The organism is Alteromonas sp. KUL49, assembly GCF_006538345.1.
GTDB lineage: Bacteria > Pseudomonadota > Gammaproteobacteria > Enterobacterales > Alteromonadaceae > Alteromonas.
On record NZ_BJKL01000001.1, the window covers coordinates 690,372 to 736,997 of the forward strand.

At 44.8% G+C, this 46,626-nt stretch carries 53 protein-coding genes, 1 tRNA gene and 1 pseudogene (1 of these 55 cut by a window edge); 20 read left to right on the plus strand and 35 right to left on the minus strand.

What is annotated here, in order from left to right; genetic code table 11:
* Positions 1–481 carry the 3' end of a porphobilinogen synthase gene (hemB, locus tag EYS00_RS02880; protein ID WP_130635054.1) on the plus strand. 518 nt of this gene lie to the left of the window's left edge, so the window shows 481 of its 999 coding nt (coding positions 519–999); the start codon falls outside the window, past its left edge; its stop codon occupies positions 479–481.
* 70 nt (positions 482–551) lie between these two features.
* On the opposite strand, the gene EYS00_RS02885 is transcribed toward hemB, so the two are convergent.
* Both EYS00_RS02885 and rhlB read right to left on the minus strand, forming a co-directional pair.
* Entirely contained in the window at positions 552–2,063 is a 1,512-nt protein-coding gene (locus EYS00_RS02885) for a guanosine-5'-triphosphate,3'-diphosphate pyrophosphatase (RefSeq protein ID WP_130635055.1), read from the minus strand.
* A gap of 11 nt (positions 2,064–2,074) precedes the next feature.
* Positions 2,075–3,358 (minus strand): ATP-dependent RNA helicase RhlB, encoded by a 1,284-nt coding sequence (rhlB, locus tag EYS00_RS02890; RefSeq protein WP_130635056.1) that lies wholly within the window; start codon positions 3,356–3,358, stop codon positions 2,075–2,077.
* A 100-nt stretch (positions 3,359–3,458) separates the two neighbouring features.
* On the opposite strand from rhlB, the gene trxA (EYS00_RS02895) reads away from it, so the two are divergent.
* From trxA (EYS00_RS02895) to EYS00_RS02910, 4 genes are all read left to right on the plus strand, one after another.
* Entirely contained in the window at positions 3,459–3,785 is a 327-nt protein-coding gene (trxA, locus tag EYS00_RS02895) for a thioredoxin TrxA (protein WP_130635057.1), read from the plus strand.
* A 253-nt stretch (positions 3,786–4,038) separates the two neighbouring features.
* Positions 4,039–5,304, plus strand: coding sequence for a transcription termination factor Rho (rho, locus tag EYS00_RS02900; protein ID WP_130635058.1), 1,266 nt, complete (start codon positions 4,039–4,041; stop codon positions 5,302–5,304).
* Between the two features lie 226 nt (positions 5,305–5,530).
* The gene (locus tag EYS00_RS02905; protein WP_130635128.1) at positions 5,531–6,784 is read left to right on the plus strand and encodes an amidohydrolase; all 1,254 of its coding nucleotides are present in this window, start codon (positions 5,531–5,533) and stop codon (positions 6,782–6,784) included.
* Positions 6,785–6,814: 30 nt separating this feature from the next.
* Positions 6,815–9,643, plus strand: coding sequence for an ATP-binding protein (locus tag EYS00_RS02910; protein WP_242618626.1), 2,829 nt, complete (start codon positions 6,815–6,817; stop codon positions 9,641–9,643).
* 16 nt (positions 9,644–9,659) lie between these two features.
* Here the strand turns inward: EYS00_RS02910 and nhaA are convergent, their stop codons facing one another.
* Positions 9,660–10,892, minus strand: coding sequence for a Na+/H+ antiporter NhaA (nhaA, locus tag EYS00_RS02915; protein ID WP_130635059.1), 1,233 nt, complete (start codon positions 10,890–10,892; stop codon positions 9,660–9,662).
* A 174-nt stretch (positions 10,893–11,066) separates the two neighbouring features.
* On the opposite strand from nhaA, the gene purE reads away from it, so the two are divergent.
* The 7 genes from purE to trxA (EYS00_RS02950) all read left to right on the plus strand — a co-directional run bounded on the left by purE (position 11,067) and on the right by trxA (EYS00_RS02950) (position 16,407).
* Complete coding sequence (gene purE, locus EYS00_RS02920; RefSeq protein ID WP_130635060.1) at positions 11,067–11,558, plus strand: 5-(carboxyamino)imidazole ribonucleotide mutase; 492 nt, start codon at positions 11,067–11,069, stop codon at positions 11,556–11,558.
* Positions 11,555–12,691, plus strand: coding sequence for a 5-(carboxyamino)imidazole ribonucleotide synthase (locus EYS00_RS02925; protein WP_130635061.1), 1,137 nt, complete (start codon positions 11,555–11,557; stop codon positions 12,689–12,691). The genes purE and EYS00_RS02925 overlap by 4 nt, the downstream gene beginning before the upstream one ends.
* Positions 12,692–12,754: 63 nt before the next feature.
* Positions 12,755–12,830 (plus strand) — tRNA-Thr (locus tag EYS00_RS02930).
* 191 nt (positions 12,831–13,021) lie between these two features.
* Positions 13,022–13,498, plus strand: a complete 477-nt coding sequence (locus EYS00_RS02935) for a copper chaperone PCu(A)C (protein ID WP_130635062.1) — start codon at positions 13,022–13,024, stop codon at positions 13,496–13,498.
* A gap of 113 nt (positions 13,499–13,611) precedes the next feature.
* Positions 13,612–14,085, plus strand: a complete 474-nt coding sequence (locus EYS00_RS02940) for a Dps family protein (protein WP_130635063.1) — start codon at positions 13,612–13,614, stop codon at positions 14,083–14,085.
* Positions 14,086–14,099: 14 nt separating this feature from the next.
* A complete protein-coding gene (locus tag EYS00_RS02945; RefSeq protein WP_130635064.1) occupies positions 14,100–15,200 on the plus strand; it encodes a PQQ-dependent sugar dehydrogenase in 1,101 nt (366 codons plus the stop codon).
* Between the two features lie 337 nt (positions 15,201–15,537).
* Entirely contained in the window at positions 15,538–16,407 is an 870-nt protein-coding gene (trxA, locus tag EYS00_RS02950) for a thioredoxin (protein ID WP_130635065.1), read from the plus strand.
* On the opposite strand, the gene EYS00_RS02955 is transcribed toward trxA (EYS00_RS02950), so the two are convergent.
* On the minus strand, positions 16,404–16,820 hold the full coding sequence (locus EYS00_RS02955) for a hypothetical protein (protein WP_130635066.1): 417 nt from the start codon (positions 16,818–16,820) through the stop codon (positions 16,404–16,406). The two genes, trxA (EYS00_RS02950) and EYS00_RS02955, sit on opposite strands and share 4 nt — an antisense overlap.
* Positions 16,821–17,005: 185 nt before the next feature.
* Between EYS00_RS02955 and EYS00_RS02960 the strand changes: the two genes are divergently transcribed.
* From EYS00_RS02960 to EYS00_RS02975, 4 genes are all read left to right on the plus strand, one after another.
* On the plus strand, positions 17,006–18,175 hold the full coding sequence (locus tag EYS00_RS02960; RefSeq protein WP_130635067.1) for an aminotransferase class V-fold PLP-dependent enzyme: 1,170 nt from the start codon (positions 17,006–17,008) through the stop codon (positions 18,173–18,175).
* A gap of 152 nt (positions 18,176–18,327) precedes the next feature.
* Positions 18,328–19,626 carry an adenylosuccinate synthase gene (locus EYS00_RS02965; RefSeq protein WP_130635068.1) on the plus strand — a complete coding sequence of 433 codons (1,299 nt, stop codon included), beginning with the start codon at positions 18,328–18,330 and terminating at the stop codon, positions 19,624–19,626.
* 379 nt (positions 19,627–20,005) lie between these two features.
* Positions 20,006–21,412: an aldehyde dehydrogenase family protein gene (locus tag EYS00_RS02970; RefSeq protein ID WP_130635069.1), complete on the plus strand. Its 1,407-nt coding sequence runs from the start codon at positions 20,006–20,008 to the stop codon at positions 21,410–21,412.
* A gap of 9 nt (positions 21,413–21,421) precedes the next feature.
* Positions 21,422–21,841 (plus strand): VOC family protein, encoded by a 420-nt coding sequence (locus tag EYS00_RS02975; RefSeq protein WP_130635070.1) that lies wholly within the window; start codon positions 21,422–21,424, stop codon positions 21,839–21,841.
* On the opposite strand, the gene EYS00_RS02980 is transcribed toward EYS00_RS02975, so the two are convergent.
* The 3 genes from EYS00_RS02980 to EYS00_RS02990 all read right to left on the minus strand — a co-directional run bounded on the left by EYS00_RS02980 (position 21,838) and on the right by EYS00_RS02990 (position 25,844).
* Positions 21,838–22,548 (minus strand): PepSY domain-containing protein, encoded by a 711-nt coding sequence (locus EYS00_RS02980; RefSeq protein WP_130635071.1) that lies wholly within the window; start codon positions 22,546–22,548, stop codon positions 21,838–21,840. The genes EYS00_RS02975 and EYS00_RS02980 overlap by 4 nt on opposite strands.
* A 147-nt stretch (positions 22,549–22,695) precedes the next feature.
* Entirely contained in the window at positions 22,696–24,408 is a 1,713-nt protein-coding gene (ggt, locus tag EYS00_RS02985; protein WP_130635072.1) for a gamma-glutamyltransferase, read from the minus strand.
* A 59-nt stretch (positions 24,409–24,467) separates the two neighbouring features.
* Complete coding sequence (locus EYS00_RS02990; RefSeq protein ID WP_130635073.1) at positions 24,468–25,844, minus strand: Na+/H+ antiporter NhaC family protein; 1,377 nt, start codon at positions 25,842–25,844, stop codon at positions 24,468–24,470.
* A gap of 375 nt (positions 25,845–26,219) precedes the next feature.
* On the opposite strand from EYS00_RS02990, the gene EYS00_RS02995 reads away from it, so the two are divergent.
* Positions 26,220–28,001 carry a glycoside hydrolase family 3 protein gene (locus EYS00_RS02995; RefSeq protein ID WP_207301675.1) on the plus strand — a complete coding sequence of 594 codons (1,782 nt, stop codon included), beginning with the start codon at positions 26,220–26,222 and terminating at the stop codon, positions 27,999–28,001.
* Here EYS00_RS02995 and EYS00_RS03000 read toward each other — a convergent pair.
* Complete coding sequence (locus EYS00_RS03000) at positions 27,998–29,194, minus strand: exo-beta-N-acetylmuramidase NamZ domain-containing protein (RefSeq protein WP_130635075.1); 1,197 nt, start codon at positions 29,192–29,194, stop codon at positions 27,998–28,000. The two genes, EYS00_RS02995 and EYS00_RS03000, sit on opposite strands and share 4 nt — an antisense overlap.
* Positions 29,181–30,122, minus strand: a complete 942-nt coding sequence (gene murQ, locus EYS00_RS03005) for an N-acetylmuramic acid 6-phosphate etherase (RefSeq protein ID WP_130635130.1) — start codon at positions 30,120–30,122, stop codon at positions 29,181–29,183. Before murQ ends, EYS00_RS03000 begins: the two co-directional genes overlap by 14 nt.
* 144 nt (positions 30,123–30,266) lie before the next feature.
* Here murQ and alr point away from each other — a divergent pair, with 144 nt between their 5' ends.
* Complete coding sequence (gene alr / locus EYS00_RS03010) at positions 30,267–31,334, plus strand: alanine racemase (protein WP_130635076.1); 1,068 nt, start codon at positions 30,267–30,269, stop codon at positions 31,332–31,334.
* A 298-nt stretch (positions 31,335–31,632) separates the two neighbouring features.
* Here alr and EYS00_RS03015 read toward each other — a convergent pair.
* The 18 genes and pseudogenes from EYS00_RS03015 to EYS00_RS03100 all read right to left on the minus strand — a co-directional run bounded on the left by EYS00_RS03015 (position 31,633) and on the right by EYS00_RS03100 (position 41,293).
* Positions 31,633–32,300 (minus strand): annotated as a pseudogene (locus EYS00_RS03015) (YitT family protein).
* A gap of 189 nt (positions 32,301–32,489) precedes the next feature.
* On the minus strand, positions 32,490–32,801 hold the full coding sequence (locus tag EYS00_RS03020) for a hypothetical protein (RefSeq protein WP_130635077.1): 312 nt from the start codon (positions 32,799–32,801) through the stop codon (positions 32,490–32,492).
* Between the two features lie 23 nt (positions 32,802–32,824).
* On the minus strand, positions 32,825–33,214 hold the full coding sequence (locus EYS00_RS03025; RefSeq protein WP_130635078.1) for a VOC family protein: 390 nt from the start codon (positions 33,212–33,214) through the stop codon (positions 32,825–32,827).
* A gap of 115 nt (positions 33,215–33,329) precedes the next feature.
* Positions 33,330–33,596: a Rho-binding antiterminator gene (locus EYS00_RS03030; protein ID WP_130635079.1), complete on the minus strand. Its 267-nt coding sequence runs from the start codon at positions 33,594–33,596 to the stop codon at positions 33,330–33,332.
* Positions 33,597–33,621: 25 nt separating this feature from the next.
* Positions 33,622–33,984, minus strand: coding sequence for a hypothetical protein (locus EYS00_RS03035; RefSeq protein WP_130635080.1), 363 nt, complete (start codon positions 33,982–33,984; stop codon positions 33,622–33,624).
* A gap of 146 nt (positions 33,985–34,130) precedes the next feature.
* The gene (locus EYS00_RS03040; protein ID WP_130635081.1) at positions 34,131–34,736 is read right to left on the minus strand and encodes a LysE/ArgO family amino acid transporter; all 606 of its coding nucleotides are present in this window, start codon (positions 34,734–34,736) and stop codon (positions 34,131–34,133) included.
* 215 nt (positions 34,737–34,951) lie between these two features.
* Positions 34,952–35,953 (minus strand): hypothetical protein, encoded by a 1,002-nt coding sequence (locus EYS00_RS03045; protein ID WP_130635082.1) that lies wholly within the window; start codon positions 35,951–35,953, stop codon positions 34,952–34,954.
* A gap of 286 nt (positions 35,954–36,239) precedes the next feature.
* Entirely contained in the window at positions 36,240–36,572 is a 333-nt protein-coding gene (locus EYS00_RS03050; RefSeq protein ID WP_130635083.1) for a gamma-glutamylcyclotransferase, read from the minus strand.
* Between the two features lie 32 nt (positions 36,573–36,604).
* Positions 36,605–36,916, minus strand: coding sequence for a hypothetical protein (locus EYS00_RS03055; protein WP_130635084.1), 312 nt, complete (start codon positions 36,914–36,916; stop codon positions 36,605–36,607).
* Between the two features lie 17 nt (positions 36,917–36,933).
* Positions 36,934–37,434 (minus strand): DUF1993 domain-containing protein, encoded by a 501-nt coding sequence (locus EYS00_RS03060; RefSeq protein WP_130635085.1) that lies wholly within the window; start codon positions 37,432–37,434, stop codon positions 36,934–36,936.
* A complete protein-coding gene (locus tag EYS00_RS03065) occupies positions 37,431–37,745 on the minus strand; it encodes a hypothetical protein (RefSeq protein ID WP_130635086.1) in 315 nt (104 codons plus the stop codon). The genes EYS00_RS03060 and EYS00_RS03065 overlap by 4 nt, the downstream gene beginning before the upstream one ends.
* Complete coding sequence (locus EYS00_RS03070; protein ID WP_130635087.1) at positions 37,742–38,185, minus strand: hypothetical protein; 444 nt, start codon at positions 38,183–38,185, stop codon at positions 37,742–37,744. Before EYS00_RS03070 ends, EYS00_RS03065 begins: the two co-directional genes overlap by 4 nt.
* 27 nt (positions 38,186–38,212) lie before the next feature.
* Positions 38,213–38,596, minus strand: coding sequence for a hypothetical protein (locus tag EYS00_RS03075; RefSeq protein ID WP_130635088.1), 384 nt, complete (start codon positions 38,594–38,596; stop codon positions 38,213–38,215).
* Positions 38,597–38,726: 130 nt separating this feature from the next.
* Positions 38,727–39,128, minus strand: a complete 402-nt coding sequence (locus EYS00_RS03080) for a hypothetical protein (protein WP_130635089.1) — start codon at positions 39,126–39,128, stop codon at positions 38,727–38,729.
* A 58-nt stretch (positions 39,129–39,186) separates the two neighbouring features.
* Positions 39,187–39,618: an energy transducer TonB gene (locus tag EYS00_RS03085; protein WP_130635090.1), complete on the minus strand. Its 432-nt coding sequence runs from the start codon at positions 39,616–39,618 to the stop codon at positions 39,187–39,189.
* 205 nt (positions 39,619–39,823) lie between these two features.
* Positions 39,824–40,303 (minus strand): nuclear transport factor 2 family protein, encoded by a 480-nt coding sequence (locus EYS00_RS03090; RefSeq protein ID WP_165399288.1) that lies wholly within the window; start codon positions 40,301–40,303, stop codon positions 39,824–39,826.
* A gap of 4 nt (positions 40,304–40,307) precedes the next feature.
* A complete protein-coding gene (locus EYS00_RS03095; protein ID WP_130635092.1) occupies positions 40,308–40,517 on the minus strand; it encodes a hypothetical protein in 210 nt (69 codons plus the stop codon).
* Positions 40,518–40,642: 125 nt separating this feature from the next.
* The gene (locus EYS00_RS03100) at positions 40,643–41,293 is read right to left on the minus strand and encodes a hypothetical protein (RefSeq protein ID WP_130635093.1); all 651 of its coding nucleotides are present in this window, start codon (positions 41,291–41,293) and stop codon (positions 40,643–40,645) included.
* 200 nt (positions 41,294–41,493) lie between these two features.
* On the opposite strand from EYS00_RS03100, the gene EYS00_RS03105 reads away from it, so the two are divergent.
* A complete protein-coding gene (locus EYS00_RS03105) occupies positions 41,494–41,715 on the plus strand; it encodes a hypothetical protein (RefSeq protein ID WP_130635094.1) in 222 nt (73 codons plus the stop codon).
* Complete coding sequence (locus EYS00_RS03110; protein WP_130635095.1) at positions 41,708–41,998, plus strand: type II toxin-antitoxin system RelE/ParE family toxin; 291 nt, start codon at positions 41,708–41,710, stop codon at positions 41,996–41,998. Before EYS00_RS03105 ends, EYS00_RS03110 begins: the two co-directional genes overlap by 8 nt.
* A gap of 139 nt (positions 41,999–42,137) precedes the next feature.
* Here EYS00_RS03110 and EYS00_RS03115 read toward each other — a convergent pair whose 3' ends face one another.
* The 8 genes from EYS00_RS03115 to EYS00_RS20660 all read right to left on the minus strand — a co-directional run.
* Positions 42,138–42,401 carry a Txe/YoeB family addiction module toxin gene (locus tag EYS00_RS03115; RefSeq protein ID WP_130635096.1) on the minus strand — a complete coding sequence of 88 codons (264 nt, stop codon included), beginning with the start codon at positions 42,399–42,401 and terminating at the stop codon, positions 42,138–42,140.
* Positions 42,394–42,648, minus strand: coding sequence for a type II toxin-antitoxin system Phd/YefM family antitoxin (locus tag EYS00_RS03120; RefSeq protein WP_130635097.1), 255 nt, complete (start codon positions 42,646–42,648; stop codon positions 42,394–42,396). The genes EYS00_RS03115 and EYS00_RS03120 overlap by 8 nt, the downstream gene beginning before the upstream one ends.
* 188 nt (positions 42,649–42,836) lie before the next feature.
* Complete coding sequence (locus EYS00_RS03125; protein ID WP_130635098.1) at positions 42,837–43,301, minus strand: hypothetical protein; 465 nt, start codon at positions 43,299–43,301, stop codon at positions 42,837–42,839.
* Positions 43,302–43,330: 29 nt separating this feature from the next.
* Positions 43,331–43,732 (minus strand): hypothetical protein, encoded by a 402-nt coding sequence (locus tag EYS00_RS03130; RefSeq protein ID WP_130635099.1) that lies wholly within the window; start codon positions 43,730–43,732, stop codon positions 43,331–43,333.
* Positions 43,733–43,843: 111 nt separating this feature from the next.
* Positions 43,844–44,356, minus strand: coding sequence for a hypothetical protein (locus tag EYS00_RS03135; protein ID WP_130635100.1), 513 nt, complete (start codon positions 44,354–44,356; stop codon positions 43,844–43,846).
* Positions 44,357–44,910: 554 nt separating this feature from the next.
* Positions 44,911–45,309 (minus strand): hypothetical protein, encoded by a 399-nt coding sequence (locus tag EYS00_RS03140; RefSeq protein WP_130635101.1) that lies wholly within the window; start codon positions 45,307–45,309, stop codon positions 44,911–44,913.
* A 579-nt stretch (positions 45,310–45,888) separates the two neighbouring features.
* Positions 45,889–46,320, minus strand: coding sequence for a hypothetical protein (locus tag EYS00_RS03145; protein ID WP_130635102.1), 432 nt, complete (start codon positions 46,318–46,320; stop codon positions 45,889–45,891).
* 126 nt (positions 46,321–46,446) lie between these two features.
* On the minus strand, positions 46,447–46,626 hold a 180-nt coding region (locus tag EYS00_RS20660), incomplete at its 5' end, for a hypothetical protein (RefSeq protein ID WP_130635103.1).

The window sequence follows — 46,626 nt, forward strand, 5'->3', positions numbered from 1 at the left end:
GATGGATGGACGTATTGGTAGTATCCGCAACGCATTAGAGCAAGCAAAGTTTGTAAACACCTGCATTATGGCGTACTCAGCTAAATATGCGTCTGCGTATTATGGTCCTTTCAGAGACGCAGTGGGATCTGCTGCAAATATTAAAGGTGGCGATAAAAAGACATACCAAATGAATCCTGCCAATACCGACGAAGCCTTACATGAAATCGCGTTAGATATTGAAGAAGGGGCAGATATGGTAATGGTTAAACCGGGCATGCCTTATCTTGACGTGGTTAGACGTTGTAAAGACACCTTCAAAGTACCCACCTTCGCTTATCAGGTGAGTGGAGAATACGCGATGCATCAGGCAGCGTTTGCTAACGGATGGTTGAACGAGGAAGCGGTGATTCTCGAGTCTCTCCTTGCCTTTAAGCGCGCGGGTGCTGATGGCATTCTTACCTATTTCGCGCCAAAAGCCGCTGAACTTCTCCAGCGCTAACAATAAAAAAGCCGTGATGAGTTATCACGGCTTTGTACTCTTCTAATTCCGTTTGTTCAATCCATTGTCACTAAATGCAGTGTAACTCCCACCCGGCTTTGTGTTGAAGCCAGGTTTCGTTGGCAAGCTCTGCGTTTATCAGTGGATGTGCTTTCAACCAGCCGTCGGGGAACTCGAGTGTCCAGTCGTTTCCGTCACAACGCAAACTAACGGTTGGTATGTGTTTGTTCTGACGACGTAAACACAGGACTACCGACAGGCGTAATATACGTAACAAACTGATAAGCATGGGCTGTGAATCACTATGATACTTGCTGAACAGCTCGCTTGAAATATCCATTCGATGTTGCGATATGATGTCTTTAATCGCAGCGCGCTGTAGCTTGGTATAACCCGGCAAATCAATATGAGACAAGATATAAGCACCGTGTTCGTGGTGGCGCTTGTACTCAATATGAAGGCCAATTTCATGCAGTGTTGCCGCCGCACCGAGGATGGCCTCAGTGTCTAAATGACAAATATTTTGCTGAGAACACAGCTGGTGACAAAGGGTCAGCGCCGTATGTGCCACTGAGTTGGCGTGGGTTTTGTCGATATGATAACGGCTGATTGTCTGATTTAACGTCTGTTCGCGTCGATCATTTTCTTGCAGGTTATCCAACATACCATAGATTAACCCCTCGCGAAGTGCGCCACCTGAGATATTCATACTCTCTATTTGTAGGGTCTCGAATAGACTGATAAGAATGGCCAAACCCGAAGGGAATATAGCTTTGCGGTTATCCTCGAGTCCTTCGATATGCAAGTTATCAATGTGTGCACAATCGATGCATTGATCTCTCAAGTGGTACAAATAATCAATGCGAATAGCGTCGCTAATACCTTGGGCAACCAAAATCTCTGTAATAGCTTGTGGTGTGCCTGAGGCACCTAGACAATTTTCCCAATCAAAACACAGGTATGCATCTGCTACTGGCATGAGCAGTGTTTCTGCCGCGTTTTTAGCTGCTTCAAAGTTCTCTCTGGATATTACGCCGCCTGCAAAGTGGTGCTCCATAAAGGTCACGCAGCCCATGTCTAGACTCTTTAGATGGATTGGCTGCATGTCATTGCCAATTATAATTTCGGTGCTTGCGCCACCGATGTCTATGACCAAGCTATTACCTTGATTTGCCGAGGTGTAGGCTACGCCAAGATATATTTGACGCGCTTCCTCTTCGCCGCTAATTACTTCGATCTTGTGTTGAAGAATATCCTCAGCTTTCTTAATGAACTCGTGAGCATTGGTGGCTAATCGCAATGTAGCAGTAGCGACGACTTTAATATTGGAACAAGGAATGTCCTGCAGGCGTTCAGCAAAGGTCGCTAAACACTTCCAACCACGCTCCATACTCGATTCGTCGAGCACAAGTTGTTCGTCCAAGCCTGCGGCCAGACGGACTTTTTGCTTAACTTTGCCGATGATTTGTACGCTACCGTTCACTACATGAACTACCACCATGTGGAAGCTATTTGAGCCTAAATCAACGGCAGCGTAATATTCGCCGAAATTTTGTGGGTCGTTTTTGTGTTTTGCCTGCATAGATCTTTTAATTATTGTTGTTGATTACCACGTCCGCTTGGTTTGCCTCTGCCTTTTCCTCTGCGGTTCGAGTTCCGGTTGTTTGGCGTACGGCGTCGACGAGGTTTTGGTACTTTTACGTCGTCGAGCAACGCATTACGATCATAATCGGTAACGGGAATAGCGTGTTGAACGTACTGTTCAATTGCCGGTAAATTCAACGCGTACTTTTCACACGCAAAGCTAATAGCGGTTCCGCTTTGTCCAGCACGACCGGTTCTACCTATCCTGTGAACATAATCTTCAGCATCGTCGGGCAAGTCGTAGTTAAATACATGTGTTACTGCGTCGATATGCAGGCCACGAGCAGCAACGTCAGTCGCCACTAATATATCCAAGTGGCCATTGGTAAACTCCTCGAGAATGCTCAAGCGTTTTTTCTGTGGCACGTCGCCGCTAAGTAACCCTACGCGATGCCCATCAGCAGACAACCAATCGGTCACTCTTTCACAACTCGTCTTTGTATTGGCGAAAACAATCGCTTTTTCCGGCCACTCTTCTTCTAACAGTGTAAGAAGTAAAAGCATTTTGTCATCATCTGACGGATAGAAAAGCTCTTCCGACACTCGACTTGCCGTTTTTTGCTCGGGCGCCACTTGTACATGAGTGGGATTATTCATATGTTCATAGGCGAGCTCTTGAACGCGATAGCTCAAGGTAGCAGAGAACAACATACTCAAGCGTTCAGTGGCGGGAGGCATCTTTCTGAACATGTAGCGAATGTCTTTAATGAAGCCTAAGTCGAACATACGATCCGCTTCATCAAGTACAGCCACTTGAATATTTTTCAGCGTAAATACACCCTGTTTGTAATAATCTAAGATGCGCCCTGTGGTGCCGATAATAATATCTACACCTTCTTCTAAAGTTTCGCGTTGACTTTGGTAACCTTCGCCCCCATATATCAATCCAACCGACAAACCGGTGTGATCGCTGAGTGGTTTAGCGTCGTTAAATATCTGCACCGCGAGTTCACGGGTAGGTGCCATAATAATGGCTTTAGGGCCTGCTTGGTTATCAACGCTACCCTCTGACGCCTTCGTCAGCAGATAGTGGTAGGTTGCGACCAAGAATGCCATAGTTTTACCGGTACCGGTTTGTGCTTGACCTGCAATATCCAGCCCCTCAAGAAGGGGAGGAAGCGCCAATGCTTGAATTGGCGTACAGTGGGTAAAATTTGCTGCCTTTAGGGCATCGACTACCTTTGTATTAATAGGTAAGTCAGAAAAGTGAGTTTCAGTTAAGTGAGTAGGCATAGCTTATAGCTTATCAGTGCTTGCATTAAAAAACAGTTTCTATATAACACTTATGGTAGAGCTGAAACAAATCAGCGACAGACCAATAATGGAGAAAAGAATGAGCGACAAAATTATCCAGCTAACTGACGATAAATTCGAAGCAGATGTTATCAATGCTGACGGTCCTGTACTGGTTGACTTCTGGGCTGAATGGTGTGGCCCGTGTAAAATGATCGCCCCAATCTTGGAAGAAGTTGCGACCGAGTTTGAAGGCAAGTTAACAGTTGGAAAGTTGAATGTCGATGAAAATAACGAAACTCCACCGAAATATGGTATTCGTGGCATCCCAACACTGCTTCTTTTTAAAAATGGTAGCGTAGCGGCAACAAAAGTTGGTGCATTGTCAAAAACTCAACTTACTGAGTTTTTAGCTGAGCACATTTAAAAATGAATGAAGCGAGCGAAACGCTATCAACCTCGGTTTCGCTCGTTTTATCGCACACCTGCGTCAGTTTGGAAAATACTCATTTTTTTAACATTTGTATTTTGATTTGCTGGACGTTGGTTAAATATAGTGCTACCTTTCTCTTAGCTCATACCTGAGCCGATTTCTGCATAACCCGAATCTGGGCTACTAATCAATTCAAACATAACGTAGAGACGAACAGTCGCTTCATCAAGCACAAAGACCCACCAGTATGAATTTAACTGAATTAAAGAATAAACCAATAAGCGAGTTGGTTGCTCTAGCCGAAAAAATGGGCTTAGAGAACATGGCGAGAGCCAGAAAACAAGACATTATTTTTTCAATCTTAAAAACACATGCCAAAAGTGGTGAAGACATTTTTGGTGATGGTGTATTAGAGATTTTGCAGGATGGTTTTGGCTTTTTGCGTTCAGCAGACTCGTCATATTTAGCTGGTCCTGATGATATCTACGTATCTCCGAGTCAGATCCGTCGCTTTAATTTGCGCACTGGCGATACGATTTCCGGTAAAATTCGCCCGCCCAAAGACAGCGAACGTTATTTTGCCTTGCTGAAGATTCGCGAAGTAAACTTCGACAAGCCCGAAAACTCTCGCAACAAGATCCTTTTCGAAAACCTTACACCATTGCATGCTAATTCACGTCTTCGTATGGAGCGTGGTAATGGTTCAACTGAAGATATCACTGCACGTGTCCTTGATTTGGCCTCACCTACGGGTAAAGGTCAGCGTGGTCTGATTGTAGCGCCGCCAAAAGCGGGTAAGACTTTGCTACTACAGAATATCGCTCAATCAATTGCTGCTAACCATCCTGAGTGTGAGTTAATGGTACTTCTTATTGACGAACGTCCGGAAGAAGTGACTGAAATGCAGCGCCTCGTACAAGGTGAAGTGGTTGCCTCTACGTTTGATGAGCCAGCGAGCCGTCACGTTCAGGTGGCTGAAATGGTCATCGAAAAAGCCAAGCGTTTAGTCGAACACAAGAAAGACGTCGTTATCTTACTCGATTCCATTACCCGTCTTGCCCGTGCATACAACACCGTTATTCCATCATCAGGTAAAGTACTTACTGGTGGTGTAGATGCCAACGCCTTACACAAACCGAAGCGTTTCTTCGGTGCGGCTCGTAACGTTGAAGAGGGTGGTAGTTTAACGATTATAGCTACTGCGTTGATAGATACGGGCTCTAAAATGGATGAAGTTATCTACGAAGAGTTTAAGGGCACAGGTAATATGGAACTGCATCTTAACCGTAAGATTGCAGAAAAACGCGTATTCCCAGCGATTGATTTCAACCGCTCTGGCACTCGTCGTGAAGAGTTACTTACAGCACAAGATGAGTTACAGAAAATGTGGATCCTTCGTAAGATCGTCCATGAAATGTCTGAAATTGACGCCATGGAGTTCCTCATTAATAAACTGGCAATGACCAAAACTAATGATGAATTCTTCGACGCGATGAAGCGTCAAAAGAGCTAGACATAATCGTTGTGAAAAAAGCGCCAGAAGGCGCTTTTTTTATCTCTGAAAATCACAGCTAATCCATTAAAAACTATCAATAAAGTGGTTTTTTAGTGTTCATGTTGAGTTTTGTGATGTGAAAAGTCAGCAAGATGGTTTACTCTGAACAGAGACATAATAATATCGAGAACACCCTATGCTCACCAAATTCACGCGCTTTTTACTCCCCGCGGCATTATGCGGTATGTCATTTCTCAGCGTTGCTGCACCAGACATTGACGCCATGGCAGATGAAATCGAAAGCGATGTGATAGCGTGGCGACATCATTTTCATGAGTTTCCTGAATTGTCCAATCGAGAGGTAAACACCGCTCATTATATTGCCCAGTATTTGAATTCTTTGGGGCTAGAAGTTACTACAGGGATTGCACGTACCGGCGTAGTGGGCATACTCGACAGTGGCAAACCAGGTCCCGTGGTGGCACTTCGCGCTGATATGGACGGTCTCCCCGTGCTAGAGCAAAATGATTTACCTTATCGTTCGACACAAACGGGCGAATACAACGGTCAAACCGTTCCGGTGATGCATGCTTGCGGACATGATACACATATGGCGATGCTGATGGGAGCCGCAAAAATTCTCACTGAGCTCAAAGGTGAACTCAGAGGTAAAGTGAAATTCATTTTCCAGCCCGCTGAAGAGGGCGCCCCTGCTGGAGAAACCGGTGGCGCGGAAATTATGGTGAAAGAAGGGGTACTCAAGAACCCAGACGTTGACGTAATTTTTGGCTTACATATTAGCGCGAATACAGACGTTGGCACTATTCGCTACAATTCTGGTGGAACAATGGCGGCGGTAGATCCGTTTAAGATTGTTATCAAAGGTAAGCAGGCGCATGGCGCGTACCCATGGAAGAGCGTTGACCCTGTGGTAACGGCGGCCCAAATGATTATGTCGATTCAAACTATTGTGAGTCGAGAGTTACGTCTCATTGACGATGCTGCAGTGGTATCCATTGGGTCGATACACGGCGGCAATCGCTCTAACATTATTCCTAACGAAGTAGAACTCGTCGGTACGATACGTACACTGAATAGTGATGCACGAGACCATATTTACGAGGCATTACCTCGCAAAGTTCAGGGTATTGCCGACAGTATGGGAGCTCAAGCAGAACTTACTCTACCACTAGATTACTACTACCCAATTACTTACAACGACCCAGCGTTAACCGAGGCCATGTTACCTACCATGCAACGCACCGCTGGTGTAGAGAATACCCGGTTATCTAAGCCTGTCACAGGCGCTGAAGACTTCTCATTTTTCCAAGAGCAAATCCCAGGGCTTTATGTTTGGGTGGGAGGCAAGCCGCTTGATGTTTCCGAAGAGGATAGTCCTGCTCACCATACGCCAGAGTTCTTTGTTGACGACAGTGGTATGAAGTTGGGGGTTAGGCTGCTCACTAACTTCACGCTAGATTATATGGCTGCAAACTAGCAGGTAGTGAGTTAAAGGACACCTGTTATAGTGAAGCGCACAGAAACTGCAATTCCGACGGCATTACATGTAGCCATTATCTGTTTAGTGGGCGTTGTGCTGAACATATTGCCAGCTCCCTTCGATAGTACTGGAATATCTGTGTTCGGTATGGGAGCAGCGATTTACGCCGCCTTGCGTTTTCGACCAGTAATAGCCATCCCTGTTAGCTTAGTCATAAGCTTACCGCTGTGGTTTATGGATTCTGCCAATATTGGTGCAGAAAGTCTGACCTTCTTGCCTATTGTTGTTAGTGCGCTTTGCTTTCAAAAGTCTTTTCGCGTCGTTATTAGGGTAGGCGTAGTACTCTGGTCAATAATCTTTCTACCCATTCTGCTATTTGAACACGCTGTTAGCGATTTAACTACTTTGAGTAGTGATCACACCATGCACTTGGGAATGATGCTGTCTGGAGTCCTTGTTACCTGGGTTAGTGGGTTGTTTGGTTTGATTTCCGGCCAATTTGCTTATGTTGCTTTTAACGGATTAGACAAAGCCTCTTCATACAGCAAAGAACAAGTGAGCTTGAGATTTTTATTCAGCTACTTCTTTTCTGGGTGTTTCTTTTTTGCAGCGACGGCGGTGATTTATTTGTCTGTACACTTGTATCAGGCTCAGCAAGAGTCGCAAATCAACTACTACATGCAACAGCGCATTGATGTGCTTGAACAGCAACTTTCTGAATTTTTGAAGGTCCACCAAAAAGCCATATCACTGTCTGCTAACACCCTGTCAACAACGCCTTCAGAAAGATTTAGCACAGTAACTCCTGCACAATTAGAAAGTCTGAGTGTTCACTACCCAGAGTTTCTTACTTACTTGGTGACTGATGACGCTGGCGAGATTACCTATGCGTATCCGCCAGATGTGCTCGAAAAGGCGAGAGCTAGTGGTTTTGCCAATGTGGCCCATCGCCCCTACTTTTCTGAGCCAATGCGCACTGGAAGTTACTTTATTTCAAATGTGTTTCAAGGAACTGGTTTTGGAAACGACCCTATCGTCGCGCTTTCTGCCCCAATCCTCAATAATAACGATGAGCCTGTGGGTATTGTCGAGGGCTCATTGTCATTAAAGAGTTTTGAAGTTATTGATCAACTCAGTTTGTCTGGATTTTCGTTGCTTATAGAAGACCAAAAAGGCGACGTGATATACGCCTCGTCTCCTTTGCGTTTGCCACCATTAAGTAAGTCGCCTAGCTACGATTGCGACCCAAATTGTGATGCTAAAATCGAAAATGGGATGCAGGGCAAAACTTGGCTGCGTTTTGTCGGTGAGCTTCCCGATGTGGGTTGGAGAGTCAGTTATCACTTCGATTATCGAGGGTTAATGGTGGCAATGAGTAATTACCTACTTAAAGATCTCATACTGCTCATATTGCTCTCAGGCTTGGGATCTTTCGCCGGCTTCATGGTGGCCAGATTATTCAACCAGCCCATTCAAAACTTAATTCAGTACATAGGTGCGTTTAATCCCAAGATTGAGTTTAATCAAAAGCGCCCATCTCTTCCGTCGTTGAGTATTCGAGAACTCGCTCAACTCAATGATGAGTTTACCCGCCACGAACGTAGGCTAGTAGACGCTTTTGAAGACCTAGAATTTGCAAGAATAAAAGAGCAAGAACTCAATAGGGAGTTGGCAAGTTTGAATACCTCTCTTGAAGGGCGTATCAAAGAGAAAACTCAGCATTTAGCCGAAGCTCTGGATGAAGCAAAAGCCGCTGGTGTTGCCAAAAGTCAGTTCTTGGCCAACATGAGCCACGAAATAAGAACCCCGATGAATGGAATTATCGGCTCTTGTGAGTTGGCATTAGAAGATGATTTGCCCGCAGGTACGCGTAAGCGCATTGAGGTTATTAGCCGCTCTGCTGCCAATTTACTGCTGATACTCGACAGTGTTCTTGATTGGTCGAAAATAGAGGCTGGTAAAGTGCTTGTTGATAACCAGCCTACAAATCTTAGACATTTGCTCGAAGCCAGTTTGGCGCTTTATGAACACTTGGCTAAACAAAAATCGATTTTCTTGACGCTACAAGTAGACGACGCTTTACCATTATTTTTAAACACAGATAGCGGCAAGATAAGTCAGATCGTCAATAACCTCGTAAGTAATGCAATTAAGTTCACTCAGCAAGGTGGAGTAGCGGTAAAAGCTAGGTATCGCAAGCAGCACTTGACGATCACGGTCTCAGATACGGGAATAGGCATTCCAAAACATAAGCAAGAAACAATCTTTGAGCAATTTGAACAAGCTGATGCCTCTACTACGCGAAACTTTGGAGGGACTGGATTGGGGTTGGCGATTTCAAAAGGGCTCATTGAGCGACTCGAAGGAACTGTTACTCTCAGTAGCCGAGATGGTGAAGGAACCCGTTTTGTTGTCAGTATTCCATGTGAAGAGGTCGCTGATCACAGCACGTCTACATCACAAGGTAAGGCATCACTGCCGTCATCATTATTTGTATTACTCGCTGAAGACAATGACATTAATGCAGAGATAGTAGTGTCCATGTTAGACAAACAGGGTATACGTGCTGACCGCGCAGTCAATGGCGCGGAAGCCGTGGCCATGGCGGAGCAACAAGCCTACGACGTGATATTAATGGATTGCCAAATGCCCGTAATGGATGGTTTGTTGGCTGCCCGAGAAATTAGACTTGCGAGCAAAGAAAACCAACAAACGCCAATTATTGCACTTACCGCTAACGCCTTCGCCGAAGATAAACAAGCCTGCTACGACGCAGGCATGAATGCGCACCTGAGCAAACCTATTCGCAAGGATGTACTATTCGAGTGCATTGCAGAGCAAATGTCACAACATTGAGTCAATGCGAAGTGTCCTAAGACGCCGTTGCTTTTGCTTTTTCGCCCACCCAGTACAATACGATATATCCAAGTACTGCTGATACTAACGAGCCGGCCAAAATACCCACCCTTTCATCAAAGATGAGATTCACGCCAGTCTCCTCAAATGCCAAACTGCCGATAAACAGGCTCATGGTAAACCCAACACCACAAATGAGAGAGCAGCCATATATGTGCATTAGATTTAGGTCCTTGGGGAGTGACGCCAGTTTCAACTTAACGAGTAGGTAACAGAATCCAAATACCCCCACTTGCTTACCCACGACTAAGCCTAAAAATATGCCAAAGGTCACGGGATGAAATATTCCTTCCGGCGCGATATTGCCAAACCCAATACCTGCATTAGCAAAGGCAAATAGCGGTAGTATGGCAAAGCTTACCGAGCTATTTAAGCTGTGCTCTAAGTGTAGAACCGGAGAGTAAGAGGGCTGCTTTTTGTCTCGCATGGGGATCATGGCGGCAAGTACTACGCCAGCAAGTGTCGCGTGTACACCAGACTTGAGCATTGCTACCCACAATACTACGCCGACAAGAATATAAGCAGGAATATCCACCACGTTCTTTCTATTCATTCGCCACAGAATAGCGAGACACACCGCCGCAACAATGAGCGCGGTTTCTGTAATATTACTGGTGTAGAACAGGGCGATGATAACAATAGCGCCAATGTCATCGATAATGGCGAGGGTAACTAGAAATACTTTTAAGCTCGTCGGTACACGACTGCCAAGTAGGGCAAGAATACCCAGTGCAAAGGCGATATCGGTGGCAGCTGGAATTGCCCAACCTGTCATGGCAGTGCTGTCACCCCAATTAAAAAACACGTAAATCAGTGCCGGTACTGCCATACCGCCCACTGCACCCGTTGCAGGAAGTACGATATCCTTGGGATTCGACAGCTCTCCTTCGCAAACCTCTCTCTTGAGTTCCAACCCAACAAGAAAAAAGAAGATGGCCATCAGACCGTCATTTATCCAGAGTAGTAATGGTTTATCGATAGCCCAGTCTCCCGCAGACACTTGCACGGGGAGGCTAATGAGTTTGTCGTAATAAACATCCAGCGGAGAATTGGCAACAATCAGTGCTAACACTGTTGCAACGATGAGAAGGATCCCCGGTGCAGCCTCTCGCTTGAGGAAATCCGATACCACGTCTTGCACTTCATCAATAACTTCATCGAATTTATTTTGTTCTTTTTCCTCTGACACGGTGCGCTTCTCCTTGTGGGTAGTGAGCTAGTGTTTTGAAAAACTGCTATTTTTTTTACGTCTTAGATAATCTTAGCAGATCACATTGGTCTTAGAGTGGGATTTGTAAGCAATTTAAGCTACAATCGCGGCCTTTCCTGGCAACCTATTTCTACCTATTTCAAGGAATACGCAATGGCAAAAGTCGCTATCGTTATGGGGTCTACTTCAGACTGGCCTACGATGCAGCAAGCTGCATTAATGCTCAAACAGTTTGGCGTAGAGTTTGAAGCAAAAGTTGTATCAGCACACAGAACTCCTAATCTTCTAGTATCTTTTGCAGAGTCTGCAGAAGAGCAAGGTTTCAGCGCAGTTATTGCTGGTGCTGGCGGTGCAGCCCATTTACCAGGAATGATTGCAGCGCACACTCACTTGCCAGTGTTCGGGTGCCCTGTAAAATCAAAAGCACTAAATGGTTTGGACTCATTGCTGTCTATTGTGCAAATGCCCAAGGGCGTAGCTGTTGGCACGCTCGCTATTGGTGAAGCAGGCGCTGCGAATGCAGGTTTGCTTGCGGCGCAAGTGGTTGCTTTGCAGGATGCTGACGTTCGAGAAGCAGTTATTGCCTTCCGCAAACAACAAACACAAACCGTGCTTGAAAACGCGACTCTGGAGCTCGATGAATGAGAGTAGTTGTTTACGGTGCAGGACAACTTGCACAAATGATGTATCTGGCAGGTAGCCCGCTCGGTATTCAGGTCGAAGCCGTTGATGTAAGCAACGACACCGTGGTTCACCCGGTAAGTAAGCAGCCCCTAGATATCACGCTTGCACAAGCTATTGAAACCGCTGATGCCCTTACTGTTGAGTTTGAACATGTGCCTGAGCGTCTGCTGGAAGATGCTGCAAGTGCTGGCAAGCTTATGCCAAATATCGAGAGTATTTTAGTGGGGGCTGACCGTGTTCGAGAGAAAAAGCTTCTGGAGAAAATGTCAGTAGCCAACTGTAAGCATCGCATCGTGACCGACGTTGAGCAACTTGACGCCTGTGTAGAAGCGCTAGGTGAAAAGCTCATCATTAAATCAAGTCGCGATGGCTATGATGGTTATGGGCAATGGCGTTTAAGCGAGGCAGCTGAACTACCGGCATTAAAAAACACGCTTTCTGATTTGGATTTACAAAAGGTGCCGCTCGTCGTTGAGCAAATGATGGCGTTCGACCGGGAGCTGTCACTTATCGGTGTGCGCAATAAGCAAGGCGATATTCGTACCTATCCTTTGGCCGAGAACCTTCACCATCAAGGTCAATTACATGTATCAGTAGCACCGGCGACCGATACAAACGACGCTTTGCAACAGCAAGCTCATGACATTTTTACTGCGCTAGCGGAAGGAATGGACTATGTGGGAGTACTCGCTGTTGAGTTATTCCAGCAAGGCGACAAACTCTATGTAAATGAGCTAGCGCCACGAGTGCATAACTCAGGGCATTGGTCTCAATCTGGTGCTGTGACGAGTCAGTTCGAGAACCATTTGCGCGCCGTCTGTGGATTACCTCTGGGCGATACGGCAGCCATTGGCCCAAGCGCCATGGTGAATATCATTGGTTGCAGCAGCTTCTCTCGCGACTTGCTTAGCATCGACGGTAGTCACTTACATTGGTACGGCAAGTCAGTGCGTGAAAAACGCAAAATGGGACATATTAATGTCACCACCGACTCGTATGAAAATCTTGGCGAAAAGCTTATGCAGTTGAGTCAATATTTGCCGCTTGAGTACTTCCCTAAATTAGTCGGCGAAGCAAAACGACTTAAAGGTTGACAAGCGCTTTCAAATACATAGAATACGCATCCGCTGCTCAGTGCAGCGGAACCACCTTAGTGTGCCGACTTAGCTCAGTTGGTAGAGCAACTGACTTGTAATCAGTAGGTCGCCAGTTCGATTCCGGCAGTCGGCACCATTTTCTTTTTGTACCAACCTCATCGGTGCAAATTGTTGCAAACACCATTCCGCAGACTCTCTTAGTATCATACAGCAACTCGTTTTTCTTAATTCAGTTCAACTTATATCCTTGATCTCGCAATAGTTTGCTAACTAAATGCTATGCTATATAGTTAACGCCATCATCATTTTAACGACAGATAATAAAGTATGACGTCTTTTACTTTACGAGTAGTAGCTCTGGTAACCCTGTTATTTTCTGCTGTGTCACCTGTGTTAGCACATTCCCAAGGAATGCACATTAGCAATGTCTATGCACGTGCCACCTTTCCTATGGCAGCCACAGGGGCAGTGTACTTGTCGCTAATGAATCATCACAATGAAGCCGTGACCCTAGTGGCTATCGAGGTTGATAGTGATGTGGCCCAAGAGGCGCAAATACATACTACGGTGATGGATGGCGATGTCATGCGTATGCGTGAAGTCGTTGAAGGGGTCAAGATAGGGCCTCACGGCACTGCCCAGTTTACACCCGGTGGATTACACGTCATGTTGATGGGATTAACCAAAGGATTAAACGAAGGTGAGTCTTTTGAATTGACCCTTACTTTTGAAAGTCATGAGCCTGTTACAATTACTGTACCGGTTAAAAAAGATAATCAGGGAAATACCCATCATCATCACTAGCCGGGCTAATGAGGTGTAGACTACTCCCGCTATTTGTTTGATTTGTGAGCCTTATCACCTAGGCTTACGTAACTATTCACTCGTATATGATTTGTATAACTGCGGAGCAAGCAATGAGCAAAATTGATATTGGTATTTCAGAAAACGACCGTATTGCAGTTGCCGAAGAGCTTAAAAAGCTATTGGCCGATTCGTACACCTTGTATTTGCAAACTCACAACTTTCACTGGAATGTTGAGGGGCCTCAATTCAGAGAGCTCCATTTGATGTTTGAAGAACACTACACCGAATTGGCCGATGCGGTTGATGAAATTGCTGAACGTATCCGTACCTTAGATGTGGCTGCACCAGGAACTTATAAATCATTCGCTGCATTAAGTGCTATCGAAGAAGTCGAAGGTGTACCTGAAGCCACTGAAATGGTGTCTTTGTTGACCAAAGCTCACGAGCAAGTGGTACGCACGTGCAGAACTGCATTAAGCGTTGCACAAGAAGCTGACGATGAGTCTTCATCGGCTTTAGTGGGTGATCGTATGCGAGTTCATGAGAAAACAGCGTGGATGTTGCGTGCTATGCTTCCTCGTTAATTAGAGAATAAGAAATGAAAAAAGTGTTACCCGTGCTCACCACAGCGTGTTTGTTGAGTTTTTCCACTGCTTCTTTTGGCGAAGACACCGATGTTACGGTTACTGAGCTCGCGACAGGGTTATCTAACCCTTGGGGTATGGCATTTTTACCTGATAATAGTGTCATTCTAACTGAACGCGCGGGTAGTATTCGTCGCTACTCCAGTGAGCAAGGTTTATCCGCTCCCTTGGCTAATGTGCCTGAAGTAGTGGCAAATAACCAAGGCGGTATGTTGGATATCGCAATAGATCCAGATTTCACCAACAACAGCACAATCTACTTTTGCTACAGCAAAGCAGGTGAGGGTGGCAGCAGTAGTAGTGTTGCCAAAGCGGTATTAAATGGTAATGCACTAGAGAACGTCGAAACTATATTCAGTGCATTCCCTCGTGTAGACAATGGTTTTCACTTTGGCTGTCGTTTGGCCTTCGATAACGCGGGCTACCTGTTTGTGACTTTAGGTGACAGATATAAATACATGAAGGAAGCCCAAAATACCGATAATCATCACGGCAAGATAGTACGTATTCTGCCCAATGGTGACGTTCCATCAGACAACCCTTTTGTTGACGGTGCTGCACCAGAAATTTTCAGTTACGGGCACCGGAATGTACAGGGCTTAACTGTGCATCCTACCACTGGCGATGTGTGGGCAATGGAACATGGCCCCAAAGGCGGCGACGAAGTTAATTTGCTAGAAAAAGGCGCTAACTACGGTTGGCCAGTGATCACTTACGGTGTTGATTACAGTGGTGACATCATTAGTGACCTAACCCACAAAGAGGGGATGGAGCAACCTGTTATTCAGTGGACACCTTCTATTGCCCCAAGCGGAATGACATTCTACAACGGTGAGCTATTCAAAGATTGGCAAGGTGACTTGCTCGTTGGTGCGCTTAAGTTTACTCACTTGCGACGTATCGATATGCAAGGCAAAACACCGGGCGAAGAATTCGAGTACTTGCGAGATCGCAAAGAGCGAGTACGTGACGTAGAAGTTGGCCCTGACGGCGCCATCTACCTTCTCACAGATTCTACCGAGGGCAAGTTAATCAAGTTAACGCCAAAGCCTTAATTGCGATAAATAAAAGTCAGCGACATTTTGCTCAATACTGATTGGCCGGTAGGTTGATGAACCATCTCAGAGGAAGCCGTGGACTTTTTACTGCACGCCGAAAACCCATCCATGGGGGCTCGGCTTCGGCATCCATGCCTCAGACGTCTGTAAAAAGTCCACGGCTTCCTCTTTAGTTCACTAAACATACCTGTAACCAAAAGGTATTAGGCAAAATGTCGCTGGCTTTTTCGTTTTATCAACAGTTCTTCAAAGGGGCTATTACAACAATAAGAATGCTTGTTTTTTGTGGTTTCCACCCCATAATCTCTTCAGAATCAGTGAAAAAGGTCACCCAATGGATAATTTCGTAGCACAATCGCCAGCGAATGTTGTAGATATTACGGTAGAAAACTTTCAGCAAATCGTTCTTGAGGCCTCTCAAGAAAAGCTGGTGTTAATCGATTTTTGGGCGGAATGGTGCGAGCCGTGCAAAGACTTATTACCTATTTTGGAAAAGCTGGCTGCTGAGTACAGTGAGCATATGATCCTTGCCAAAGTTGATTGTGAAGCGCAGCAACAAGTGGCTGCCCAGTTTGGTATCAGGAACCTTCCAACGGTGATGGTGGTTCAGCAAGGCCAGCCGGTAGACGGTTTTGCCGGTGTTCAACCTGAAGAACAGATTCGTGAAATGCTGGGTAAATACCTGCCAAACCCTGAAGATGAGTTACTGGCAAAAGCCGCAGAGGCTATGCAAAGTGGTGACTATGCCGCCGCATTCCCACATGTGAAAAGCGCCTACGAGATCAATCCCGAAAATACCGACGTTGTTTATTTGTATGCTGATTGTCTTATTGAAACTGGTGCTATCGAGCCAGCAAAAAGTCTTCTTGCAGGTATCAAGTTAGTCGATCAAGATGCGCGCTATCAAGCACTTAACGGCAAAATCGAACTCGCTGAACAAGCGGCGGATACGCCGGAAATTAGACAGCTACAGGCTGAGATTGAGGCTAATCCAGATAATCTTCAGGCCAAAGTCGATCTCGCTGTTCAATTGCAGCAGGCGAGTAAAGCCGAAGAAGCACTCGCATTACTGTTTAGTGTACTCAGAAAAGACCTCGCCTTTGGCGACGCAAGAAAACTTATGATGGATATGGTGAACGCACTCGCTGACGGCGACCCACTAAAATCGGAATACCGCCGCAAGGTGTATGGGTTATTGTACTAAAGCGGTGAATAGCCTTTGTTATTTAACCATTTGAGGGCGTCGAAGTAGGAGGTGAAATACTCTCGCTCGTACCCCTCAAATGAGAAGGATTTGTCACTCGCTGGGTGCATGCGCTCTAGGTGTGCTCGCTTGACCATACCCACATCAAGCACGTAAGCAGAACAGCGCAACCCCTTAGCAATATTTACATTTATTGCCTCTCGTAAACACGATTGACATTCTGGTGTAGAAAGTACCCAGCGGCGTCCATCGAGTAGTGCAGCCCATTGTTGTCCTTTAAATGAATCTACCAGTTCATGCATTTCAACTGCGAACATTTCCGCCGTTTGTAAGTTCCACGCGCCTGTGGCGAAAATTTCCAATACATTCCCCGATAAATCAAATGCGTAATGACCATACTTTGGAAATCGCATAGTGTGCCTCACCGTGAATGAACCCTAATCTAGGTATAGCAGAAAACTACCTAAACGAAACATGCTTTAATCTAAGTGTGTCACTCACTTTACATACTTTAATGGCATATTTGAGGACTAAAGCGTTGAGCGACCCTCATTCTGCTACTATATGCGCAAAACGATAGCGATAAAGTATTTAATTTATGACGTATCAATCATTTTATAGCCGTTTTCTAAAGGCCAATGAGGGAAAGCAGCATTACGCTTGCCATAGTCATTATTATTGGCCAGACGTAACTAGAGATGCTGTATTGGACTACTGGGATGACAGTGCAACCTATGCAGATGAAAAATGGGGCTTTTTCTTCCAAACTCTAGTGCCGGAATTACAACGCCATATCGCTCGTACACTCAATACCTCGCACCCCGAGCAAATTGTATTTGCGTCAAATACTCATGAATTACTTTATCGTATTCTGAGTTGTTTCGACTTATCAGCGCCACTGAAAGTCGTGACTACCGATGCAGAGTTTCATAGCTTCCACCGTCAAATTCATCGTCTGAATGAACAAGCTAACATTGAACTCATTAGTGTGCCCACAGAGCCCTTTGACAGTTTTTCTGCGCGCTTCGAACAGGCAATAGTCGACAACGCTCCCCATCTAGTATTTTTCAGTCAGGTATTCTTCAATTCTGGCTACTACGTTCAAGATATTGAACGTATTGTAGCGACGGTCACTAACCCAGAAAGACTTGTTGTGATTGACGGCTACCACAGTTTCATGGCGAAACCCGTGGACTTATCTCGTCTCGAGTCTCGTGTATTTTATTTAGCTGGTGGCTACAAATACGCGCAAGGCGGGGAGGGCGTTTGTTTTGCCCACGTACCTAAAGGTTGTTCGCTGAGGCCTTCGTATACCGGATGGTTTGCCGAACTCGGTGCACTAGACAAACCTCGTGCAGGCGAAGTCCAATACAGCCAAGACGGAATGCGTTTCGCAGGGGCTACCATGGATTTTACGGCCCTGTATCGCCTTCGCGCCGTGTTCAACTTGTTTGAAGAAAACGACCTGACGGTAGAAGCTATCAATGCCCATGTAGAAGCGCTGCAACAAACGTTCTTACAAAAACTAGACGCGCTTAAACACCCATTATTGCACCGTAGCGCTCTGATGATTGATAACGAAGCGACCAGAGGCCACTTCCTTACCTTCAAGTTACCCAATGCGGAAGTAACAGCATCTCTTGCGGCGCAACTAAGAGAACAAGGCATACTCACTGATTATAGAGGCGACAGGTTGCGCTTTGGTTTTGCCTTGTACCACTGTAAAGATGAAATCAATCTATCTGCGCTTAATGACTGCACAGGGTAGATAGGAAAAGCCAGTTTTTACTGGCAACACCTGCACTTAGCCTAATTGTGGAGAAAAATAGGTCTGAATGACGGATTTTTGTACATAAAATAGATGATCCGCGGCGTTAAATTTTGTAGAATCGCCGCCTAATTTTCTTACACATATGATTCATGGCAAAGAACGTTGTGGTACTCGGCACTCAATGGGGTGACGAGGGTAAAGGCAAGGTCGTAGACCTACTAACAGATCGTGCAAAATACGTGGTTCGCTATCAAGGCGGTCACAATGCAGGTCATACTCTAGTAATCGACGGTGAAAAAACCGTACTTCATCTTATCCCATCTGGCATTTTACGTGACAATGTTACCTGTATTATCGGTAACGGTGTTGTTCTTAGCCCAGACGCATTAATGAAAGAAATCACTATGCTTGAAGAGCGTGGTGTTCCTGTGCGCGAAAGGCTAAAAATCAGCGAAGCATGTCCACTTATTTTGCCTTACCACATTGCGCTAGACATGGCTCGTGAAAAGGCTCGTGGAAGCAAAGCAATCGGTACCACAGGGCGCGGCATTGGTCCTGCGTATGAAGACAAAGTATCTCGTCGTGGCCTACGTGTAGGTGACTTATTCAATGCGGAAGATTTTGCTGCCAAGTTGAAAGAAGTTCTCGACGTACACAACTTCACGTTAACCCAGTACTACGGCGAAGAAGCGGTAGACTTTGATGAAACGTTAAAAGGTGCCATGGCCGTCGCTGACATTCTAAAAGCTATGGTCGTTGATGTGACTGACGAACTTGATAAAGCCCATAATGCTGGCTTGCCAATTATGTTTGAAGGTGCGCAAGGGACTTTACTTGATATTGACCACGGTACTTACCCTTATGTAACGTCGTCAAACACCACGGTAGGTGGCGTTGCAACGGGTGCAGGTTTTGGTCCGTTAAAACTAGATTATGTACTCGGTATCGTTAAAGCCTATACCACTCGTGTAGGTTCTGGTCCTTTCCCAACAGAGCTTGATTGTGAAGTTGGCGAGCACTTAGGTGTTAAAGGTCACGAGTTTGGTGCTACTACAGGCCGTAAACGCCGTACTGGTTGGTTTGATGCCGTAGCAATGAAACGCGCAGTGCAAATCAACTCAATTACCGGTTTCTGCCTAACTAAGCTTGACGTACTAGACGGCCTAGAAACGTTGCAAATTTGTGTTGGCTATAAAGACGCTGACGGCAATGTGAAAGATGTACCGCCAATGGCTGCAGACGGCTACGACTTAGTTACACCTATTTACGAAGAAATGCCAGGCTGGACTGACAATACCTTCGGCGTAACCACTTACGAAGACTTACCTCAAGCGGCAAAAGATTACATCAAGCGCCTAGAGGAAATCACTGGTGTACCTGTGGATATCGTATCAACAGGCCCAGACCGTAACGAAACCATTGTATTACGTCACCCTTACGACGCTTAATACAAACAAAGATACGGAAAGCCAAACTCGAGCTTAATACCTGTCAATTAAGCAATTTGAGTGGTTTATGAGTGGAAGTAATGGGCTTTTTACAGCCGTCTGAGGCATGGATGCCGAAGCCGAGCCCGCAGGGATGTGCTTGTGGCGTGCAGTAAAAAGCCTGTTACTTCCTCTCAATGAAACTAATACAACCTGAAATGCTCTATTGACAGTGCTGAGCTCATGCGGGGCTTCTTTGTCTCACCTTGTAACACAATCCATCCTCAACAAAATTTAACCTACTATTTGTTTTGAACCAAAACGGCCATACTGATATAAGAGATAGGTACTAACCGTAAAAGTGCTCGTAGTGTGAGCATTTTGTTTTGAGGGGATCTTTATGGCTAATCGTCCAGTACTTCACGCTGTGGAAAACGGTATTTGTTTTGTAGATACCGTTAATGCACTTAAAAACAGTTTTTCGACGGGGAAAACCCGCTCTCTCGACTGGCGGCGCGGCCAACTAGAAAACCTCAAGCGCATGCTTATTGAAAACGAGCATGACATTCTTAAAGCACTAAAAGCCGATCTGGGTAAATGCGAAACCGAGGCCTATACCTCTGAATGCGGCTATTTACTCAGCGACATTGAGCACACCCTCAAACACCTCAATAAATGGACTAAACCTCGCCGCGTCTCAACGCCTATAGTGGCATGGCCTGGAAAGAGCTTTCAACAGCCTGAGCCGCTTGGCACAGTACTCATTATTGGTGCGTGGAATTACCCACTGCAACTGTTGTTGGCACCTTATGTCGCCGCGCTTGCGGCAGGCAACTGCGCCGTGCTCAAGCCATCAGAGCTATCGCCTGCTACGTCGTCGCTAGTGGCGCGTTTAATACCTCAGTATATGGACACCACAACAGTGACTGTTGTCGAAGGTGCAAAAGATGAGGCCACCGCACTGCTGGCCTGCCATTGGGACCATATTTTTTATACCGGCGGCGAAGTGGTTGGCAAAATTGTGATGGCTGCAGCAGCGCGCCACCTTACACCCGTTACCCTAGAATTGGGAGGCAAAAGCCCCTGTATTGTTGACAAGCACACTAATCTCAAAGTTACCGCAAGGCGATTAGTGTGGGGTAAATGGATGAATAGCGGGCAGACCTGCATTGCGCCAGATTATGTGCTTGTAGAGAAGGGGCAAGAAAATCAGCTTATCGACGCCATCAAAAAAGAGCTTAAGTCTCAGTATGGCAAAGACCCACTCGCATCAAGAGACTTTGGTAACATCGTAAATACACGTCACCTGCAGCGCCTGAAAGAATACTTAGAAGGGGCTCCAGTGGTTTACGGTGGGCAGATTGACGAAGCCCGACCTGCCATGAGCCCAACGATAGTGCTTAATCCATCGGTAGACAGCAAAGTCATGCAAGAAGAGATCTTCGGCCCTATCTTACCCATTGTCACCGTGGCATCACTAGACGACGCGATTGAGTTTATCAACCAAAGACCCAAGCCGTTGGCGCTGTATGCGTTCAGTGATGACGACAGCGTGTTAGAAAAAATCATTGCACAAACCAGTTCCGGTAGTGTGTGTACCAATGACACTATGATGTTCATGACAAATCCAGAGTTACCTTTTGGTGGGGTAGGCAACAGTGGTATGGGTAACTATCATGGGCGGGCCGGCTTTGACACCTTTAGCCATTTAAAAACCGTGATGAAGCGGGCCTTTGCTCTTGATGCGCCCTTTAGATACGCACCATATTCCAAACTTAAACTGTCATTGCTCAAAAAACTACTGTAAGGAGACACTGTGCCTCAGCCTTTTCATCTAGCGATCCCGGTAACTGATATTGCACTTGCCGATGAGTTTTACGGCGGCTTACTTGGCTGTGAAAAAGGCCGAAGTGACACAAAGTGGATTGACTGGAATTTCTTTGGTCACCAGTTGGTTACTCACTGCGTTGACCACATGCCTGCAAAGCCACAACATAATGACGTGGACAGCCATGCGGTTCCCGTGCCCCACTTCGGCGTAGTCCTAACGATGAAAGCATGGGAAGCCTTAAGTGAAACCCTTAAAGCGGCTGAGATCCCTTTTATTATTGAGCCCTATGTGCGCTTTAAAGGGCAAGCGGGCGAACAAGCGACTATGTTTTTCAACGACCCGTTTGGCAATGCACTCGAATTCAAAGCCTTTGCTGACATTGAACAGCTGTTTGCTACTGACTAATAAAAAATACGAGACTTTCTACGCGGCCTGAATTTGTAGTACAGCAAAATGAAGCCCGTGAAGGTAAACAACAGTGCGCTCGCTGCAAAAGCTATCAATAGCGGGTGGTTAAAATCAGAGCGCTCTTCATAGTCCATAATGTGGAGCATCCACATAAAATCGAAAAGTCGCCATGTATCTGTTCTTACGCGTTCAACTTTTCCCGTGGTTGGTGATAGGTAGAAGTGAGTGTTGTCTTCGTCATTGAAGACCACTTGCCATAAAGGCGCAGTGAGATGACTTACCTCTTGCGGTAATACCTCAAGCAACAGTGCCGAACTAATCGATGCTGTGCCCTTATACTGAGCTGTGGCTAACTGTTGGATATCATCTTCTTGTATAGCTTGGTAGGTGTTACCAGTCAGCGCGCTGTAACGGGTAATGCTGTTGCCATCTTCCACTTGATAGACAGGCTCTGCCCGCAATGGATCCACAAGCACCCTGTGACTAAATGATAACAATGCATTGGGAGAGTGTTTAGCGAGCAGAATAGCGGGGGCAACCTGAGCTTGTGTCCAAGACACCTTAGGCTCGATTTTTAAATGAGTTCCTCGCACTTCGTCAATGGGAAGCCAAGCCATAACTAACCCGCTTAAAAACCATAGGCTTATTTGCGCAGCCAGAATTATTCCTAGCCAGTTGTGAAGTGAACGACTCAGTTTATGCATGAGGAAGCGGCTCATTATCTTTGTTGTTATTAGAGCATGTTACTCACTCATACAAGTGAGTAACACTTTGTTAGCGACTGTTATATCAACAAAAATTTATCCATTGCGCAAATTTTTTACAATTGAGTCTGTGTTGGCAAATGACTATTACTCAGTTTCCACCGCGTCTAGCACGATACTTTTACCTCGGCCACTCGCTTCTGACGCGGCATCTAGCCCCTCGGGTGTACGTTTTATCAGGTGCACATCACCAAAGCGGCGGTTGTCTATCACGTACCCCATTCCCTCAAGGGTGCTTACTACGTTTTCGTCAAAACCGTCGTGCATGCGGATCGTATTTTCGGGCAAGAGTTGATGGTGAAAGCGGGGAGCATTCACCGCGGTGTTTGCATCAAATTCGAAAAGTAAGCCGTTAAGTAGAGACTGGGTGACAGATGAGATTATCGTGGTGCCCCCAGGCGAACCCGTCACTAACACAACACCTTTATCGTCAGTGACAAGGGTAGGTGTCATCGACGACAACATGCGTTTGTAGGGTTGGATGGCGTTTGCATCGCCACCGACAGCACCAAAGAAATTAGGTACGCCTGGCTTAGCACTGAAGTCATCCATTTCATCATTGAGTAAGAAGCCTGCACCGGTGACGACTACGCCCGCACCAAAGGTTAAATTGATGGTCGTTGTATTGGCGACCGCATTACCCCATTTGTCCATCACAGAAAAGTGGGTGGTATCTTCACTTTCTACCAGCCCAGGTTCGATATCAGGTGTTGATGAAGGGCTATCTTGCTGTATTTCACCCGCACGCATAGCAATGTAGTCATGGTTAACTAGCTGCGACACAGGTACGTCGACAAAGTCAGGATCGCCAAGGTACTCGGCGCGATCCGCAAATACCCGCTTGCCTATCTCAGACATAATATGCAGGTACTCTGCACTGTTGTGTTCAGGTAACTCATGAGATTCAGCATAAACGTCTAACATACCAATCCACTGCGCTACTGCCACACCTCCCGAACTAGGGGGCGGTGCTGTAACCAAGGTATAGTCATTCCAAGACAAAGTCAGTGGCGCGCGCCATACCGCGTTGTACGCTTTAAGATCTTCAAGGGTAATCAAGCCGCCATTGGCTTCCATAAAGGCAACAATTTTATTGGCTACAATGCCTTCATAGAATCCGGCAGGGCCTTGCTGTTGAATAGACTTTAACGTGTTGGCTAGCTCAGGTTGGAAAAAACGCTCTCCTGCCACAGCACTGCCAAAGTAGTCGCCAAAGTTACTTTCTAGGCCGCGTTCTTGCAGCCTACCCATGTACCACTGAATGTTATTGGCGAGCTTATCAGGAACAATAAACCCTTGTTCGGCGAGTTCTACTGCAGGAGCAACTAATCTTGACCACGGCAAAGTGCCATACTTTTTATGCGCCTCCCACATGCCGGCTACCGTACCGGGAATACCCGACGCTTTAGCGCCAAACAATGATTCGATAAACTTAACATTGCCCTCTTCATCAAGGTACATGTCGCGATGGGCGCTCGCGGGTGCCATTTCACGGTAATCCAGAAAGTCAGGGCTTCCATCCATCGAAATGGTCATGAAGCCACCACCACCAAGGTTTCCCGCTTCTGGAAGCGTAACGGCCAATACAAATTGAGCGGTAATGGCTGCGTCTACCGCGTTACCACCGTCCTTTAATACCTGCATAGCTGCGTCAGCACTGAAGGTGTCGGGCATAGCCACGGCCTGCTGTGCTGATGCTTTTGGTACCTCGGGGGTAGTTCCAGTGGTTGGCTCTTGAACCGAAGGGGAGCAAGCCGAGAGAAAAATCGATGTAAAGATAATGAGTATTACAGTTTTCATAAGCTCGCGTTCCTTTTCTTATTGTTAAATAGGTGCGTGTATAAGCATCAACACGCGTGTTATCCGATCATTATCAAACTTGCCACAAAGTAGGCGACAAGGGTCATAGCGCCTGCAATGAGTGCATAGGGAAGCTGTGTTTTTACATGGGTCAGTACGTCACAGCCCGCCGCTAAAGAAGACACAGCGGTGGTGTCAGAAATCGGTGAGCAATGATCGCCAAATACTCCGCCCCCTAAAATAGCGGCAATCACCAGTGAGGGGGGTAAACCTAGCGTTTGAATCAGTGGCACACCGATGGGGATCAAAATCGCGAAGGTGCCCCACGATGTCCCTGTAGTAAATGACATCACCGCCCCCGCTAAAAACAGCATGGGTACTATTAATACCAAAGGTAAGAATTCGCCCACGATCCCTGCAACAAAAGCACCGGTGCCTAATATCTTTAAGCTGTTACCCAAGGTCAGAGACAACAATACAATGGTGACGAGTGGAAGTAGTTCGCCCATGCCTTTAAAGCCCACGGTGACTGCTTCTTGATGGGTAAAGCGCTTGTGTACTAACAATAAACCGTAAGCCACTGCGGTGGCCAGTGCTGTGGCATAAAGTACAGATTTGCTGCCACTCCCTTGTGACAATACGCCATCGCCCGTCCACAACATAAAACCGACCATACTGATAACCATCGTCAGTAAGGGGAGCAACATGAATCGTGCTTTGGTAGCCTCTGCGGTTTCTTGTACTACTGTGGATTTGGTTAGCGATACTTCCTCTTCAACCATAGGGCCATGGACTTTGTCGGCAGAGATGGTGTACGCGACGATGAGTAAAGTAAAAATAGCGTAAAAGTTGAAGAATACGCTGCCCCACAGTATGGAGGCTGAAGACGCCGGCAATTCGTAGGCATCCAATAAACTTAAAATAAACGCACCCCAGCCATTAAGCAGAATAAGAATACATATAGGCGCGCTAGTGGAGTCGATGATATATGCTAAACGAGCTCTACTCATGCCAAAGCGGTCATACAAGCCCCGGGCAAAAATACCCGCGGTAAGCACACTCAAGTTAGATTCGATGAAAACCGCAATGCCAGTAAACATGGTTAACCCACCCACTTGTTTACGGTTTTTGGCAACACCTTTGTTGACGAGATAATTAACTGTTGCAGTAACACCGCCTGAATCTCTGATAAATGCCAGCAACGCACCAACCAGCACCGAGAATATCAATACACGAGTGTTACCAGGGCTAGAGGCCGTATCTACCACGCGCTCGATCGCGTTAATAGGTGCAAGTAAGCTGCTGACCGAAGCATCGTTGACCACTATAAGCAGCTCAGCACATAGCACGGCTAAAGCAAGGGCTAAGATGACTTCTTTCTTCCAAAAGACGACGACAATGGCCACCAATGGGGGGATGATCGACATCCAATCCATATTAATTCCCGTTAAATCATTGATTGGTTTTTTTACTGCGATTGCGTTGCCAACCTGCAATCAGGCTAACAACCTATGCCAGCAATGCCAGAGAGTATGAACAGACGGTTTCAAGGAAGAGGAACGCCGTGTTTTATTCTTGGTGTTATCTCGGCATAGACATCATTAAGCCTACCCAACTCAACACACTAATACCAGTAAAAATAACCCCGTAATCGATGAGGTCAACTGGCTAACCGATGCTTTTTATTGGCATTTACATCGTCACTCATTAGTATGATGACATTACAGATTTCAGAGCTTCCCTTCTTGCCTTCTTTTTTACGCTTCCTTCAATGGACTTTCACGCTTTTAACCATACTGATATGCGGAGGAATGGCTAGCTATACCTCAGCTAACGACACTAGGAGTGTAAAGCATATGGTGGGGCAAAAAATCATGCTCGACCTTCGCTATTTTTGCAGTGATGGCACCTCGTCAAGTGCCTGTCGTGAGGGAATGACAGTACTACCTGACGCAATAAAAACTATGTTGGTAAAGCATCACATTGGTGGCGTGATTTTGTTTTCAGAGAACATCGAATCTACTGCGCAGGTCTCAACACTCACCGCTGCGTTGCAAAACACCATGACAAGCGCTGAACTTCCCAGCATGTTCATCGCGGTAGATCAAGAAGGAGGACGAGTCGCCCGTTTCCCCGCGCATATGGTTACTCCGTTTTTGGGTAATATGGCCATTGGTGCGACCTTTGATAAAACGAATAGCCAGTTTTCAACGCAAGTCGGGGAGCATTTGGGCATTGCACTTCATCAGCTTGGCGTGAATGTTAACTTCGCACCCTCGGTAGACGTCAATAGTGAACCCCGTAACCCTGTTATTAACGTACGCAGTTTTTCGTCGTCGGCAAATACGGTGGCACAACTGGGAGCATCTTTTGTGTCGTCCATGCAGGCCCAGGGCGTATTAAGCGCACTCAAACACTTTCCCGGTCATGGTGATACTCAAGTAGACAGCCACACAGGGTTGCCTTTGGTTACTCATGATATAGAAACTACAATGTCCCAAGACGTGTTGCCGTTTGCGCATATCATTCAATCTGATACGCCGCCTGCAATGATCATGTCGGCACATATTCAATATCCCTCGCTAGACAGCAACAAAATGGTCACTACACAGGGTAAAGCCGTGTTTGCGCCGGCAACACTGTCTAAACCTATCCTAACGGGTCTTTTGCGAAACACCCTCAAATATCAAGGGCTAATTGTGACCGACGCCTTAGATATGGCTGGTATTGCCAATTACTTTTCGCAGCAAGAGGCCGTAGTCAAAGCCTTTGATGCTGGAGCAGACATAGCACTCATGCCCTATACCATCAGAACGCCCGAGGATATTGCTCAGTTTGATAGTTTTATGACTGCATTGGTTGATGCAGTATCTAGCAACATCGAAAGCGAAGCATTAAAAGCGTCTTACCAGCGTATTGTGGTCGCGAAGCAAAAACTAACACCGCTAAATCCTGCTCAGGTTGAAACAGTAACGGCCAATGACCAAGCACTTGTGGGACAAACGCTGATCACGCAGGGGCGTGAAATAGAAACGGCACTAGCGCAAGCATCTATTACTTCGTTGTACGGCGATCCTCATTTGGCGGCAGACGCTAAACAATGGCTGGTGTTTATGCCAGATTCGCTCAGGTGCAACGCGATGCAAACGGCTATGACTACCTTGGATCCAAGCGTGAATGTCACTTGTGTTTCCTACTCAACAAAAACACCACAACACTCACTCGTTAGTAATGTGTCGGCAGACGCTGTACTCATCGGTGATATCAGTCCAAGGCACACAGCCTACGAAATGGGTAACGAAAACTTAAAGGGCGAACCGCGCTCTAGCTTAATCGCCCAATACGCATGGTTGACCCAACAGGCGCAATTTTTCCATGACAAAAAAGTGCCAATAGTTTACGCATCGCTCAGAATGCCGTATCAGTATGCAGAGCTTGCTGCGCTGGCAGATGTGGGGCTAGCAACCTACAGTTATCGCGCCGATACTATGCCCGATGGCACAACTTACGGTGCGGCTTTTAATAGCTTGGCAGAAGTTTTACTCGGTAAGCATACGCCCCAAGGTAAGTTACCCGTTCCAACTCAACACTAGTTCTTTGTTGCAGGGTAGAGTAAATAGGGCGCCCGTGACCTCTTAAACTCCGCAAGCTCTTGTTGCCAAAGCTGTCTTATCTCGTCAGGTGTTTGGTTGTTTTGTATGGCTTCTCGTAAAGCAGATGAGCCTGCCAACAAATCAAAAAATCGAGGACGGTCAAAAAAGTTAACCCCCGCTTGCTCAAAGGCAGCGTGAGTTTCTATTAAGAGTTCAATGTTCAACCCGTCAAAACTAGCAGTTGAAAACACACTCGCTTCAAGAGTTTGACCGTTGAGTTTTGGATTGAGTGCGCCGCGATTAGGACTCACCTTGATTTTTCTATCACCCAATGACACCTGATGGTGACCCATGAGTTGAAAAGGTAAATCCGTGCCCCGTCCAATACTCACACTGGTACCTTCAAAAAAGCACAAGGTTGGATAAAGCTGTATTGACAGGCTGTTGGGTAAATTGGGGCTGGGGGCAACGGGCAAATCGTAAGGCATGGCTTTGTGGTAGTTAGCCACTGGAATGATGCTCAACGAGAGTGCGTCAGCGTTTTCTATCCAACCCTCTCCTTTGATCATCAATGCCAGTTCTCCCAACGTCATTCCGTGTAGCACGGGAATAGGGTGCATACCCACAAACGAGCTGAACTCACGTTGTAATACAGGGCCGTCCACAAAGCGTCCGTTTGGATTAGGGCGGTCGAGCACAACCACATGAATTTTGTGTTCACTGGCGGCTTCCAATACGTAGTGCAGGGTACTCAAGTAGGTATAAAAACGAACGCCCACATCTTGTAGGTCAAATACAATGGTATCTATCCCTTGTAGCATCTCGGTGGTTGGCTTTTTGGTGTTGCCATATAAGGAGTGAATAGGCGTGCCTGTTTTGGTATCTGTGTTATCCGATACACTGACACCCGCACCTTCTTTCCCGCGAAAACCATGCTCCGGCGACATCACACTGACAACGTGCACTTTGTTCTCTAATAACACGTCTAATAAGTGAATATTGCCCACCAAGCTACTTTGGTTAGCAACCAAAGCCACACGTTTGTTGTTAAGTTGGGGGAGGTAGCGGGCTATCTGTTGAGCCCCAACACTAACCTCGTTGGTTATTTGTGCTTGTGCATTTGAGGTTGCCGCAGAACTTATACAAAAGCTGATTAGCAGAAGCCAAACTTTGAATAAACTAAGGCGTTTCATCAATGGCACGCCTCAGGTAGCCTTCATTATCTTTAAGACTGGCGGCTGCATTAGCAGCGTTGCTTCCAGTGAGAATCATCAAAATAGCAACTTTAGCGCTGTACTTGGCGGCTTCCAGTGCGGTTTGTGCTTCTGATGAACTACAATCTGTGGCCTGCATTACAATGCGAAGGGCTCGGGCTTTGAGCTTTTCGTTAGTCGCGTTCACGTCAACCATAAGGTTTTCATAGGCTTTACCCATACGGATCATCACAGCGGTACTTAACATGTTTAGTACGAGCTTTTGTGCGGTGCCTGCTTTCATGCGCGTAGAGCCAGTTAATGCTTCAGGGCCAACAACCGGGCATATATTCAAATCGGCGCTTTCAAAAATTTTAGCGTTTGCACTACAGGCAATAGCTGCGGTAGTACAGCCGATATGATTAGCATAGTCTAAACCACCGCAAACGTATGGTGTGCGCCCACTGGCCGACAATCCTACTACTGTATCGCTTGGTGTTATGTCTAGGTTGGCAATATCTTGTTTACCTGCATCATAGTTATCTTCTGCACCCTCTACGGCATGCTGAATTGCACGTTCGCCGCCAGCAATGACGCCAACGACCAAACTGTCTGGCACACTAAAAGTAGGACGGCATTCCACTGCATCTAAAATGCCCAGTCGCCCGCTAGTGCCGGCACCTAAATAAATCAGTCTGCCGCCTGCTTTCATCCCTTTTACGATAGCTTCTATCAATTCAGCAATGATGGGTAATTGAGATTGTACCGCCGTAGCGACTTTATGATCCTCGGCATTAATCTTTTGCACAATGTCGAGTGACGATAAGGTATCAATGGTTAAGGTGTCAGGGTTTCTACCTTCGGTAGTAATGCGGTCTAAATCGTCCACCAGTTGGGTAGACACAGAACGGGGCGCTTGAGCGGTCATGAAAAGTGTAGCCAAGGTCAGTTGTACAGTGTTAATAACATCAAGACGATAGAGTAAATGGGCATTTTTGTACACAGACAATTTGAATTTAAAACACTCGTGATACACTGTTCCTTTACGTTCTCTGACAGGTAAACCCATTTCGTGAGTCGCCAAACCCAAGCCATCATTCATGCCGATGCTATTATCAACAACTTTTCTGTTTTATCGTCAATCGCGCCAGATTGCGACGCAATGGCAGTGATAAAAGCTGATGCATATGGTCACGGTGGGGTGAATGTTGCGCGATTATTAAGAGGGCGAGCGAAGCGATTTGCCGTTGCTATTATTGAAGAGGCCCTAGTGCTTCGTGATGCAGGGATTGTCGAGCCTATTGTCGTGCTTGAAGGAGCCCACCAACCCAGAGAATGCGCTTTAGCATTTCAGCACAACTGCATATTAGTCATGCATACTCAGCAACAACTTGAATGGGTAAGGCATTGTGAACCAGACCAGCGACCAGCTATTTGGTTAAAGGTAGACACAGGGATGCACAGGCTGGGTTTTGCTGTTGATGAAATAGAACACATTGTTCAAGCCTATCATGGCATTTTGTGTGAAGAGACCGTGTTAGCCACTCATTTAGCCTGTGCCGATGATGAGCAAAGTGATGCCACGCCTGAGCAGTTAGCGGCATTTAGTAAAGTTGCTGCCCAATTCAATTTTCCTGTGAGTATCGCTAACTCTCCAGCGACTATTTTGTGGCCCCAGAGCCGACGTGGTTGGAACCGTTTAGGCGTCGGTTTGTATGGCAGCCAGCCGGTAGCAGGCGATGTTAATATCAAGCCTGCAATGACCTTGCGCTCCAGTGTTATTGCCCTTCGAACTATTCCTGCGGGTGATTCAGTGGGGTATGGCCAAGCTTGGACTGCAACTAGAGACAGTAGAATCGCGACCGTGGGCATTGGCTATGCCGACGGTTATCCTCGTCATTGCCCTAATGGTACCCCCGTCATAATAAACGGTAGTAAAGCTGAGCTGGTGGGGCGTGTATCTATGGATATGATAACCATAGATGTGACCGATGTTCCGACAGTATCTATTGGTGACAGTGTGGAATTATGGGGTGAGAATTTGTCTATTGATGAAGTTGCCGCGCACGCTGGCACCATCAGTTACGAATTAATGACAAGAATATCAGCCCGAGTGCCACGTATTGTGCGGCATCGATGATTTTCGTCTATCAGTAGACCAAAATCGAATTGGTTTACGAGGAGAAAATGTAACTATAATGTGAACACCAACGAGCAGGGACAACAAGGACTACTTCTTTGAGGCCTTCGTTGGTTAAACATATAGAGAGGTTGTTATGCGTACAGCGTTTTCTCGTCCAAGGGTTAATCGCGGAGCCGTCAGTAAGCCGCCAAAGCCTGTTCATAAGCAGGAATCTTCCTAACCCTGTGTTTAAAAAAGTTAAATAAAAAAGAGCCCTACAAAGAGCTCTTTTTTTGATGTTTGTTAGAAGTGAGTACTAACTATTTGAAGGTTGAAGCTCACTGTGTAGTTCATCTTCTGAACTTGCTACTGGCTCTTTTTCTACCAGCGCAGTGAAGTAACGCTCTGGTCTGTGATTCAAAGAAATCACCATGTTCAAGCAGAACGCCGCTAAGATAGATATCACTACCAGTGGCCAAGCAATAAAGAGTAATCCACAAGACAAAATGACACTGTCTACTGCTAACTGAAATGAACCAGCACGTACGTTAAAACGGTTTTGTAGGTAAAAGGCGAGAATACCTAACCCACCCAAACTAGAGCTATGACGGAACATGATTAGCATACCTACCCCTATAAGAATACCGCCGAAAATGGCAGCGAAAATAGGGTTAACATGGCTAATATCCACAAAGGCGGGAATTTGCTCTGTTAATACAGACACTGTAGTCACCGAGATGAAGGTGTTCAGTGTGAAACGCTTACTAATTTGTGTCCACGCCAATGCGTAAAACGGCAAATTGATGATAAAAACAAAAGGCCGAAATCTAGCGGTAGGGCATACGTCCCCAAAAGTGCTAAACCTGCTGCGCCGCCCACCATTAAATCTTGTGACTGAAACAAGAATACACCAAATGCAACGAACAACCCTGCACTCACAAGGGCAAAGATATCTTCAACAACACTGTGTTTTGCGTTTTGCATAGTGTGATTACCAAAAAGAAAAGACAGATGAATTATACGTTTGCCGAGCCAAGCTGATAAGTTGAGGAAGTCACTAGAGATTGTGGGGTAAGGGCTAAAGGTACGTTATCCTTTACGAGTCTTGTATCACTGGTGAATAGTGTGTTGACTCAATGTAAACGCTGCACTGTTTTGATGCTTTTTGGTGGTTTATTCAACACCTGAATAAACGACAATATCGATTTTATTGAATTCGACTCTGCATTTCATACCGCCTAAATGTAGCGGGCTATATGCGTCAATTCGACTGCCATTAGCAGAAAAAACCGTATCCCACATCAAAAAGTCGGTACTATTGAGTTGTCGTTCCACGCTGTACTTTGGCACACCGGGAACAAAGTTGTCGCACAGATAAATGACTTCTTTTCTGGCTTCAATCCATGAAAATGTTATTACAATCAGCAAAGCGATAGCGCATATAGAGACAATATCGAAGAGAATAGAGCGCTTCATCGCCTGCATAAAATAAATACCTCAATACGTTGTTACGGCTTTGGTTGAATCAGGTCCCACTGATTCCCAGCACAGTCTTTAAAAATCACTACCATACCATAAGGCTCGTCTCTGGGGCTTTCTGTGAAAACAACACCAGCGGCCTCCATTCTATGATAATCGCTCCAAAAATCCGATGTTGTCATGATCATGAATACATTATCGCCGGCCTGATTACCCACAAGCTGCTTTTGAATGGCTGTGTTCGCTTCACTGAGCAATAGTCCACCGTCACCGCCGCTAGGTGTGACTACGACAAAGCGGGAACCATCGGGATTTGATATGTTTTGAGTCAACGTAAAGTTTAATACGTCTACAAAAAATGAAATGGCGTCGTCATAGTGAGAAACAAACAGCGTCGTTGTTGCAAGGGTATTGGTCATAGTGCCTCAGATCACGGGGAATGTTTTTTCGCAGCCGTTTTACCCTAAAAAATTACAAGATGCAAAAAGGCGAGCCTCTATAAGAGGTTATAGTCAACACACCTTGCTACAGATTCTACGCCCTAAAGTTTACTTTGTGAAAGTGCGGGTTTTCGGTAATAGCGGTCAGTGTGCTAATTCTGTTGGTAGCGATAGACTGCTTGCCTTTCGCCGATTGTATAATAAAGCAGTTTTGTTTTTGCTCATTTGTACCTGTAGCAAAGGCTTGACCTTTAAACTTCTCACCGCTGATTAATGTGACTAGTACGTCAAAACGGTAGTTGCAAGCAATGGTGAGGTAATTATGCAATTGCGATTGGATTTCCTTATCACTTTGACTCATTGTAATTCCTATTAATTCGGTGTTTTCACATCGTAACCACTAAGGTGTATAAGTAGGTAGCCGGAAGGCTAATCGCAATGGCGAGTAGCGGAGCCATACGTAGCTTCCTTGAAATAATATAAAATCGGTTTTTGTAGGCGTTAAATCTACAATCACGTATTAAGGTGAACTCACCCTGCTTCAAAGCGGAGGTTAAAAATATCAGTGCATCTCGCTCGCTTTTTCCGAACCTTAACGTCGTGTCTAAATATTCCCTCCAAAGGGGGGAATGGTAGGTTTTTACATAGTCACCGAAGTCTGCTGTTGCTACATGCTCTAAGTACAACACATAGGCAAAACGCAGGGCGCATAAGACACTGGTAATAGATAACAGCAACGAATAATCCACAATTGCCTCCAAGCAAATCCGTTACTATATCTTACGATTGGGTGCTAAAAAGCTGCACCTTAGATCAGTATTAATCGGTTGAGATTTAAACGAAATACCAATATGCACGACTAACCTAGGTATGGTCAATATGTGGTCGACAATTCTTATGGCATGATTAGCGCCGCGGCAATCACTAACATAACCACCCCCACTGCGCATTCGAGTATTTTCCACGCAATAGGTTTGGCAAACACGGGAGCTAGCAATTTTGCGCCAAAGCCTAGGGAAAAGAAAAATACAAATGAAGCTAGCACCGCACCTATCCCAAAATCTAACTGGTTTGGATGATACTGAGCAGACACTGAGCCAAGCAGTACCAAGGTATCTAAGTAGACATGAGGGTTTAACCAGGTGAAGGCCAAACACATGGTAATTGATTTCCACAACGGAACGCTTGTGTTGTCTTGAGCTTTGAGTGAATGATCGACAGTAAATGCAGAGCGAAAACTCAAAAACGCATAGGTCACAAGAAAAATGGCCCCACCATAACGCGCAATCACTTCAACTGTGGGGTAACGATTAACGACCGAACCAAACCCAGCAACGCCAGAGCTAATAAGAATAGCATCGGAAATTGCGCATACGCAGCACACCGCAAACACGTGTTGTCGTTTAAAACCTTGTTTTAAAACAAAGGCATTCTGTGAACCAATAGGAAGAATAAGCGAAAGGCTTAACGAAAAGCCTGCGAGAAAAACAGAAACATCCATGCTGTGTGCGTTACCTTGAACCAAAAGAAGAATTGAAGAGTAACAGATGATTACGTTGCTGGCATGTCCATCGTAAACGCACTAGAACTTCCTGCATCATTGACTTGATACCTGTTTATTCACCAGTGCTTATGGCTGTTAGCCAACCTGCGCAATCTATGCATCTAGCTTGCGCAGGTTAACTTACTCGATAGATACGGGTGACTAAACTAGCCTTACTGTGTTACTGGTAACTTATTGCGCAGGGTCGATGGGTACACATTGAGCAAACCTGTGCGAACCGGTGACCAAAATGCCGACAGCAGAATTAACGATAAGCCTGCAATAACGCCGCTAACCGCAAATGCACTAGATACAAAACCAAATTCGCTAAACACATTAGTGTATACATACAGTACATAGAATAAGGAAGAGACCATAAGCGCTCGACGATCTAAGGTAATCGATACCAGCGCTAAGCCGACGTACACCACCAGGACTATAGAGGCCGCTGAGAAGCTAGCATCCAGATTAAATACATCGAGTAGCGAAAAGATTGAATGCACAATCAGTGGCGCAGCTGCTAGGTGAAGCCAAAATGCAACATCCGAGCGCTTAGTGGTTCTTTGTTTATCTGAAATATCCCAGAAAACAGCAAGAGATAACACGACTACACCAAGGCCAAGGGCAATGTAGGCGGTGGTTACATCGTCTATTCTGTTATCGCCAATTAGCCCTGCAATGATAGTGTATGCAAAGCTTGCCACCACGCATGCAAGCGTAATGGGTACACCAAATCTACGCCAATGCACATAGGCCATCAGCGCACCAAACACACCTGCGCTCGCAGCAATAGTAATAGGTGAAGCCACATCATCCAGAACGGTGAATACCAGAGAAACACTGGATGCAATAAATAAAATCACTAACACGATAGAGGGTAAAGACATTTTCTTAACGCGAGAAAAGTACTCCGCTAGTCCCCAAGAAATGATCATGGTAATGAGTGGACTCAGTGTATCGCTCACCACACCCGCTAAAAATGCACTGCAGCTAACAAATAGCATACAAGCAATGACAACAAAAATGTCGTTAAAGCCCGTGATGAACTTAAACTGCTCCTCGTCCACCAGTTTGCCCTGTCGGCTATCTTCAATAAAGTGGCGAAAGCGAGTGACATCCGCTTGTTTAAACACCCCGTGTTTTACCGCCTGATTTAAGTCATCTTCGCTGTACATCGAGGCTCCTTAACTGTTTGTGTGAAAGCAGTGCAACCACTGCTCATATTTTGTACCTGTATTCAGCTTTGCACGCATAATTGTGTAAATCCACACAGAAAGTGCGTCAAATAGTAACAATTCGTTAAGCTACCGTTGTTTGGATAGTATTACGTCTCAGCGATGATTGGTCATTTGGCCATGTATCCATTGTTTTACCGGAACGACCCACTCATCAATCGGCCGATAAAATGCACCGTGTTCCTCTCCGGTAGAGATTGAGATTTCTTAATAAGAGCTTCCACACCTAGCGCCCCGCCTCTGACAGTTCGTAAATATATGCCTCTACAGATTCACCATTTTCCAGTATCACCTCGGTGATCACACGTTGATAGCCTTCTCCTTCAAAGTCATCTATAGCGGGCCAATGTGCATCTAGTTCGGAAGACGAAAATAGCATGCCAGGTACAAGGTCACCCTCGGGGTCAAGGATAATACCAGGGTAACCCATTGCCGCTCCCCATCCGCTATCAAACCTTTTACCTCTTACAACACCTTTGGTCCAACGCCCTGTGATGTGCGCCAATATATGTTCATTGGGCTCACCCGGAGCAAGTGTTCCGTATACAAATAGTTTCATTGTCACCCCATTATTAAGGCTGCTTATTGTGTTCAACCAACCATGTGAAAAAGCGAATAGATAGAATATAAAATGATACCACTCATAAAAATTGAAACGATACCTTTGCTTAGTGGGTGCTGAGTAACAGACACTTTCACTAATGCCCATAGCATTATCGAGTACATGACAATCTCGCTACTTAGCTTAAATACCACTAAATTTTGATAGAGCTCGAGTGACCAACTTGCACCTGACATGGTAGTGAAATACCAAGACCACATGAATTGATAGACAATTGCGACAGGTAAACATACCAGTAACAACAGCGCCCATGTGTTGATTGGGGTACCACGAAATTTCATATCAACACACTAGTTTTTTACTCAAAGGAAAATCCAGGCGGGTATTGATGTAGTCCATCAAAATCTCCTTTAGTTAAAGCAACGCCATTAGTACGGGCGATACTGTAAACCATACCAAGATGGAAGAAGAAATTAGGTAAAGCAAAGGTGAGTAAAAACTGATGCGCAGGCAAAGATACCTTCGCTGGTCCCGCCATATCCTCGAGTACTAGGTTTTCGCTGTTGCCTAAAAGCTCGATACTTCTCAGGTAATGCAAAGTCTTAGTGATTTGAGTCTTAATGCTTGTATAAGACTTTTCCTCTGACACAAATGAAATAACCTCCTTCCCCGCCAATGGGCAACAGCTTCGTAAAGTAAACCCAATGGCAATTTCCATTTGTGTAACTAACGGAAACATGTCGCCGGCAAGTCGGGCCTGTAAAACAGACGGATCTCCATCAAAGTGCCTTTCAATCTTATCGACGATCCGTTGGAGATTTTCTAAATACGTAATGAATGTGTTTAGGTAAGCCTTCATAGGTTTCCTTGGCGAATTTTATCATTTGCAACTTCCAACATAATCAGTACCTCGCAGGGTGAATATTGCTCGAGTAAAGACACTGAACGATAATTGACCCATTCTGAAATTGGGTCGAATTCATTTTTCTTTTTGAAAGTCAGTTCTTTTAGTTGTACCAAGCACTCTCCCTGCATTTTGGCGTTTTCAATAAGAGGCTCATCCAACGCATATTGTTCGTAGTTATCAGCTACGGCTTCATACCTGCTCGACGCAGAAAAAACGGGCAAAGAGATAAAGGCGAATACAAGACATACTAGGAGCTTTTTCAAGGTTTTTGCCTCAACAGTTTTATGGTTCCAGATAAATAAAAACCACCAAAAATGCAGCATATTATTGAGCTAACAATCCAGAACGTGATTGAATTTTGATGGACAACGGGATCATCCGTGATAAACGGACCAATTAGGCCTGCGATACCCCGAATAAGATATACAGCGGTAATAATAATCAAGCAGGTTTTGAGTAAAGGGAGCTTAAATATAACGCCTGCACCAGAGAGCGCATACAACCCCCAGCCACTGAGAATGGCGGCAATAACTAGCGTGACAATCGTAGGGTAGGAGTCCCCCTCTGATGCTAGCTGTGCCATTCGCTCACCAGCACCGAAAAAAAGGTACCAATCGGGGCCACCTAAAATACAACTTATATGGAGCAGCGCGGCTAAAAAGCTCAAACATGCTCCGATAAACAATTGATTATTCCTGACCATAAAACATCCTTTTCTTCTGAGCGCAGGTTACATGAGTTGAATGAGTTCTAACGATAAACCAATAACTGCCAATACCAACCCCACGCCGCCCACAGAATTACCTCGACCAATGGCTACACCAAGCCTCACCAGCAACCGACTGATACTGACAATAATTAGCGCAATGACAGTAACGGCACTGAAGAATAGGTTAGAGATAAAAAGCATCGAGTAGTCCCAAGCAGATAAGCCCAACACAGTGATAACCCAAAGCAAGATGAAACTACCTAACCATAGTGTGGGGTTTCTCATCACTTTAGGTTTAGTTTCTTCAAAGGTAGCTTTGAGAAATTCTGACGCTATTGGAAAATAGAGTTCTACAGCAACCAACAACAAGCCAATAAGCTCGATGATGATCCCAGTCCATTGCATGATATTACCGTAGTCGATATTACTTACTCCGCGTGAGGCTAAACATTAGTGCGCACATTACAATCGAGAATAGCACTGTACTCATATTAGAGCCTCAACCAGCACTGCGAGAAGACAATTGAGCATCTCGCTATTTTTCCGTTCTCGAATATACATTTAGTAATGGAAATTTACTCATCCCAAAGTTGATGACAATAGAGAGGGTTTCATTCGCTAAAACGCTCTGTGATAGTGCTTGCGGGTGGATCCTACTCCCATCAGCTACCAACGCCATAAGATGATTTTGATTCAGCGTACGACGGCCAGAAGCGGTATTGGTCACAGTAATAACGACCCATCTTTCTCCCTCTTCATTACTCATAGGTACAAAGTTTAGTACCGTAAAGTCACTGATTTCTGGTTGAATGTTAGATTCGTTTGGAAACGCTAATTCAAAACCAGCAGGTAACCTTGTTTCTATTGAGAGCGATTCGTTGTCAGCTAGAGCGTTAACAGAAACAAGAGATAAAAGTATAAACATCCATTTGAACATAAGCTTTTCCTTAGTTATCACTCATCGGGGGTGACTAAATGTTGAAGCCGCATTTTGTTTACACGGCACAATGCACTTTGGCTTGGTCGTAGTTTCTGGCGTCTTCAATATAAAAATCCAGTTGCACAGTTCGGGAGATTGGCGTTCTATTTTGATTGTACTCAGTTGGTTTCCAAGTCCAACTGTTTAATGCTGCATTGGAGGGCGCGATGAAAACATTACTCGGATAGCTTTCTAGTAATACTGCATTAATTGTGTTGCCCATGGTATCAATTGTAATTTGATAGCGGGAGCAGCCTGCAACTTTACCCCTTGCAGCAGAAAGGGGATATTCGGGGGCAACCAGTTTAGATGCAACCCAATATTTTTCAGCTTCCTCTCTGCTATGAGTTAGCTTTATTAAGCCAGTGCTGTCACTAGGTAGAGTCTCTACCGTTGAACAAGCCGATAAAAACATCAGCATAGTTGTATAAAAAAGGGGAGTTTTCATATTCTTCCTTGTAATTGCTAACGCTAATCTGCGTGGCTGCACTGACGTTTGTTAGTCACATTTGCAACTATCCACAACAGAAGCAATAACTGCCTTTGATTTTATAGATGAAAATGCCTCAAAACCACAGGGGCCTTTAGCGCAAGCTTCTCTTTTTTGATAGTTTGTACAACATCCATTTCATACATAAGTAGCTTTCACAAAGTTAAGGTGTACTCGCGCTGGGTTTGTTGCTAGCTGATACGCTGACTAATTTCCATCTGCCATTACGTTTAGACCAAACTTGTGTGCCGCCACCAGACACATTTATTGTATCTCCATTCACAAGTACCATTGATTGAGAAAACTCATTGACCAAAATCGCAGTATAGTCATCGATAACAGACACTTTTACATTTGTGAATTCCAGTGAAGTCACTTCACGTATTGAGTTGAAACCAAATTTGATAAGTGGAACTAACTCGTCCATCGAGTTCCAATTGGTTCCATCACTGTTTAATCCGACAAATTTATCCGCATCAAAGTGCTCAAAGTAACTCTCTGCATCCAAATTTTTCGATGCACTAACAAGGCTTTGAAATGATTCCAGTACTTCACTTTCCAATTCCGTTGATTTTGAAGCCGCAATGGCAAACCCCGATATCGATAGCAGAACAACAGAAAGTACTAACTTTAATTTAAGCAACAGTTCATTCCTTTACTTCGGCTATGTCGTCTTTTAACACAAGATAAGCTAAGAAAATAATCGCAAACAGTGGGACGAACGCAGTTAGAAAAGCAGCTATTGCGGTAAGTATGGGGGTTTTAGTTTTTCGTTTACCGAGGTAGTACCCCGCAAAGAGCATAAATATTGCAAAAAGAGCGATGATTTGGCCAATAAATGTTGCGTTTATATTCATGAATAAATCCTTTTATTTTAGTTACTACGATACTACATAACACTAAGCTAAGGTGCAAAAACACAGTGCGAGAATAGTGAAGACGCACTGTGTTTACCTCAGGTAGCTGCGATTTCAGCGCGTTGTTAGTTATTTTTCAGGGCTTGCGCAAGTTGCTCATTTAGGCTTTCAAGTGCGTGGTGAATGGCCATGAATGAGTCTTTACCAGCTTCATATGAATAGGCTGGAATATTAAGTCCAATACCACTTGAGAAGTCATAATAATAAATATCCTTACCCTGTAAACTCTCGTAAAGCTGTTCGTCTTCCTCGTCGAGTATTTCATATGTCCCTGTTGCTACTAACTCAAATGGAAGCGAAGGTGGTCTAGGTGTAACGTGATACTTTAGAGTAATCTCTGTCTTTGTATTCATTGTAACTAGAGGTGGTACAGGCGCCTCAAATTTGAGCAATTCGGGACGTACAACTAAATCAAAGTTCTCACTTGAAAGACTAGACTCGGACTGCACAACATTAGTGAACCTTTTTATTAGTGAGTCGTGAACGGCGTTTTTGAAATAGTCACCCAGATCATATTGAAATACTGTCATTAATTGCTGAATCTCATACTTCTCATCAGTTAATTCATTATCTAAATATACAAAGACACTCTCTGTTCTTTTAGAGACTGAAGATTCAGTATTTTGAATTTTAGGAATGACAACTGGTGACGTAACTGTGCAAGCAGAAGTTACCAGTATTAAAATTGATAAAAATATTATTCCTATGTTTTTCATTTTTTACTTCCTTTTATGTTTCAAAAATACACAGCCCTCAAACAAGGAGGCAGACGTGTGGGCTATAATGCGAAGCAGTTCAGGTATATGTGTCCCAGCGATTGCCGAAGGCAACTGCGTTTTAAGTGTTTTGTTAGGCGCAAATTGCTACATTTGATGCGTCTTGCTACAATTTGTTTAAAGTTTATAGGAGATATACTATGGCAACCGCAAGTATAAGGCTAGATCAAGAGTTAGTGGAAAAAGCTACTATTATGGGAAAGGCGTTAAACCGAACAACACCCAAACAGATTGAGCATTGGGCAAAGATCGGTGAAATGATGGAAGATAACCCTGATTTACCGTATGAGTTTGTAAAACAAGTAATTATCGCCAAGGCTGAAAAAGAAGCAGGAAAGTTGGAGCCGTATAGCTTTGACTAAGATTACCACTGTTTTACAAACACAAAATTTTAAAAAGGCTGTAAAGAAGCTGCACAAGAACCAAAAGTCTGATTTAGATAAAGCAGTAAAAGCACTGATAGAAGATCCTTTACTTGGAGAACAAAAGAAAGGTGATTTGGCATTTCTACGCGTATACAAATTCAAGATGACAAAACCACTGACATTATTAGGATATAGCTACGACAATGGAACCGTAGTTCTAGAGCTAATAGCGTTAGGATCACATGAAAACTTTTATCGTGATGTAAAAAAGATATTCTGAGCTTTTGCGCCTAACACTATGCTAATGGGCATATGTACAATGCGAAAATCGCGAAGCCGCATTGTGTTTTTGTCCCAGCAGCCCGCGCAGCGGGATGCGACTTAAGCGTTTTTGTTAGCTGCCATTACACGCTTGATGTTTAGTAGTGGTAACGGCATGAAATAATTGTTAACGCGTTATCATCAACTGCATAGACTAGGCGATTGGTTTCATCTATTCTCCGTGACCAGAAACCACTTAGATTTTCTTTCAGAGCTTCAGGTTTACCTATTCCCTCAAATGGTGAACGCTTCGTATCCACAATTAATTTGTTTATCCGTTTAAGAGTTTTCTTGTCTTGAGTTTGCCAATAAACATAATCACTCCACGCTGCATCCGTCCACGACAGTAAGCGTTCAGTCATCTGAGAGTTCTCGTGTTTTGAATTGACCTTGTTTGTATTGAGATATTGAGTGATTCAAATGCTCTGCATTGGCTGGTGAGCGTAATAGATGAACTGTCTCCATAAGGCTGTTGTAGTAGTCTAATGACATAACAACTGCATCTTCGGAATCACGTCTTGTAATTACGGTAGTGTCCGCATCATTAACAACGTTATCCAGAACACTCTTAAGACCATTTCTCGCTTCAGTAAAAGATACTACTCTCATAAATCACCTACATGTACAGTATATTGAACAAGTATAGTTGAATTTTGAGAGTTGTACAATAAGTTGTGCAATGACCGAATGGCAGCTAACACTAAGCTAAGGGGCAAATGCGCAATGCGATAATCGCGAAGCCGCATTGTGTTTTTGTCCCAGCAGCCCGCGCAGTGGGATGCGACTTGAGCGTCTTGTTAGGCACCGTGCTGCTTAAGCTTGATAAGAGCATCCCTGAATTCATTTCGCGTTTCCCTGGGTTCACAATAAATAGTTAGAAAAAAGAGCGTTTTCTTCAGTTTGATTTTAGTGAGTTGATTTTCTTTGAAATAGAAGTGTGCGCGCTCAAAGGTGACAACACAAGTATCCTGAGATAAATTTTCTAAGGCCCTGTGTATTTCATGATTACTCACTGGAGAAGTAATCATCATTTCTATTGGCCCACGTGGCCAATTTTTAACTGCGGTAATGAAATAACCCATTGGACTATTTGAAATATTTTTAGCGCTTATAGGGCTTAATTGTCCAAATGATAAATGAAAATCAGTTGTTCTGATGATGGATAGCTTTTTGGAGAGCCGAAATTTTTCCTTGTTTACTGCTGGAACAATGAAAAAGTAAACGAGGAAGATAATTGAAAAAGTAACGGCCAATTCAAGCATGATATGTTTCTAGGGTGCCTAACACTAAGCTAAGGGGCAAAAGCAAAGTGCGAAAATGGCGAAGCCGCACTGTGTTTTTGTCCCAGCAGCCCGCGCAGTGGGATGCGACTTGAGCGTTTTGTTAGGTGACATTTTTTTAAAACTTCCTCTATGAATTTATCTAATTCTTGGGGAAAAGACTTACCCACCTTTCCAAAGTACAAGCCTATTTCATTTTGCCCAACAACGTGACAGCCAAAGGCATTTTCTATAGTCAAAGTTTTCATGTCGTCTAGGCCTTCAAATGCCAGCAGAAACTTTGGATTTCCGTTTGGCCTAGCAAATTCCCAGTAGCCTGAAATCTCATAACCGTTGCTAGGTAGTTCTTGAACGAATTGCCACTTTTTTCTTTCTAAAGCTTTTCTTAAAAGCTCCAAATGTTTAATGCTCATGGTGGCACCTAACACTAAGCTAAGGGGCAAATGTACAATGCGATAATCGCGAAGCCGCATTGTATATTTGTCCCAGCAGCCCGCGCAGCGGGATGCGACTTAAGCGTTTTGTTAGCCACTTTTCCACCTTGATTTAATAGATGCAAGAACTGCTCTTGCTTTTATAACCGAAAATGGGAAAGGCAATTCACAAATACAAAAAACAAGAATAGAGTTTTGTGTATAAGTAGCATAAAAGTTGTCGGAGATATGTATGCGATTTGTAGTACAAGATGCGAATAATAACTTCCCGTTATTTTGATTAATTTTAAAACCATACTCTTTTAGAATAGGTATAACAGCTTGTAAAAATTGTTCGTGGTTCGTTCCCGATATAACGGTAGGTGAATACTGCTTTCTTACCAAGAAATAGCTAACCGCAAGACTTAAAATTAAAAGGAAGGAAAGAGAAAATTGTTTTCCCATGTATGGCTGTAAAACCTCTGTAATTATTAAGCTAATAAAAACAAAAGGCAGACCATTGAGAAACGCTTGAAAGAAAATATGAAGATGCTTCAAAAGCCATGGAGCTTCTAGAGTAAGTTTCTCATTCCCAATTGTTCGTACAACATCCATTCTATACATAAGTGGCTAACTTCCAAATAAGGGGCGCAGGCACGGGGCTATAATCGCGCAGCGGCCCCGTGTATGCGTCCCAGCCCGCGCCAGCGGGCGACTTAATTTGTTTGTTATAAATGATTTACGGTTAAAGCTGCAAGTGAAAAGAGTGCTGTTTTGAATTTGCTTTAGATGTTTTTAACAGCCAGCCATGGCGCGCGTTGAGCTTAAGCGACGTTCAAAAGAGATTTGCCGCCACAAGTCACTACTTAAGTAGCAACTGTAGAATTGAATACAACCTTTCACGTGCTTGGTCGTAGCCGTTCTTGAATTATCCGCGAAGAAAGGCCGAAAAGAGTGGTTTGTTTACGCAGTCGAATGGTTGAGTACAAACGCTGTTAATTGAAAAGAAAAACTAGAAGTTAATGACTGCTGAAAAAAGAGTTTAAGCCCAAATGTCGTCATGGTTTATAACACTAAGCTAAGGGGCAAATGTACAATGCGATAATCGCGAATCCGCATTGTGTATTTGTCCCAGCAGCCCGCGCAGCGGGTTGCGACTTGAGCGTTTTGTTATGTGCCTACTCCCAATAACCTCTTTGGCGCGATAACAGCTCCATCAGCTCATAGTAAACTTCTTCACCTTCTTCCCGCTCTTCGAGAATCGTATTTATATTATCAAGTCTAGTGTTCAATTTAGAGTTTTCATCTTGAAGCATATCAAGCTGCATAGTTATTTTTTCAATCTGTATATCTTGTTGTGAAATAATTCGGTCAGATTGAGTTTTGATCATTACTGTTGCTATCCCTACTACTAATGTTACAAGTGCCGCAAACCATTTTGCGTAAGAATCGATCCTCTTTGTCGAAAGTTCAAGCCTGCTTGTTGTGGCATTCATAAGTGCAGCTACAGCCTCAACTTGGTCTCTCGCATCTGGCTTAATCCCTGAAGCTTTTGATGTATATTCATTTTCATCCATATTACTTTCCTTATAACCTTTTGGCACATAACTTCCAAATAAGGGGCGCAGGCACGGGGCTATAATCGCGCAGCGGCCCCGTGTATGCGTCCCAGTGCGCGTCAGCGCACGACTTAATTTGTTTGTTATAAATGATTTACGGTAAAAGCTGCAAGTGAAAAGAGTGCTGTTTTGAATTTGCTTTTGATGTTTTTAACAACCGGCCATGGCGCGCACTGAGCTTAAGCGGCGTTCAAAAGAGATTTGCTGCCACAAGTTACCGCTGATGTAGCAACTGTAGAATTGAATACAACCTTTCACTTATTTGGTCGTAGCCGTTCTTGAACTATCTGCGAAGAAAGGCCGAAAAGAGAGAGTTGTTTACGCAGTCGAATGGTTGAGAGCAAATGCTGTTAATTGAAAAGAAAAACTAGAAGCTAATGACTATTGAAAAAAGCGTTTAAGCCCAAATTTCGCCATGGTTTATAACACTAAGCTAAGGGGCAAAAGCACAATGCGAAAATAGCGAAGCCGCATTGTGTTTTTGTCCCAGCAGCCCGCGCAGCGGGATGCGACTTGAGCGTTTTGTTAGGCACGTGTTTACATACAGGGTACTTGTTCATAGGTTATACCTTGTCCCAACTGCTTTTTAAAAGTGATATCTGCAATGCAGACTTCGTTTGGTATTTCTTGTATGACGCCTAAATTAGTGCCAATCCATTTTTCGTTTTCTTTGAAAAAGTAAAACTCCCACACTAACCCACTTTTTAGATGAGAATATTTAACGAAGCACGCAACGGTGTTAAAGAGAGGCGAGTCGTGATTTTGGCTACATTCGTGATCTGTGATTTCGCCGTACTGATCAATAGCGTCCACGAAATATGTGACTTTGTCAGTTTGATAGAAATCTGACAGCCCATCCTGAGGCGAATTCATCTGGAGTATTTTTGAAGTGATATCCGTAACGCTTTCTTGCGCGTAAACCAAGTTTGAAAAGATGCAAAAAAGAGTTATTCGTAAAATTTTTGCCATGGAGTGCCTAACACTAAGCTAAGGGGCAAATGTACAATGCGAAAATCGCGAAGCCGCATTGTATATTTGTCCCAGCAGCCCGCGCAGCGGGATGCGACTTGAGCGTTTTGTTATACGAATAGCCCATTAATTCATAGAAAGCAGTTGTCTGGGCTTAAGTTCTAGATTGCTCTCCAAACTTTCAACTTTATGAAGGAGTTCTGCATTGGTTTCATTTGCCTTATTAAGTTGAATTTGAAGCTGACTCATTTGAGCTTGAACAGTTTTATTAGTGCTGCTTTGCTGAACTAACATGAAAGCTTGAAG

What these genes read in the sequence shown, in the direction of transcription:
- EYS00_RS02885 (WP_130635055.1), bottom strand. Translation starts at nt 2,063, where the DNA reads ATGCAGGCAAAACACAAAAACGACCCACAAAATTTCGGCGAATATTAC.
- rhlB (WP_130635056.1), bottom strand. Translation starts at nt 3,358, where the DNA reads ATGCCTACTCACTTAACTGAAACTCACTTTTCTGACTTACCTATTAAT.
- trxA (WP_130635057.1), top strand. Translation starts at nt 3,459, where the DNA reads ATGAGCGACAAAATTATCCAGCTAACTGACGATAAATTCGAAGCAGAT.
- rho (WP_130635058.1), top strand. Translation starts at nt 4,039, where the DNA reads ATGAATTTAACTGAATTAAAGAATAAACCAATAAGCGAGTTGGTTGCT.
- EYS00_RS02905 (WP_130635128.1), top strand. Translation starts at nt 5,531, where the DNA reads ATGTCATTTCTCAGCGTTGCTGCACCAGACATTGACGCCATGGCAGAT.
- purE (WP_130635060.1), top strand. Translation starts at nt 11,067, where the DNA reads ATGGCAAAAGTCGCTATCGTTATGGGGTCTACTTCAGACTGGCCTACG.
- EYS00_RS02925 (WP_130635061.1), top strand. Translation starts at nt 11,555, where the DNA reads ATGAGAGTAGTTGTTTACGGTGCAGGACAACTTGCACAAATGATGTAT.
- EYS00_RS02935 (WP_130635062.1), top strand. Translation starts at nt 13,022, where the DNA reads ATGACGTCTTTTACTTTACGAGTAGTAGCTCTGGTAACCCTGTTATTT.
- EYS00_RS02940 (WP_130635063.1), top strand. Translation starts at nt 13,612, where the DNA reads ATGAGCAAAATTGATATTGGTATTTCAGAAAACGACCGTATTGCAGTT.
- EYS00_RS02945 (WP_130635064.1), top strand. Translation starts at nt 14,100, where the DNA reads ATGAAAAAAGTGTTACCCGTGCTCACCACAGCGTGTTTGTTGAGTTTT.
- trxA (WP_130635065.1), top strand. Translation starts at nt 15,538, where the DNA reads ATGGATAATTTCGTAGCACAATCGCCAGCGAATGTTGTAGATATTACG.
- EYS00_RS02955 (WP_130635066.1), bottom strand. Translation starts at nt 16,820, where the DNA reads ATGCGATTTCCAAAGTATGGTCATTACGCATTTGATTTATCGGGGAAT.
- EYS00_RS02960 (WP_130635067.1), top strand. Translation starts at nt 17,006, where the DNA reads ATGACGTATCAATCATTTTATAGCCGTTTTCTAAAGGCCAATGAGGGA.
- EYS00_RS02965 (WP_130635068.1), top strand. Translation starts at nt 18,328, where the DNA reads ATGGCAAAGAACGTTGTGGTACTCGGCACTCAATGGGGTGACGAGGGT.
- EYS00_RS02970 (WP_130635069.1), top strand. Translation starts at nt 20,006, where the DNA reads ATGGCTAATCGTCCAGTACTTCACGCTGTGGAAAACGGTATTTGTTTT.
- EYS00_RS02980 (WP_130635071.1), bottom strand. Translation starts at nt 22,548, where the DNA reads ATGCATAAACTGAGTCGTTCACTTCACAACTGGCTAGGAATAATTCTG.
- ggt (WP_130635072.1), bottom strand. Translation starts at nt 24,408, where the DNA reads ATGAAAACTGTAATACTCATTATCTTTACATCGATTTTTCTCTCGGCT.
- EYS00_RS02990 (WP_130635073.1), bottom strand. Translation starts at nt 25,844, where the DNA reads ATGGATTGGATGTCGATCATCCCCCCATTGGTGGCCATTGTCGTCGTC.
- EYS00_RS02995 (WP_207301675.1), top strand. Translation starts at nt 26,220, where the DNA reads ATGGCTAGCTATACCTCAGCTAACGACACTAGGAGTGTAAAGCATATG.
- EYS00_RS03000 (WP_130635075.1), bottom strand. Translation starts at nt 29,194, where the DNA reads ATGAAACGCCTTAGTTTATTCAAAGTTTGGCTTCTGCTAATCAGCTTT.
- murQ (WP_130635130.1), bottom strand. Translation starts at nt 30,122, where the DNA reads ATGACCGCTCAAGCGCCCCGTTCTGTGTCTACCCAACTGGTGGACGAT.
- EYS00_RS03020 (WP_130635077.1), bottom strand. Translation starts at nt 32,801, where the DNA reads ATGCAGGCGATGAAGCGCTCTATTCTCTTCGATATTGTCTCTATATGC.
- EYS00_RS03025 (WP_130635078.1), bottom strand. Translation starts at nt 33,214, where the DNA reads ATGACCAATACCCTTGCAACAACGACGCTGTTTGTTTCTCACTATGAC.
- EYS00_RS03030 (WP_130635079.1), bottom strand. Translation starts at nt 33,596, where the DNA reads ATGAGTCAAAGTGATAAGGAAATCCAATCGCAATTGCATAATTACCTC.
- EYS00_RS03040 (WP_130635081.1), bottom strand. Translation starts at nt 34,736, where the DNA reads ATGGATGTTTCTGTTTTTCTCGCAGGCTTTTCGTTAAGCCTTTCGCTT.
- EYS00_RS03045 (WP_130635082.1), bottom strand. Translation starts at nt 35,953, where the DNA reads ATGTACAGCGAAGATGACTTAAATCAGGCGGTAAAACACGGGGTGTTT.
- EYS00_RS03050 (WP_130635083.1), bottom strand. Translation starts at nt 36,572, where the DNA reads ATGAAACTATTTGTATACGGAACACTTGCTCCGGGTGAGCCCAATGAA.
- EYS00_RS03055 (WP_130635084.1), bottom strand. Translation starts at nt 36,916, where the DNA reads ATGAAATTTCGTGGTACCCCAATCAACACATGGGCGCTGTTGTTACTG.
- EYS00_RS03060 (WP_130635085.1), bottom strand. Translation starts at nt 37,434, where the DNA reads ATGAAGGCTTACCTAAACACATTCATTACGTATTTAGAAAATCTCCAA.
- EYS00_RS03070 (WP_130635087.1), bottom strand. Translation starts at nt 38,185, where the DNA reads ATGGTCAGGAATAATCAATTGTTTATCGGAGCATGTTTGAGCTTTTTA.
- EYS00_RS03075 (WP_130635088.1), bottom strand. Translation starts at nt 38,596, where the DNA reads ATGCAATGGACTGGGATCATCATCGAGCTTATTGGCTTGTTGTTGGTT.
- EYS00_RS03080 (WP_130635089.1), bottom strand. Translation starts at nt 39,128, where the DNA reads ATGTTCAAATGGATGTTTATACTTTTATCTCTTGTTTCTGTTAACGCT.
- EYS00_RS03085 (WP_130635090.1), bottom strand. Translation starts at nt 39,618, where the DNA reads ATGAAAACTCCCCTTTTTTATACAACTATGCTGATGTTTTTATCGGCT.
- EYS00_RS03095 (WP_130635092.1), bottom strand. Translation starts at nt 40,517, where the DNA reads ATGAATATAAACGCAACATTTATTGGCCAAATCATCGCTCTTTTTGCA.
- EYS00_RS03100 (WP_130635093.1), bottom strand. Translation starts at nt 41,293, where the DNA reads ATGAAAAACATAGGAATAATATTTTTATCAATTTTAATACTGGTAACT.
- EYS00_RS03105 (WP_130635094.1), top strand. Translation starts at nt 41,494, where the DNA reads ATGGCAACCGCAAGTATAAGGCTAGATCAAGAGTTAGTGGAAAAAGCT.
- EYS00_RS03115 (WP_130635096.1), bottom strand. Translation starts at nt 42,401, where the DNA reads ATGACTGAACGCTTACTGTCGTGGACGGATGCAGCGTGGAGTGATTAT.
- EYS00_RS03120 (WP_130635097.1), bottom strand. Translation starts at nt 42,648, where the DNA reads ATGAGAGTAGTATCTTTTACTGAAGCGAGAAATGGTCTTAAGAGTGTT.
- EYS00_RS03125 (WP_130635098.1), bottom strand. Translation starts at nt 43,301, where the DNA reads ATGCTTGAATTGGCCGTTACTTTTTCAATTATCTTCCTCGTTTACTTT.
- EYS00_RS03130 (WP_130635099.1), bottom strand. Translation starts at nt 43,732, where the DNA reads ATGAGCATTAAACATTTGGAGCTTTTAAGAAAAGCTTTAGAAAGAAAA.
- EYS00_RS03135 (WP_130635100.1), bottom strand. Translation starts at nt 44,356, where the DNA reads ATGTATAGAATGGATGTTGTACGAACAATTGGGAATGAGAAACTTACT.
- EYS00_RS03140 (WP_130635101.1), bottom strand. Translation starts at nt 45,309, where the DNA reads ATGGATGAAAATGAATATACATCAAAAGCTTCAGGGATTAAGCCAGAT.
- EYS00_RS03145 (WP_130635102.1), bottom strand. Translation starts at nt 46,320, where the DNA reads ATGGCAAAAATTTTACGAATAACTCTTTTTTGCATCTTTTCAAACTTG.